Here is a 55,191-nt window from a genome sequence, read left to right on the forward strand (position 1 = left end):
GGGGCGATCGCCGGCTCGACCGACCGGTACCTGCAGTTCCTGCTGCCCGGGGTGGTGGTGCTGACCGTGGTGATGATCAGCATGAACACCGGGGTGGCGCTGAACGTCGCGGTGTCCAGCGGCATCGACGACCGGTTCCGGTCCATGCCGATCTGGCGGCCCGCGATGCTCGTCGGCGAGCTGCTCAGCGACGTCGTCCGCTACCTGATGGCGTCGGTGGTCGCGGTGCTGCTCGGGCTGCTGCTCGGGTACCGGCCGCACGGCGGGCTCGTCGGCGTCGTGGCGGCGCTGGCGATGGTCCAGGTGTTCGCGTTCAGCCTGGCCTGGGTCTGGACGGCGCTCGGGCTGGCCGTCGACAAGCCGCAGACCATCATGACGCTGAGCGGGATCGGGGTCTTCCCGCTGCTGTTCGGCAGCAACATCTTCGTCCCCACGCACAGCATGCCCGGCTGGCTCCAGGCCGTCATCGACATCAACCCGGTGACGCGGACGGTCACGGCCGTCCGGGGGCTGATGGCCGGGGACGTCACCGCGTGGCACATCGGCACGGCGTTCCTGGCCGACGCCGTCCTGATCGCGATCTTCGGGCCGTTGACCGTCCACCTCTACAACCGCGAGCGCTGAGCCGGAACCCACCACACCAGGAGGAGCGCCATGCCGCACGCCAACGAGGAGATCATCCGCAGCTTCTTCGACGCCTACGCCAAGCGCGACATGGACGCGATGCGCGAGGTGATGGCCGAGGACGTCAGCTGGAACTTCCCCGGGCACAGCCAGGTCAGCGGCGTCACCCGGGGCCTGCCCGACGTCATCGCGCTGTTCGACCGCATCGGGGAGTTCCAGATGAGGGCCGACACCTACGTGACCGGCGTCAACGACGACTTCGCCGTCGAGGCGCAGCGCACCTACTGCACCGCGCCGCACAGCGACTTCGAGATGGAGTACGCCGTGCTGTGGCGGTTCGCCGACGGCAAGATCGTCAACGGCACGCACCTGTGCGCCGACCAGCACCGCGCCGACGCGTTCTTCGACGGGCCCGCGCGGTGAGCCCGCCGGAGACCGGGCCCGGGGTCGCGGAGGCGGCCCGGGAGCCGGAGCGGGCGAGCGTCGCCCGGGTGTACGACTTCTACCTGGGCGGCCACCACAACCTGCCGGTGGACCGCGAGTTCGCGCGGCAGATGATGACGCGCGTCCCGGAGGCCCCGGAGGTCGCCCGGCTGAACCGGGCGTTCCTGCGGCGCGCGGTGCGGGACTGCGCCCGCGCCGGGATCCGCCAGTACCTCGACATCGGCTCGGGCATCCCGACGGCCGGGAACGTGCACGAGGTCGTCGCCGCGGTCCGCGCGGACGGCCGGGTCGTGTACGCCGACCACGACGCGACGGCGGTGTCGTACGGGCGGGAGATCCTCGCCGGGCGGGACGCGGCGTCCATGGTGCTCGGCGACCTGCGCGATCCGGACGGCCTGCTCGCCGACCCCGAGGTGCGGCGGCTGATCGACTGGGACGAGCCGGTCGCGGTGCTGATGCTCGGCGTCCTGCACTACGTGTCCGACGAGGGGCGTCCGCGGGAGCTGGTGGACAGGTACACCTCGCTGATGGCGCCGGGCAGCGCCCTGGTGCTGTCGCACGGCACCGAGGACGCGCTGCCCGAGCACGTCCGGTCGATGACGGACCTGTCGAAGAAGCGGCAGAGCGAGGCGTTCATGCGGTCGCGGGCCGAGGTCACGGCGTTCCTGGACGGTCTGGACGTCCTCGACCCGGGCGTGGTGTTCCTGCCCGAGTGGCGTCCGGACACCGGGGACGAGGCGGGCTCGCCCAAGGCGCGGGTCATGGCCTACGGCGGCGTCGGCCGCAAACCCTGATCGTCGCCGGCCCCGCCCCTTCCTGATCCAGGGGCGGGGCCGGCGACCACCCTGCAGGGCGCCGGAGTCAGGCGGGCCTGGTGCCGCGGGCGAGGAGGATCTCGCCGGTCGGACGGACCGGGCCCTCCGGGAACGCCTCGGCGAACACCCGGACGGCGTCCTCGTCCATGGCCTTCCTCGTCTCGGGCGGCAGCGCCGCGAAGAGCTTGAGGAACGGCCCGGCCGTCTCGGTGAACAGGTCCCACGCCGAGGCCGGGTCGGGGGCCTCGAAGATGGGCGCCTCGAACACCTCGGTGCGGATGCCGGTGAACCCGGCGTCCGCGAGCAGGCCGGTCAGCTCGTCCGGGGACGACAGCGACACCGGGCCGGGGCCGCTCTCCGGTTCCACTGCGGGCAGCGGGACGTGCCGGGCGACGATGCCGTTGGTCAGCCGGAACGGCACGCAGCGTTCCGCCGCGCCGAGCGTCATGACGACGAACCGGCCACCGGGGCGAAGCGCCGCGTGGACGGCGCGGACGGCGGCGGGCCGGTCCGGCATGTACTGGAGTCCGGCGCGGCAGGTCGCCAGGTCGTGGCCCCCGTCCGGGACGCCGAGGGTCCCCTCGTCCGGGATGGTCCGGAACGCGACGTTCGTGACGTCCTCCTCGGCCGCGACGGCGGTCGCCTCGGCGACCATCTCGGGGCTGAGGTCGAGGCCGAGGACGTGCCCGCCGGGGGCGACGCGCGCGGCGAGGGCGAGAGCGGGGTTGCCGACGCCGGAGGCGAGGTCGAGGGCGTGCTCGCCGGGGCGCGGCGCGGCGAGCCGCAGCATGCCCTCGGTGATGGCGCGGCCCGGGTCGGCGAAGGCGCGCCGGTGCCGCCGCCAGGCCGCCGAGCAGAGCGCCCACTCCTCCCGCTGCCGGTCCCGCTCGGTCTGCGCCGTGGTGCGCCGGTCCGCCGTGGTCATGGCCGCTCCCTGAGTTTGTGACACTATAAAATAGTGCAGTGATTAGGGGATTCGCTGGGCATGTACTGGGCTTTCGATCGGCAAGACTAGTTATTTTTGAAGCAGTTGGATAGTCTGCGGGTGTCGTGATCCCTTGATCTGGTGACGACGGGAGTTCCGCCGGTGAGCACCGTGGACGAACCGGCCACCCTCAACGGGCGGGCCGAGCAGGTCTTCTTCACCATCCTCGAGAACCCGCCCGGCAGCGACCCGGCCGAGCACTACCGCTGGCTGCACGTGAACGCCCCGGTGTTCACCACCGGCAACGGCATGACGGTGCTGTCCCGCTTCGCCGACGTGGACGCCGTGCTCCGGCACCGCGACCTCGGCCGCGGCGAGGAGTCGGTGCAGCACCTCACCGACCTGCCCGCCGACCTGCTCGAACCGGTGATGGCGCGATGGAAGCGGACGATGGTGTTCGCGAACCCGCCGCTGCACACGCGCATGCGCCGTCCGATCGCGAACGCGTTCACTCCGTTCCACGTCGAGCGGCTGCGGACGGTGGTGCACGACCACGCGCACCGGCTGCTCGAGCGGCTCGCGGACGAACCGGGCGGCAACTTCGTCCGGCGGGTGAGCTCGCCGCTCGGCGCGGCGGTCATCGGCGAGATGCTCGGCGTCCCGGAGCCGGACCGGGACGAGCTGGCCCGGCTGTCGCCGGACTCGATGCGGGTGTTCGACCCGCTCACCGCCGTCGAGGACCTGCCGGCCGCCGCGGCCGCCGAGATCCGCATGGCCGACTACTTCGCCGAGTTGCTGCGGGCCCGCGCCCGCGAGCCGCGCGACGACGTGCTGTCGCGGCTGGCGCGCGCCGCCGCCGCGGGCGAGCTGGAGGAGATCGAGGTCGTCGCGGCGTCGGCGAACCTGATGAACGCCGGCACCGACACCGCGGTCAACCTGATGAGCAACGGCGTGGGCATCCTGCTGGAGCATCCGGACCAGCTCGCCCTGCTCCGGCGCGAACCGGCGCTCGCGCCGCGCGCGGTCGAGGAGATCGCCCGGCTCGACCCGCCGCTGAACCTGAACCCGCGCACGGTGCTGCGTCCCACCCGGGTCGCCGGGCTCGACCTGGTGCCCGGACAGATCCTCATCGGGATCCAGGGCGCGGCGAACCGCGACCCGGCCCGCTTCACCGATCCGGACCGGGTGGACGTGACGCGCGACGAGGGGCCGTCGCTGTCCTTCGGCGGCGGCATCCACTTCTGCATGGGCGCCCACCTCGGCCGGCTCGTCGTCGGCGAGCTGCTGACCTGCCTGGTCACCCACTTCTCGGCGGTGGAGGCGGCCGGGCCCGCCGAGCGGCGCCGGGGCCACAACCTGCGGGGGTACGCCGACCTGCCGGTCACGCTGCGCCGGTAGGAGGGCGACGGATGCGAGTGCTGTTCCTCTCCACGCCGTTGGAGAGCCACCTGTACCCGATGGTCCCGCTGGCCTGGGCGCTGCGCGCGGCGGGGCACGAGGTGGTCGTCGGCACCACCGGCCCGGCGCTGTCGGTGGCCGGGGCGGGGCTGGACGTCGTCGACCTCGATCCGGAGGGGCGGCGGCCGTCGGTCGCGAGCCTCAACGCGACCCGGCCCGACCTGGTCGGCAAGCGCGCGACGAAGGTCGCCGACGGGCGTCCGCTGCTGGTCGAGGCGACCCGCGCCTACGCCGACGACATGATCGCCACCGCCCGGCTGTGGCGGCCCGACCTGGTCGTCCACTCGCAGCTGCAGGGCGGCGGGCCGCTCGCCGCCGCGGCCGTGGGCGTGCCGTCGGTGGAACACGCGACGAGCCTGCTCCGCACGGACGACTTCTACGAGCGGCTCCCGGACCTGCTGCCCGAGGTGTTCACCGCCCACGGCCTCGACGGGCTGCCCGCCCGGCGCGGCTGGATCGACGTCGCGCCGCCGAGCATGGCCGGGCGGCGGCCCGGCACCTGGTCGATGCGGTACATCCCGTACAACGGCGGCGGTCTGCTGCCCTCGGGGCTGGCCGGACGGCCGGACGGGCGACGCGTCGCGGTCACGGTCGGGACCGGGGTGATGGCCCCGAACGCCGACCGGCTGCTGTCCCGGGTGCTGAAGGTCGCGGAGGAGACCGACGCCGAGTTCGTGCTGCTGCTCGGCGCGGGCGCCGACACCGGAGGGCTCGGGGACCCGCCGCCGAACGTGCGGGCCGTCCGCGAGTGGGTGCCGCTGCGCGCGCTGCTGGACACGTGCGACGCGCTCGTCCACCACGGCGGGGCCGGGTCGACGCTGGCCGCACTGGACGCCGGGGTCGCGCAGGTGGTGATCCCGTCGGGCGCGCCGAACTACATCCAGGCCGCGTCCGTGCGGGACCGGGGCGTCGGGCTGACCACCGACGTGGACGACCTGGACGCGGCGCTCGTCGAGCGGGCCCTCACGGATGCGCGGCTGCTCGCCACGGTGCGGGAGGTGCGGGCGGAGATGGCCGCCCTGCCGTCACCGGCCGACACGGTGGCCCGGCTCACCGACCTCGCCGGTCTCCCGGTCGCGCGGGAGCGGACATGAGCCTGGACGCGGTACCGGCGGGGCTCGCCGGGCACGTCCCCGGCTTCGTCGGGACGGGCGCGGCCCGCGAGCCCGGCATGGCGGACGCCGCGGCGGACGTGGTCCATGCCGCGTTGTTCCATGGGGCCGCGCTCGTCCGGGATCGGGTCTCCGTCGAGGTCAACGGGCATCGGTACGCGGTGTCGCCTGTTTCGGCGGGTTTCGTGGCGCTGGGTGTGGAGGCGTTCCCGCGCGCGCGTGAGGTGGCCGCGGCGGCCCTCCGGATGGGACGGCCCGTGGCGCTGATCGGCGAACTGGCCGGGACGGCGCTCGCCCTGGCGGGCGTCGCGGGCAGCACGTGGATCCACAGTCCGGAGCCGAGCGAGGCGCATTTCCTGCTGCCCGCCCAGTTCGTCCGGGATCGGACGCTGTCGCTGCGGCGGCGGCTGTCGTGCGCGCACACCCGTCCGGACGCGCCGTCGCAGCTGCTCACGGCCGTGGGGGTCGGGCCGCGCCCGTTCGCGTCCCCCGCCGAACTGCGCGCGCTGGTCGAACAGGCCGAGGCCGTGGTCGCCACCGACTGGACGTACCTGCACACGCTCCCGCGCCTGCTCGGGACGCCGTCACCGCCGCCGGGGCCTCGGCACCGGTCCGTCCCGTACGACAGCGCCGACTACGACGCGACGATCGGGCAGGTCGGCGCGGCCCTGAACGAACTCCAGGACGAGGGCGTGCGGAACGTGGCTCTCCTGGTCGAGGGCAATCCAGACACCTACGACATCCTGGACGGCGTGTGCCTGGACCGGCGGCGGCTGGACGTGCGTCCGGGCGTCCCGATCGCGCTGGTCGCGGCGGCCGAGGCCGGTGCGCCCGCGGCCCCGGCCCGGATCGCCTACCTGTCGGGCCTGCCGCACCGGCACGGCCAGACGCGGCGGCAGCTGCGCGACGAACTGGAGCTCTACGCGCGGGCCGGGATAACGTGCGTACTCGTGGAGATGACGTACGGCGACCTGGACCTGGCCGTCCAGGTCGCGCGCCGGTCGCCGGTGCCGAAGACGCTCGTGCTGCTCAGCGACGCCTACACGCCGCACGCGCGGCGGCTGGTCACGACGAGCCGGTCCGCCGCCGGGACGCGGGCGATGCTGGAGCGGGCGCGCGGCACGCTCAGCACCCTGGCGATCTTCGACGGCCCCGGCCGCGGGGCCTGACGCCCGTGACGCGTGTCGCGGACGTCGTCGCGCTGCTCGAACCGGACCGCTCCGGCGCCGGGTTGGTGTGCGGGGACGGCGACGCGACCGTCGAACACGTCCTGCTCGCGGTGGACGCCGTCCCGGCGACGGTCGCGGAGGCCGTGCGGCTGGGCGCCGACATGCTGGTCGCGATGGAGAGCGCGGTGACGGCGGACCTCGGCTACCGACTGGGGACAGCAGGCATCGCGTTGTGCGTCGTTCCGTCCTCTGACCGGGATGAGTGCTCGGAGGCGGTCGCCGAGCGGCTCGGGCTGGTGGACGCTCGTCCGCTGGCGCCGAGGGACGAGGCGCTGGACACCGTGGTCGCGTTCGTCCCCAAGCCGGACGCCGAGCGGGTGATCGACGCGCTCGCGGAGGCCGGTGCGGGCGCGATCGGCGACTACGCCCGCTGCGTGTGGACGGCCGAGGGCGTCGGGTCGTTCGTCCCGCTGGACGGGGCGCGTCCGGTGGTCGGGGCGATCGGCGAGGTCGAATCGGTGGCCGAGACCCGCGTCGAGATGGTGCTGCCCCGCGCGCGACGCGCCGAGGTCACCGCGGCGCTGTCGCGCGCGCATCCGTACGAGGAACCCGCGTTCTACCTGTGCGAACTGGCGGCGCGTCCGGGGCGGGACGGGTTCGGACGCGTGGGCGACCTGGCGGGACCGGTGCCGCTCGCGCTCTTCGCGGCGCAGGTCGCCGAGCGGCTGCGGGGACGGCCGGGCGGCGTCCGGGCGGCCGGGAATCCGGATCGTCCGGTGCGACGGGTCGCGGTGGTGGCGGACGCCGGTGCGGCGGACGGTCTCCTGGCCCTCGCGGCGAACGCGGACGTGCTGGTCACCGACGATGTGCCCGCCCACGTGCCCGGCGCGGCGGACGGTCCCGCCCTGGTTTGCGCCGGGACGTGGGCGACACGGCGTCCCCGGCTCGACGCGGTCGCCTCACGCCTGCGGCCGCTCGTCCGGGTGACGGTGTCGGACGCCGTGACCGACCCCTGGTCCCTGCACGTCTGAGTCAGCCGCCCGCGAGCGGCGGGACGATCACGACGACGCTGTCGGCGGAGATCTCGGCCGCGGCGCGGTCGGCACGGGCGACGGGGTCGTCGTCCACGTAGACGTTGAAGTAGGCGAGCGGTTCGCCGTCGTCGCCGAGCAGGCGCCGGCGGTGGGCCGGATGGGCGTGGGCGAACCCTTTCAGGACTTCGGTGAGCGGGCCGTCCGGGACGTCGAACTCGGTCTCCGTCCCGTGGGTCCATCCGGCCGGCAGCAGGATCTTGGCCATCTCAGCCTCCCGACTCGTCACGTGCGGGCCCTTCGCGCGCGGACGCGGCGCACCTGAACCCGAGGGCGAAGTTGGACCATCCGCCCGGGTCGCCGTGCATCCGCTCGCTGCATCGGACCTGGTAGCGGAAGTTCATCCACGAGCCGCCCCGGATCACCCGATAGCGGCCCATGACGTGGCGCAGCGCGGGGTCGCAGGGGGCGTCGTCGGCGTACAGACGGGACGGCGTGGCGGTCCACTCGTAGACATTGCCCGCCATATCGGAGCATCCGTGGACGCTGTCCCCGGCTGGCGCGAACGTGCCGACCGGTGTCGTCCTGGGCAGCGGGCCGTGCTCGCGGCATGTGTCGCGCCACCAGTCGAGCCATGCGTCCAGGGCGTCCAGGCGTCCGGCGTGGAGTTCGGCGGTGTTCGCCCGGTCGGGCAGCCACTGGTCACCCCAGGGCCAGATCCGGTATTGGACGCCTCGTGCTGCCAGCTCCCACTCGGCTTCGGTGGGCAGCCGCTTGCCCGCCCAGCGGGCATAGGCGGACGCGTCGCTCCAGGAGATGTGGACGACCGGATGGTCCGCGCGGTCGTCGACACCGGTTCCGGGGCCTCCGGGCGTCCGCCAGCAGGCGCCCGCGCGTTCCTCCCAGAACCGCTCGCCGTACACCATGCCGTGTCCGGCACGCTCGGCACCACTGACATATCCGGTAGCGTCCGCGAACGCGGCGAACTCGGCGACGGTCACGGGACGGCGATCGATCCGGAAGGCGGGGACCTCGACCTCGATCTGCGGAGTCTCGTCGGCGAACCACGATCCGGGCAGCGGTTGCGGCTCGGACTCCAGCCATCGGGCCATCCAGGGAGGCGAGCCAAGCCGGAGGACCGCACCCGGAACCGTCGCCATCCCGGCCTTCTCGCCTCTCGGGACATCGCGAAGCACGCTATATATATTAGTAGTGATTCAGGTGGACGAGAAGGAGCTGACGGCATGGACGCAGCCCACGACGCGGCCGCGTTCGACGAGCGCGCGGACGCCTGGGACCGGTGGCGCGAGGCCCCCTGGAACCGGCTCCGGTACCGCCTGGTCGCGCACACCCTCGCCCGCGCCGCGGACGTGACCGGCGGACTCCCGCTTCGCGTGCTGGACGTCGGCGGCGGGGACGGCGGCGACGCCCTTCCGCTCGCAGGACTCGGGCACCACGTGACCGTCCTCGACCACTCCCCCGCGCTGCTCGACCGGGCAGAGCGGGCCGCCGCTGACGCCGGGCTAGGTGATCGTGTGCGCACCGTCCGCGGTGACCTGGACGACGTGACGTCCCTCGGCCCCGCGTTCGACCTGGTCCTCTGCCACAATGTGCTGCACTACCGCGCCAAGCTCGCGGGCTCGGTGTCGGTGGTCGCCGGGGCGGCGCGGCCGAACGGGGTGGTGTCGCTGCTCTCCCCCAACCCTGCGATGGACGTGCTGTCCCGCGCCGTCCGCCTCACCGATCCGGACGCGGCACTCGCCGTGCTGGACGCGCCCGTCCTGCGGTCGGAGACGTTCGGCCGGGAGATGCGCCAGGTGGAGCCGGACGACGCCGCGCGCTTCCTCGGCGCGGCGGGATGCGTGGTGACGCACCGGTTCGGGATCCGGTGCGTCACCGATCTCATCGCGGACGACGAACTGAAGCACGACCCGGTGTTCGCCGAGCGCCTGGAGCGTCTCGAGCTGGCGCTGTGCGACCGCGAGCCGTACCTGCGCACCGCCCGCTTCTGGCATCTGGTCGCACGACGCGTCCACTGACGGCCCGGAATGGCGTCACCCGGGGTTGGTGCCGGAGAGCAGCACGACCTCGCCGGACGGGCGCACCGGGCCGTCCGGGAACCAGGCGGCGAGCGTCCGCACGGCCTCGCGGTGAACGGCCTCGCGGGAGCGCTCGTCCAGCCCGGAGTACCAGGAGAGCAGCGGGCCGGACGTCCGGACGATCAGCACCCACGCGGCGGCGGCATGCTCCGCCTCGAACACCGGCGCGCGACCCGTCTCGGCGTGGACGCCGACGAACCCGGCCGACTCCAGCAGTGCCGTCCACGCGCGACGGATCACGCGCGGGGCGCCGCGGCGGGCCGTCCGTGCCTGGCCGCTCAAGGTGACGACCCCATGCCGCACCCGGAACGGGGAGAAGGCGCCCGGCTCGTCCGCCAGCAGAGCGGCGAACCGCCCGCCGGGACGCAGCGCCGCGCGGACGGCCCGCAACGCGCCCACCTGGTCCGGCATGTACGGGAGCCCGGCCCGGCAGACGGCCGCGTCGAACGACCCACGACGGACGCCGAGTTCGTCCTCGGCCGCGATCGTGCGGAACTCGGCCTGCACCGCGCCGCGTTCGCGCGCGAGCGATCGGGCCGCGGCCACCATCGGCTCGGCGAGGTCGAGGCCGAGCACCCGGCCGCCGCGCCCGACGCGTTCCGCGGCGGCGAGCGCGGTTCCGCCCGTGCCGCAGGCGAGGTCGAGGACCCGGTCGCCCGGGCCGAGCCGCGCGAGCCGGAGCATCCGCTCGTCCACCCGGCGGGCCGGTGCGGCGAGGTCGTGCCGGTACTCGGCCCAGCCGGGGGCGGCGAGGCTCCAGGCCGCGCGCTGCTGCGCGCGGACCGCCTCGTCGAGCAGGCGCTCGGCGAGGCGGTCCGCGGCCCCTGTCGCAGTCATGGCTCCCGCATGCTCACCGGGCGTCGGAATCGGAGACCACGAACAGCACGCCGTGCGGGCGGGCGTGCCCGACCGTGCCGTGCGGCCAGGTGTCGCGGTCGAACGCGACGCAGGGCTGCCCGGTGTTCTCGTCCTTGAACGCCTTGTCGAGGCTCAGCCCGGTGCGCGGGTCGAAGTCGGTCATGCAGATCTTGTGGTCGCCGTCGATCCCGGCCTTGGAGATGAAGTAGTCGGCGGTGACGACGCGGTGGACCTGCGTGGTCTCGTGGTAGTAGCCGTCCCGCCCGAGCTGGAAGTGGTCCATCGATCCCCAGTGCGGGCCGATGCCGACCCGGCCCTGCGGGCCGCCGATGCCGCCCTTGATCTGCTCGGCGCCGATGAGCGCGGGGCAGTCCGGGTCGGCCCCGCCCTCGGTGATCTCGGCCTGCGTGTCGATCTTGCACTGCGGGTGCGGGCCGGACCTCAGCAGCTTCTGGATGTCCAGGACGAACAGCATGCCGCTGTTCTTGGCGAGCGGCCACCGCGGGTCCGACCCCATGACGGTCTGGAACAGGTACTTGTCGTCCGGGGTCATCGCCAGCCAGCTGCTGCCCGCGTTGGAGCCGGACAGCGGCGGGTACAGGCCGAGCCTCTTGTAGGCCGCGGTGCTGTCGAAGACCTCCTGCCAGGCCGGATGCGGCGACATCACGTCCGGGGTGAAGTAGATGACGCCGCCCGCCATGGTCGAGGCGAACAGGCCCCGGTGGGACGGCAGGCTGGTCAGGGCGTTCTCCATGACCATGCGGTCCTCGTCGAACGCGGGCAGCTGGTCCTTGCGCGGGCCGGTCGGCAGGTAGGACACCGAGAGCAGCCTCGGCCGGTCCCGGTTCGCGATGTCGAAGATCCGCACCGAGTTGCGCAGCAGGGTCGGGTCGGTGAGCTTGGTGTCGGGGTCGAGGTAGTTGCGGGCCTCGGCGAAGTCGCTGAGGACGAGCCGGTTCAGGTCCTCGCGCACCTGGATGCCGTGCGGGTTGGCGCAGGACGCCACGGCCAGCTGCGGGACGCTGTGGCACCGCTCCGGGTGCTCGCTCTCCTTCGTGGCCGCCGCCGTCTCGCTGACCACCCGGCCCTTGGTGTCGAGCCGGATCACCTCGCCGGGCGTCCCGCCGAAGCCGTTGCCGACCCGCACGTCCCCGTTGGTGTACCGGCAGGGCCCGGCGACGTCGGGTCCGCCGAGGTAGGAGCCGTAGGCGTTGCCGTCCTTGGTCGTCCAGAACGCGTCGGGCACCGAACCGCAGGGCGTGTCCTTGCTGAGCGCGATCCCGGTGAGCTTCACCTCGGGCAGCCTGCTGACGTCGAACACGTAGTCGGTGTCGGCGAACATCTGCCCGGCGTAGACGCGCTGGCCCTTGTGCCAGGTGTACTGCATGTGGTGGGGCTCGCCCGCGGTGAGCGGGCCGACGGTGGCGGTGTTCACGACCTTGCCGTAGGTCGGGGAGCCCTTGGTGGCGTCGATGACGGCCAGGAAGTCGGGCGGGACCTGCCCGCTCGCGGAGGCGGACGGGCTGTGCGAATGCCCGGCGCCCGCTCCGGCCTGCTTGCCGCGCAGCCCCTCGGCGCCGGCCCACGCGAGCACCCATTCGTGGCGGCGCGGCCCGCCCCGGTCGCGGACGAGGTGGTTCTCCACCCAGTAGGTCTTGCCGTCGGTGCCCTTGACGGACGATCGGACGACGCGGGTGCCCGGCTGCTCCGAACCGCATGCCGCGAAGACGAGGGCGGCGGCCAGCAGCGACGCGGAGGCCGCGGCGAGGACTGTCACTCGGCGCCGGTGCGGCGCGGGGAACACGTGCACGGGATCTCCTCTGCCCCTGGTGGCACGGTCACTTTAAAAAGATATAGTTCTTTGTGAGAGAAAGACAAGAGCGCGAACGCGGGCGGCGGTCCGGCGCCGTCGCCGGAACATCACGGTGAGCGTGCGGTGAACCGCTCGTCGGCCCGCCGGTAGACCTCCGGGCTCGTCCCGACGTCGGACCACCAGCCCTCCACTTCCCTGTAGCGCAGGGTGCCCGCGTCGGCGTAGCGGCGGTTGAGGTCCCAGATCTCGACCTCGCCGCGCGGCGAGGGCCGCAGTGACCGGACGTGGTCGAACGCGTCGCGGTGGTAGAGGTAGCAGCCGAGGTCCGTCCAGCCCGGTTCGTGCCGGTCCGGGTCCTTGTCGCCGAGGGCGGTGACCCGGCCGTCCTCGATCCGCAGCGGAGTGTACCCGGCGGTGTCGCCGGTGCGGGCCGCCACGAGCAGCGCGCCGTCCGGCTGGGCGGCGAAGGCCCGCACGGACGGCCCGAGCGGCGCGTCGATCAGCACGTCCCCGCAGGCGACCATGAACCGGTCGGTGCGCAGGTGCGGCTCGGCCCGCGCGATCGCCGCCGCCATGCCGTCCCCGGACGGCGGCTGCCACACGTAGCCGAGGCTGCGCAGGCCGAGGTCGCGGCCGTCGCGCAGCGCGCGCAGGAAGTCCCCGGCGTGCCGGTCGTCGATGAGCAGCAGCACGTCCTCGACGCCCGCCCGGACGAGCTGGCCGATGACCCGCGCGACCAGCGGACGGCCTCCGACGGGCAGCAGCTGCTTGCTGGTGCGGTCGGTCAGCGGCGCGAGCCGGGTGCCGCGTCCCCCGGCGAGGACGACGCCGGTCACCGCGTCCGAGGGCGGCACGCCCCTTGGACGCGGCGACCCACTCACCGTCGACCGCCGGGCGTCATCGGCCGTCCCCGGGATTGGAAGCCCGGACGCACAGGGCCTTGGACGGGATGTGGACGCCGCCGCTCCCGGTGCCGAAACGGGCGGCGGCGGCCTCGACCGCCTGCCACGCCTCGCGCGCGTCCGGGGAGCCGTAGCGCTCGCGGATCCGGTCGAGCAGGAGCGGCGGGGTCACCGCGCGGGTGAACGCCGCGTACGCGCCGACCGATTCGAACGCGAACGGCACCCTCAGCTCCTCGACGGACACGCCGGAGAAGCCCGCCGCCTGCAGCTCACCGGTCAGGACGTCCGGGTCGGCCATGCTGAACGGGCCCGGCGTGTCCGGTGGGACGGGCGGCAGGTCCAGCAGGACGCTCAGCGAGGCGAAGCCGAGCGCCATCACCGGCGCGTCCCCCACGGGCCCCCAGACGGCCGCGGCGAGCACCCCGCCGGGCTTCAGCAGTCGGCGCAGCCCGGCGAACGCCGCGACGTGGTCGACGGCGAACATCAGGCCCCAGCGGCTCAGCGCCACGTCGAACGAGCCGGGCCGGAGCCCCTGCGCCTCCACGTCCGCCTGGGTGAACTCGACGTTCGCCTCGACCTCGCCGAGCCCGGCGGCACGGCGCCGCGCGATCCGCAGCATCTCCGGGGAGACGTCGGTCGCGACGACGCGTCCCGTCCGGCCGACGCGGCGGGCGGCGGTCAGGGCGGGTTCGCCGAGGCCGGTCCCAACGTCCAGGACGGTCTGCCCCGGCCGGACACCGCCGAGGTCGAGCAGCCGCCGGGTCACGAGGGACGCGCCGCGCTCGAACACGTCCTGTGCCTCCGCCCAGCCGGCGCTGAGTGCGTCCCAGGTGGCGCGCTGCGCGTCCTTCACGGCGCGCGCGTCGAGTGATGCGTTCACCTCAGCCCTCCGTTCCAGCGCCGGACGCGTTTCCCGCGCGGTCGGCATCCGGCTCGCCGGACGCTCCTCGCGTGCCGGACGCGTCGCCGAGCCGGGCGCGGGCCGCCGCGATGTGTTCGGCGGTCGTGCCGCAGCAGCCGCCGAGGATGTCCGGGGCGTAGGCGTCGTGCCATCCGGCGAGCAGGTCGGCGTACGCGTCCGGGGTGAACGCGGACGGCATCGTCTCGTCCACGTGGGTCCAGCGGTGCGCGGCGTCCCGGACCTCGTTGTTCGGGTAGCAGCCGATCCTGCCGGGACAGGCCGCGCGCAGCTCGGCCAGGGCCTTCTCGGCGTCCGCCGGGGCCGTGCAGTTGACCAGGACCGCCTCGGCCCCGTCGCGGGCGACGGCGGACGCCGCGTCCGCCAGCCGCTCCCCCGACAGCAGCCGCCCGTCGGACTCGCACACGAACGACACCCAGGCCCGTCCGCCGGCCGCCTGCACCTGCTCCAACGCGATCCGGGCCTCCCGCGCCGTGTTCATCGTCTCGATGAGGACGAGGTCGACACCGACCCGCATCAGCTCGGTGGCCAGCCAGCGGTGCTCGGCGGCGAGCACCTCGTCCGGCGGGACCAGGTCGGGCCGGTAGCAGTCCTCGACCGGGGCCATGGACGCCGCGACCAGCGCGTCTCCCGTGCCGCGCGCCGCGCGGGCGACGCCGACGGCGGCGTGCGCCATCCACGCAAGCCCGGCCTCGTCCAGGCCGATTCGGCGCAGCGCCCGCAGGTTGCAGCGGAACGTCCCAGCCGTGATCACGTCGGCCCCGGCGGCGAGGTACCCCTCGTGCACCGCGCGCAGCGCCTCGCGGCGGGGCTCGGTGGTGAGCGCCCGCGTCGTCCACCACGGCGCGCTCAGCGGCAGCCCGCCGCGCCGCAGTTCGGTGGCCGTCGCGCCGTCCAGCCAGATGGTCATCGCTCGCCCTCCCGCTCGTCGTCGTGATCGTTCTCGGGGTCCGGCCGCAGCGCGGCCGCCAGGTCCGCCACCAGGTCCGCGGGATCCTCGATGCCCGCCGACACGCGGACGAGCCGGTCGGTGACCCCGAGCGCCCGGCGGACGTCCGGGGCGACGCCCGCGTGCGTCATCAGGGCGGGCACCTCCATCAGCGACAGCACGCCGCCGAGGCTGACCGCGCAGGTGAACAGCCGGACCCGGTCCATCAGCTTCTCGGCGTCGCCCAGGTACTCGAAGCTGAGCACCGCGCCGGGCGCCGCCATCTGCCGGGCCGCGACCCGGCGGCCGGGATGGCCCGGCAGGCCCGGGTAGTGGACGGCCCCGACGTACGGGGACTCCCGCAGCAGCGCGACGATCCGGGCGGCGTTGGCGACCTGCCGGTCGGTGCGCAGCGACAGCGTCCGCAGCCCGCGGTGCACCAGGAAGCAGTCGAACGGGCTCGGCACCGCGCCCGCCGCCGCGCGGTAGGACGTGAGCTCCCGGTGCAGGCGTTCGTCGTCGTGGACCAGCGCGCCGCCCAGCGCGTCGGAGTGGCCCGCGATCGACTTGGTCGTGCTGTAGAGCGTGACGTCCGCGCCGTGCCGGAGCGGCTGCTGGAGCGCGGGACCGGCGAACGTGTTGTCCACCAGCACCGTCGCGCCCGCCTCGTGCGCGCGTTCGGCGATGTCGGCCAGGTCGGCGATGCGCAGCATCGGGTTCGTGGGCGTCTCCACCCACGCCATCGCGGCGGGCTCGGCGAACACCGCCGCGACGACGGCCGGATCGGACAGGTCGGCGTGCTCCACCCGGACGCCCTGCCGCTCCAGCAGGCCGAACAGCGCGCGGGTGCCGCCGTACACGTCGTCGGACGCCACCAGGCGCGCGCCGCGCGGCAGCACCGACAGCGCCGCCATCCCGGCGGCCTGCCCGGACGCGAACGCGGTCGCGAACCGGACCTCCTCCAGCCCGGCCAGGCAGCGCTCCAGGCCCTCGCGGGTCGGGTTCTCGCCGCGTCCGTAGAAGTAGCGCGGCGGATCCTGGACGCGCCGCTCGTAGGTCGCCGCGACATGGATCGGCGGGACGACGTCCCCGGTGCCGGGCTCGGGCTCCTGGCCCAACCGCACCACCCTCGTGTCGAACCGCAGCCCGTCCGGCCGCGGCTCGCCCGGCCGCGTCCCATCCGGGCGCGTCCCGTCCGGGCGCGTCCCGTCCGGGCGCATCACAGGAACCTCGCCGTCGGGTGCTCGGCCGTCCACGGCCCCGGACGGACCGTCCGCAGCAGCTCGGCGACCAGGTCGACCTGCGCGACCGTGTTGTACACCGCGAACGACAGCCGGACGGTGCCGAGCAGGCCGAGATCGTCCAGGAAGGTGCTCGCGCAGTGCACGCCGCTGCGCACCGCCACGCCGTGCCGGTCCAGATGCCCGCCGACGTCATAGGGATGGACGCCGTCCACGACGACCGAGACGATGCCGCTCGGCGTCTCCTCCGGCGCCCCGACCACGCGGACGCCCGGCACCTCGCCCAGCGCCCCGACCGCGTGCCGGACGAGCAGCTCGTCCCGTCTGCGGACCTCGTCCCAGCCGAGCTTGTCGACGTACCGCAGGGCGGCGGCCAGGCCGACCGCGCCCGCGACGTTCGGCGTCCCCGCCTCCAGCCGCGCCGGAACCGGGACGTACCGGACGGGCTCGTCCGCGCTCACGCCCTTCACCGTGCCGCCGCCGACCTGGTACGGCGGCAGGCCGGCGAGCAGCTCGCGGCGCCCGTACAGCACGCCGACCCCCTGCGGCCCGTACACCTTGTGCCCGGAGAAGCAGTAGAAGTCGGCGTCCAGGTCGCGGACGTCCACCTGCCGGTGCGGGACGGCCTGCGCCCCGTCCACCAGCACCGGGACCCCGGCGCCGTGCGCGGCGGCGACCATCTCCCGGACGGGGTTGACCGTGCCGAGCACGTTCGAGACGTGCGCGACGGCGGCCATCCGGGTGCGCGGGCCGAGGGCCGCGGCGAAGTCCGCGACGTCCACCCGGCCCCGGTCGTTCACCGGCACGACCGTCAGCCGCGCCCCCGCGTCCTCGCACAGCCGCCGCCACGGCAACAGGTTGGAGTTGTGCTCCATCCCGCAGACCACCACGTCGTCGCCCGCGCCGACGCGGCCCCGCCCGAAAGTCTCGGCGACCATGTTCACAGAGTCGGTGGTGCCGCGGGTGAAGACGATCTCGGCGGGGTCGGCCGCGCCGAGCGCGCGCTGGACGACGGCGCGGGCCTCCTCGTAGCGGTCGGTCGCGATCCGGGCGAGCGCGTAGTGGCCGCGGCCGATGTTGGCGTTGGCGCCGGCGTAGAAGTCGGTGAGCGCGTCCAGGACGGCGCGGGGCTTCTGCGTGGTCGCCGCGTTGTCCAGGTAGACGAGGGGTCTGCCGTCGAAGGTGGCCGCGAGGATCGGGAAGTCGGCTGCCAGGTCGGTCATGATGGGGGTTCCTCCTCCACCCGCCGGAACAGGCCGGCGAACGCGTCCAGGAATCGGTCCGGGAAGGCGAGGACCTTCTGCTCCGGATAGGGGCGGCGGCCCGGCGGGAGCGCCCGGTGCGGGCCGTAGTAGAACCAGCAGACCTGCCCGACCTGCTCGGCGAACACGACCGGCCAGGCGGCGCGGGGGTACAGCTGCATCTGGCAGCGCGCCGCGAGCAGCTCGCCCGCCGGGCCGAACGAGTGGCCGAACATCACATGGCCGAACAGGTCGTGGACGGCCCGGAACAGGTCGTTGTGCTGAAGGTCCGTCCCGTCCACCCGGACGCCGGACGGCCCGCGAAGCGGATGCCGCCCACCGCCCGGGTCGCCGGTTAAGGGGCCGTGGCCGCGAGCGGTGAGGAAGACCTCCAGGACACCGGTGCGGACGACCCGGTCACGCAGGTCGCGGGAGTCGCGGTAGGGCTGGCCGTCCCGCGTCCACGGCCGGACGGCGACACCGGCGGCCGTGACCTCGTCGTACAGCATCCGGTTATGAAGCTTCACTATCTCATAGCGTTCGAGCAGGTTCGGATCGCTCTCGAAATGGACCGCGCGCTCGTACAGGACGGCGACCTCGCGACCGAACCCCTCGTCCACGGCCACCCGCAGGCGGCCCAGTTCCGCGACCTCCGGAACGCCACCAGACCCCTCCATGCCGTCCGAGCAGCGGTCGATGTGACGTTGCGCGACGCACCACAGACCACCGGGAAGCCGCACGGCCACGGTCACCCGCCCCCGTGGCGCGGGCCGCGGCCGTCTCCTTGCCATTCCTCACACATCACTTGATAATCCTATAGCAAACCAGGGAAGGCGGACAGTGATGACCAACACCGCGTCAGAGTCCACACCGACGCGCGCTGCCAGAGCCCCGGCAGGCCCCGCGGACCCCCGGTACGGCGGCACGCTGCGGCTGCGCGGCCCGGGCGGCGTGGACCACATCGACACCGCGAGCGCCTACTACGCCACCTCGGCCCAGATCCTGCGCGCCCTCACCCGGCACCTGTTCGCCTATCCGGCCCAGGACGACCTGTCCGCGCCCGACCGGTCGTTCGCCCCCGAGCCGGACCTGGCCGCCGAGGTGCCGACCGTGGAGAACGGCGGGATCAGCGCCGACCTCAGGACGTACACCATCCGGCTCCGCGAGGGCGTGCTGTGGGACTCGGCCCCACCGCGCGAGGTCACCGCGCACGACGTCGTCCGGGCGTTCAAGCGGCTGCCCAACCCGGTGTCGGGAGCGGGGGCGCTGCCGTACTTCACCACGACGATCGAGGGCATGCGCGAGTACTGCGACGCCTACCGCGAGGCGTTCGTGGACGTCGATCCCACGCCCAAGACGCTCGCCGAGTTCCAGGACACCCACGACATCGCCGGGCTGCGCGCCGTCGACGACCACACCGTGGAGTTCCGGCTCCGGCGTCCGGCCAACGACATGCTCAACATCCTCGCGACCGGGTTCACGGCGCCCGCGCCCGCCGAGTACGACTCCTACCTGCCCGACAGCATGGCGTTCCGGCGCAACACCCTGTCGTGCGCGCCGTACCGGCTCGTCCAGTACGCCGAGCGCGGCGAGCGGATCGTCATGGAGCGCAACCCGGTGTGGCGCAAGGAGACCGACCCGATCCGCAACCAGTACGTCGAGCGGATCGAGATCGAGGTCGACACCTCGCCGGTGCCCGAGATGGAGCGGCGGATGGACGCCGGCGAGGTCGACCTCGCCTGGTCCTACACGGCCGTGTCCTGGGACCGCCCCAAGCCCGGCCAGGACGCCCCGGCGCGCAGCTACCCCGGCTTCGCGCTCAACCCCTACATCGTGTTCAACCTGCGCAGCCCGAACGCGGGCCGCGCGACGAGCGACCGGCGCGTCCGCGAGGCGGTCGCCTACGCCCTCGACAAGGTCGCGATCGGCGAGATCCTCGACGCGCTCGACGCGCCCAACCGCCCGCTCGGCTCGGTCATCCCGGTCGGCAGCATCGGCCACCGGGACGACTTCGACCCCTACCCCACCCCCGGCTCACGCGGCGACCTGGACAAGGCCCGCGCGCTGCTGGTCGAGGCCGGGTACGGGGACGGGCTCACCCTCATCGCGGCCGTCCGGCGGATCGGCATCCACCAGAAGGTGATGGCCTGCGTGGAGGCGAGCCTGGAACGGATCGGCATCACCCTCGACTACCGCTACTTCACCCAGGCCGAGTACTACGGGTCCGCGCTGTCGAACCCCGAGGCCGGACGCGCCGGAGCGTGGGACATCGCCGAGCCGGGCTTCACGCCCGACTGGTTCGGCAACAACGGCCGGGTGATCGTCCAGCCGCTGTTCCAGACCAACGACGTGCCCGGCACCACCAACTACGGCGGCTACAGCGACCCCGAGGTGGACGAGCTGATCGAGCGCGCCCTGGAGGAGCCCGACCCGGACGCCGCCGAGGAGCTGTGGCACCGGGTGGACGTGCGGATCATGGCGGACCTGCCCGTCGTGCCGATCCTGTCGTTCGCCGCGATGACCTCCCGCTACCACGGCAGCCGCGTCCGGAACCCCGTCCACGTGCCGCAGATCCAGTTCTTCGACATCACCAACATCTGGCTCGACCCCGCCACCTGACCGTCCCACTACCTGACCGTCCCCACACCTGACCGTCCACTACCTGACCAGGGGACCGCCACCTCACCGACCCCGCCCTGACCGCCCGGGGCAGGAGGGGGCGGGCGCGCGGCGGGGGCCGGAGTGTCAGCCCCGCCGCGCGCCCGCGTAGTCGTTGGCGGCGTACCAGGATCCGCGCCCGCCGGGCAGCAGGTCGAGCACCTGCCAGACCGGCGAGAGCGGGTCGATGCCGCGCTCGGGCAGGTCGTCGGAGACCGACGCCTGCATCGTGTACCGGTGCCGGACGCGCCCCCGCGCGTCCCGGTCGTAGACCGAGATGCCCGGGTGCTGCACGCCGTCCGCGTTCTCGGTGCCCATGTCGCGGTTGAACGTCGAGTCGTGGCTCGACAGCAGGCGCAGGCCGTCCCAGCCCCGGCGCCGTCCCCAGGCGCGCAGCCTCGGCAGCGGAGCCCTGGCGACGACGGCGAAGCCGGTGTGCCGCGCGAGATGGTGGGACACGCCGTGGAAGCCGTCCACCCACATGGAGCACATCGGGCACGGGTCCTCGGCGTCCGGCGCGTACATCAGGTGGTACAGGACGAGCGTGTCGTGCCTGCCGAACAGCTCGTCCATCGCGATGGACACGACCGTGCAGCCCGCGGCCAGGTCGCGCGTGCCCTCCGCGAAGGTGTAGCGCGGCAGCACCGGTCCCGGCGGCAGCGCGCGGCGGGCGGCCGCGACGCGTTCGGCGTGCACGAGCAGCTCCCGCTCCTCCTTGAGGAGCGCGTCGCGCGCCGCGACGTACTCCGGGTCGGCCCCCTCGGGCCACAGCCTCCTCGGCGCCATGCCGTCACTCGCCATGCCGTCGTTCTTCACGCCGTCGCTCATCGCGGTTCCCCCTCGTCCGGACGGTCCGACGGGGAGGAGGCTATACAGATCTAAACCGACACGCCCGCTCTTCGGCACCGCAACACGAGCCCGGTCGGCAGGCCGCCGGGGCCGTCCTCGGAGAGTTCCACGAGCCGGAACCCACACAGGCTCAGCTCGTTCAGGTAGGACGCCAGCGTCCGGTGCCGGACGACCTCGTTCCCCGCCTTCCGGTCGCCCTCGCGGAAGTACGCGGGCGGCCCGTCGCCGGTCGCGGCGGTCGCGATCGGATGCGGGACGGCCAGGACGAGCCGTCCGGAGGGCCGCAGGTGGTGGTGGACGGTCCCCAGCAGCCGCGCGAGGTTCCGCGTCCGCTGCAGCGCCATCCACGAGGCGACCAGGTCGAACGTCCCGTCGGCGTGGCCCGACCAGCCGTCCAGGTCGTCCGCGGGGAGGACCCGGTAGGCGGACGCGCCGCCGTCCGCCGCCCATCCCGCCAGGTTCGCGCCGCCGAGTTCCAGCACCCGGGCGCCCCGGGCGGGACCGAGGAACGCGCGGAACGTCACGGCGCCCACATCCGCTGCCATACCCACTCCCGTCGGCTCACATCAGCTCACGACGTTCCCGTGCGGGCGCCGAACAGCCCGCGGTTCAGGACCGGCCTGGCGACCTCCTGGAAGTCGATGCCGGGGTCGAGGTCGCGGATCGTCCCCTCGATGACCAGCAGCGACAGCAGCGGAAAGATCAGCTCGGACGCCGCGTGGACGCCGTACCGGCGCTGCAGGTCGAACATCTCGGCGGCGAACGCGATCAGGCTGAACTCGCGCGCGGGCAGCCCGTGGCTGCGCTCCACCAGGTCGGCCATCCGGACGGTGAACGCCTCCAGGTCGGCGTCCGCGCGGACGCCCGCCGCGCTCTCCACCACGATCTCGGCGCAGCGCCGGCCCCGTCCGGTCGCCATGTTCAGGAAGAACTCGGCGAACAGGCGGCGCAGCCGGTCCGACAGCTGCACGCTGAACCCCGCGTCCAGCACGACGACCTGCCCGGACCTGGTGAAGTACAGGTTGCCGGGATGCATGTCGCAATGGACGAAACCGGTGACGAACAGCATGTGGTAGACGGCCGTCAGCGCGGATCCGGCGAACGCGCGGCGCAGCGCGGGCGGGCAGGACGCGGCCGTGTCCAGCTCCAGGCCGGGGATGAACTCCATGACGACGCAGCGGGGGCGCGACGCGTCCGCGTGGACCTTCGGCACCCACACGCGCGGCACGGCCGACAGCGCGTCCCGCAGCCGGGCCAGGCTCTCGGCCTCGCGGCCGAAGTCGAGCTGGCCGAGCACCGCCGCGCACATGCCGTCCACGACCTCGACCACCGGCACGCCCCGCAGCGGACGCGTCCGGGCCGCGATCCGCGCGCCGCCGCGCAGCAGCGCCAGGTCGCGCCGCATCGCCCGCTCCACCCCGACGCGCCGCAGCTTCACCGCGACCCGCTCCCCGGACGGCAGCGTCCCGGCGTACACGCAGGCCACGCTGCCGCTGGCGACGGGACGTCCGGGCAGGGCGCCGAACGGCGCCCTGCCAGACGCGCCGTACGCGGCGTCCAGCCCGCGCCGCGACTGCGCGGGCGTCATCGGCGTCATCGAGTCCTGCAGCAGCGAGAGCTCGTCGCAGAGCGCGCCGGGCAGGACGTCCCGGCGCGTCCCGAGCACCTGGCCCGCCTTCACGAACGCGGGGCCGAGCAGCATGAGCAGTGCCGTCAGCCGCCTGTACAGGTGGCGCAGGCCGGCGTCGCGTCCGCGCAGGAGGGTGAGCGCGAGCGCGGCGGGCAGCGCGGACGCCGCGACCAGCGCGGTCGTCGCGGCGACCCGTATCGCTCGTCCGGTGAGCAGCAGCGCGTCCACCGCCCCCCGCCCGCCGGGCGGTTCAGTCACCGGCGATCCCCGGGATCTCGATGGCCCGCAGCTGGAGCGTGGTGTGGTCGCAGTACCAGATGCGGGTGCCGTCCCAGGCGATGCCGGTCGGGTTCCCCGCGACCGACACCGAGGCCACCTCGACGCCGCGCGCCAGGTCCAGCAGGTTGATCGTCGCGCCCCGGTAGTCGGAGTAGGCGACGAAGCCGTCCGACATGGTGATGCCCGCGACCGGACGGCTGACCTGGTAGGTCGCCAGCAGCCGCAGGTCGCCGGGGTCGCGCAGGTCGATCTGGCGCAGGTCCTCGTAGCCGAGCCACAGCCCGTGCCGGGTCGCCTCCAGCCCGCACAGCACGTTCCCCGGACGCGGGTTCGGCCGCTCGCCGAGCACCTCGCCGCCGTTCCGGTCGAGGATCCGCAGGTCCCGGTCCGGGCCCGCGATCTGGACGAGGTCGCCGTCCAAAGTGGTCAGGTCGGTGCGGACGTCGGCGCACGGCACCCGGTGCCGCACCTCGCCGGTCGCCGGGTCCAGCGCCGTGATCTGGTTCGAGACGGCCTCGGAGAACCACAGGTCCTGTCCGGTCCAGGTCAGGCCGCACAGCTTGAACGCGCGGACCGGGATGTCCCGGACCGTGCCCGCCGCGAACGGCATCGTCATCTCCCCTTCCGCAGGCCGCATTCCAGCCGCCACGAGCCGATGTCCCGGACGTCCGGCGGCGGCTCGAGCCGGACCCGGAGCATGTCCCCCGCCGCGACCGGCGTGTGCCGCAGCGGCCACACCCACACCGCCCAGTTGCAGCCGGGGTAGGACGGCAGGTTGGACAGCGTGATCCCCTTCGCGAGGGTCGCGGTGAAGTACCCGACGACCGCGTGCAGCCGGCCGGGCCTGGTGATGGTCAGCGAGCGCGCGGCGTCCAGCCGGGACGCGCCGCCGGGCCGCTGGTCGGCCACCGTCACCGGACGGCTCAGCAGCGTCGGCGGGCGCTGGAAGAAGTGCAGTTGCGCGGCGGGCTCGGCGGCCTCCTGGACGGCGTCCAGCGTGTACCCGTAGAAGTCGCCGTTCCACAGGCCCCAGCCCTCGCCGTCGAACTGGACGGCCGCGAGCCGCGTCGCGAGCCGGTGCGGGACGGTCCGTCCGCCCGGCGCGAGGTTGGCCGCGTTGAACGCCCCGAGGACCTCCATCATCTGCTCCTCGGGGCCGAGGTTGCCCATCATCTCCGACACGACCACGTCGGCCCGCTCGGGCAGCTCCACCGTGCGCGCGTCGCCGCGCACGACCGTCAGCCGTCCCCGCAGGTCGTTGCGCTCGGCGATGCGCCCGGCGAGCTCGGCCGTCCGCGGGTCGGCCTCGACCGCGTAGACGTGCGAGGCGCCGTTGCGCAGCGCCAGCAGCGACAGCGCGAGCGTGCCCGCGCCGACGTCGGCGACCACGCCGCCCCGGACGGACGCCGCCAGCGCCTTGTCGTAGGCGTCCAGCCTGGGCCGGTCGGCGAGCATCGCCTGGTGCATGAGCACGAGGCTCGGGTCCACGGACGGTCCTCCCGGAGGCGCGGCCCGGGACGAGGTGTCCCGGGCGGAACGGATCGCGATCGGCGGTCGTCTCTTGCGGGTGGATTCGGGGGTCGGTCGGATCGGACGCGCGTCCCTCCCGGGCTTCGTGGACCCGGGAGGGACGCACCGCCTGACTGCTACCGGAATTTCAAGTAACACCGTTTCCGGCCGCCGCGTCAAGCGGCGGCCGGAACGGCTTCAGATGTTGACCGCGGCCGTCTCACCGACGAGCGCGTCGCGCATGACGAGCTTGAGGCCGGTCAGCCTGGCCCTGACCTCGCCGCCCGCGGTGAGGAGCGCCGCGTCGGCGCCCATCATGGACAGCTCGGTGCCGGTCGGCTCGAGGTCGGACAGCTTGCCCGAGACGTGCACGGCGTTCGCCGCGTACAGGGTGGCCTGCGGGGCGACCAGTTCGAACTCGCCGTCGATGTGGAGGTCGGACGGGTAGCGGACGCGGCTGAGGCTCTCCTCCGTCCCGTCGCCGAGGGTGCCGCCGGACGGCCGCGGCCAGCTCGCCCGCAGCATGACCCGGCCGCCGAGCAGGTCGCTCTGGCCGCTCATCGCGACCCGGGCCATCTGCGCCAGCACGCCGGTGCCCTCGTCGTGCTTGTCCGGCCCGAACAGCAGGATCTCGGTGCCGGCGGCCTTGCGGTAGTCGCCCGCGAGGTCGACGGTCTCGGTCCGGCCGTCCTTCTCGATCGTGACCGAGCCCTCCATGGAGACCTGCATGATCATGGACGGGTCGACCAGCATGGACATGCACGGTCCGGCGCTCTCGGCGAAGAACACCGTCGGGGTGATGCCGACCGGCTCGTTCTCGTCGTCGGCCGGGTACCAGGCCTCGGGGAGGGTGGTGCCGCGCACCACGTTCGGCGCCTGGACGACGTCGAACGGGCCGTCGCCGCGCGGGGAGCCCAGGTAGGGGCCGGTGAGCGGCTTCTTGTACGGCGGGATGCCGTCGACCACGCCGTAGATGTCGATGACGTTGCGGTGGGCCAGCCGCAGTGTGCTGGTCTCGAGGATGCCGAAGCGGCGGATGTAGAACTCGGCCGGGAAGTTCTTGCCCGGCACGATCTGCCGGACGTGGCCGGTGTTGGGCAGGAACGGGTTGGACAGGACCTGGATGCGGTCGTCCAGCTCGTAGCTGTAGCCCTTGATGCCGACCTCGGGCGCACTGATCAGCTCGAGGTCGAGCTCGGCGTGGCCCTTCTCGTCGACCCGGTGCTCGAAGCCCGGCATGGGCCACTTGTTCAGCTGCACGAACCCCGAGAGGTTGATGGTCTCCCGGCGGCCCGCGTAGTAGTCGTCCCCGAACACGACCGTGGCCGCCGCGAGAATGTGCGGCCGGATCGGCTTGGGCTCGAGATTGAGGGACTCGTACGTCTCACGGAGAGAACTCAAGCCAGACACCTCCAGCGTCTGATGAGATCGTCGTGCGGGGCCTCGGTCGCGCGAGCCCGAAGACCCATGATGCACGTCACTATAGCTTTTTATAGTGATCGGTCAACCCTCGCGCGGGCTTCCCGAGCCCGGACGACGCCGTACCGGCACCGCGGGGCGACGTCCAGCCACCCTTTCGGCAAGCCGGGCGCACGCCTCACGCACCTCCGCCGCATCACCCTGATCCGCCAGCCCAGCAGGGCCAATCGCCTCCACCATGGGATGTTTCTCCAGAGCCATGCGACCCCCTTTCGGGCCGGCCGGCCCGCCCGCTCCCGGCGAAGCGACGACCCACCGCCCCGTCCACACTCGATAGGCGAGCGACTTGAGAATTAGATAGTAACCCTCACGTCGATGAGGCCCACGAGATGCTCGACCCGACGAACGGGCGGGATACCGGGACCGGTGACGCCCTCCCCGAGGAGATCCCTCGAGGAGGACTGGAGGGCGGGCGGCTCGTCGTCGGCGCCGAGGGCGCCGGAACCGAAGCGCGGCCGATGCTCCGGGGCGTCGGCGTGCGGCCTTGACACCATATGGCGTGCATGGAAGATTACAGAGAGTGAGTGCTTTCGCAGTGCTCGCACAGCCGCGGCGGCGTCGCATCCCGGACGTCCTCTTCGACGGCGTTCCGTCCGCCCAGAACTCGGCGGCGCGACTCGGCATCAGCCGGCCCGCGGTCTCGGATCTCGACGCCAAGGAGCAGCAGCAATGACCGACGGCACCATCCAGCGCGACGGCGACCGGGCCCTGTTCACCTACGAGCGGCGGCTGGACCATCCGGTCGCCGAGGTCTGGCGGGTCATCACCACCCCGTCCGAGATCTCCCAGTGGATGGGCGTGGAGGTCGAGGAGTACGACCTCCGCCCGGACGGCAAGATCGTCATGGTCCACATGGGCACCCAGCGGGTCGAGGACCGGGTCATCAAGGTGGAGCCGCCGCACCGGCTGGAGCACACCTACTTCAACGAGATGAACCCGAGCGCGGTGGTGATCTGGAAGCTGGACGAGGCGGGCGGCGGCTCGACGGTCACCCTCACGCACAGCATGGACCTGGGCGAGGTCAGGGCCGCCGCGCAGGGGCAGGAGATCGACCCGGTCATGGTCCTGGCGCGCAACGGCGCGGGCTGGCACCACCTGCTCGACATGATCGAGCTGCGGCTGCGCGGCGAGCGGATCCCGGAGTGGACCGAGGAGGACCGGAAGGCCCTCCAGAAGCACTACGCCCAGCTGGTCCCCTGAGCGGTCGCCTCCCGGGTCGGCCGGCCGTTCGGGCGGCCCGGCCGACCGGGTCCGGCCAGCGCGACGTCCACGAGTCTCCCCTGCACAGCAAGTGATTGACCCGTCATAGAGCGTGATCTAGGGTCGCGGGCATGGGCATACCCACCGAACCGATCGGCAGCATTCCCCGTTCCCCCGAGCTCCTGGCCGCGCTGGCCGCAGGCGATGACGTCACGGCCGCGCAGGACAAGGCCGTCGCCGACACGATCTGGCGGTTCGAGCAGACGGGTTCGCCGGTGGTCACCGACGGCGAGCAGTCCAAGCCGAGTTTCGCGACCTACCCGATCGCCGGGCTCACCGCCCTGGCCCCCGACGGCGTCATCATCCCGTTCGCGGACGGGCACACCCGGCAGTTCCCGCGGCTGACGGCCGGGCCGTTCCGCTACCAGCGGCGCGCGGCCGACTACCTCAGGGCCGCGCAGCGCATCACGAAGGCGCCCGTCAAGCAGGCCGTCATCGCCCCGTCCGCGCTCAGCCTGCTGTACCCGGCCGACGGCATCGCCGGGTACCCGCGCGAGCGGTTCCTGGACGACCTGCTCGACGAGACCGAGGCCGACATCCGCGGCTGCCTCGACGCGGGCGCGCACGTCGTGCAGCTCGACTTCACCGAGGGACGGCTGTCCCTCAAGCTCGACCCCAGCGGCGGCCTGCTCGACCACTTCATCACGCTCAACAACCGCCTCCTGGAGCGGTTCTCCGCCACCGACCGCGCCCGGATCGGCATGCACACCTGCCCGGGCAGCGACCAGGACTCCCCGCACAGCCTGGACGTCGACTACACCGAGTTGCTGCCCAAGCTGTTCCAGCTGAAGGCGGGGAACTTCTACGTCCAGATGGCCAGTGAGGCCGACCCGGACCGGGTGCTGGCCGTCATCGCCGAGCATCTGCCCGCCGATTCACGCGTGTTCGTCGGGGTGACCGATCCGATCGACCCCGTGGTGGAGACGCCCGAGCAGGTCCGCGACCGGATCCTGACCGCGGCCCGCCACCTGCCCGCGGACCGGCTCGGGACGTGCGACGACTGCGGGTTCTCCCCGTTCGCCGACGACATGTCCACCTCACGCGACACCGCGTTCGCCAAGATCGCCGCGCGTGTCCAGGGCACGGCCCTGGCGTCCGAGGTGCTCGGCGTCTGAGGCGTTCGAGGCCAGAGGTGTTCGGGGTCAGAGGCGTTCGAGGTCTGGGGCCCGGGCGCCGTCTCAGTCCTTCCGCTCCGGCTCCGGGAAGATGTGCATGTAGCCGAGGGTGACGATCGGTTCGGCCATCGCGGCGTAGGCGGCCGGATCCGTGGGGGTGAGGGCGCCCAGCCCGTCCACGTACCGGTTGAACATGCAGAACGCGGCGGCGATCAGCACGGCGTCATGGATCTCCAGGTCCGTGGCGCCGTGTTCGCGTGCCGCCTCGATCTGCTCGGGCCTGACGTGCCGTCCGCCGCGCCACACCGACCCGGCGATCGCGAGGAGCGCCTTGAGCTTGTCGGACACGGGCGCGGTGGCGGGGTCGCGGCGGGTCTGCTCGACGAGTTCCGCGCCGCCGTCCAGCTGGGCGGCGGCGAACGCCGAGTGCGATCCCGCGCAGAACCCGCACTCGTTGAGCCCGGACACGTAGGCGGCGATCAGTTCGCGTTCGCCGCGTCCGAGGGTCGCGGGCCCGCGCAGCAGCACCTCCGCGAGCTCGCTCATCGGCCGTGCGGTCTCGGGGCGGTACTGGAACAGTCCGACGATCCCCGGCAGGTCATTGTCCAGATGGATATGAGGCATGCCTCAGATACTGATCCACTCCGACGCCGTGGTGAAGGCGCGTAGCCGATCCTGGTCGGGTTCGATGCCGATACCCGGCCCGGCGGGCACGCTCAGGTGGCCGTCGTCCAGCACGAACGGCTCGGTGACGTCCTCGGCGAAGTAGCGGCGGGACGCCGAGGTGTCGCCGGGCAGGGTGAAGCCGGGCAGGGCGGCGAGCGCGACGTTGGCGGCGCGGCCGATCCCGGTCTCCAACATCCCGCCGCACCAGACCGCGACGCCGTGCGCGCGGCAGAGGTCGTGGATGCGCTTGGCCTCCAGGTAGCCGCCGACGCGTCCGGGCTTGATGTTGACGATGGACGCGGCGCCGAGCGTGATCGCGGCGGCGGCGTGCGCGGCGGACTCGATCGACTCGTCCAGGCAGATCGGGGTGCGCAGGCGGCGGGCGAGCTCGGCGTGCTGCACCATGTCGTCGTCGGCGAGCGGCTGCTCGATCAGCAGCAGGTCGAACGCGTCGAGCTTGGCGAGCAGCGGCGCGTCGACCAGGGTGAAGGCGGCGTTGGCGTCCACCTGGAGGAGCAGGTCGTCGCCGAACCGCTCGCGGACGGCCCGCACCGGCGCGACGTCCCAACCCGGCTCGATCTTCAGCTTGATCCGGACGTAGCCCTCGTCGAGGTAGCCCGCCACGGCGTCGAGCAGCTCGGGGATCGAGTCCATGATCCCGACCGACACCCCGCACGGCACCCGGTCGCGGGACGCGCCCAGGTGGCCTGCCAGGGACCGGCCGGACTCGCGGAGCCCGGCGTCCAGGACGGCGGTCTGGAGCGCGGCCTTCGCCATCCGGTGCCCCTTGAACGGCTCCAGTGCCCGCTCGACCGCGTACGCGTCCACGTCGCCCTTCGGGAGGGCGGGGATCAGGAAGCGGCGCAGGACGTCGGCGGCGCCGTCGACGTACTCGGGGCTGTAGAGCGGGGCGTCCATCGCGACGCACTCGCCCCAGCCCTCGGCCTCGCCCGTGACGACGCGGACGAGCAGGACGTCGCGGGCGGTCTCGGTGCCGAAGGACGTGCGGAACGGCGCGACCAGCGGCATCGCGATCCGGCGCAGCTCGATCCCGTTGATCTTCATCGGCGGCTCCTGGGGGACGGGTCCGCCTCCTCGGCGGACGACGGGTCTGCGCTCGGACGGGTGGTCGGGGCGCGGTCGACGACGTAGGCGGCGCGGTCATGGAAGCCGGCGACGCGGGCGCCGTTCGCGAGCAGGCCGCCCAGCACCTCGCGGAGGGCCAGCCGCCAGGCGCGCGCGGCGTTCGGATCGGTGTGGCGCAGCGTCTCGATGTCGGCGGGCAGCTCGATCAGGACCGTCTCCGCGGCGGTCTCCACGATCTCGGGGCGGCCGTCGCGGTCGCGGAGGGCGCACGCGACGGGACCGCTCGAGGGCGCCTCCCCGGGCAGCGGCTCGGCGATGTCCCAGGCGGCCAGGACGCGGTCGCTGTCGTCGCCGCCGTTGATCGCGTCGTCCATGGCGCCGTAGAAGGACGGCAGGTACTCGACCGGCCGCGCGCCGAGTTTGACCAGGTTGAAGTAGGCGTTGCGGCGGACGAGCGGGTCGTAGGTCCAGGTGATGCGGGTCAGGCCGCGGGCGAGGGCCCAGTCGCGCTGGTGCAGCTTCAGGGCCAGCCCGACGCCGCGTCCGATGCCGGAGGCGCCGGTCAGGTGCGAGTGCAGGGACGTGCCGACGGGCGCGGCGAAGAAGGCCACGGACGCGCCGACGAGCCGTCCGTCCTGGTAGGCGCCGGCGACGTAGTTGCCCGCGTGGGACAGGGCCCGCATCATCTCCGCCGAGACCGGGTCGCCGTCGGCGTTGACTCCCCAGATCTCGTTGACCAGCCGCACCACGGCGTCGAACTCGGCCAGCTCGCGCAGTTCGCGCACCACCGGCCCGGTCGGGTGCTCCTCGTGATCAACCGGCACGTCCGTCCCTCCCCCAAGCGATCACCTCGACGCTATGTCGCCGTCACGGGTGCTCACGCCTGCCGGAGCACAAAACATCGGCCAAGTTCGGGCGGGCTCCGCGGCGTCGGGCGAGGGGTCAGGTGAGGGCGCAGCGGATCGGGAGGTGTTTGAGGCCGCCGACGAACGTGGTGGCGATGCCCTCCGGCTCCCCGGCGAGGTCGATCTTCCGGAGCCTGGGCAGCAGCTCCTCGAAGAACGCCCGGATCTCGATGCGGGCGAGGGCAGCGCCCAGGCAGTAGTGGACGCCGGACCCGAACCCGAGGTGCCGGTTGGGGTCGCGTCCGGCGTCGAAGCGGAACGGGCCGGTGAAGGCCTCCTCGTCGCGGTTGGCGCTCGGGTAGGAGAGGAAGACCGCCTGACCTGCCCGGATGGTCCTGCCGCGGAGCTCGGTGTCCTCGGCGGCGGTGCGCATGAAGCCCTTGACGGGCGACACCCAGCGGACCATCTCCTCCACCGCGGACGGCATGAGCCCGAGGTCGCCGCGGAGGCGTTCGAGCTGGCCCGGGTGCTGGACGAGCGCGAGGAGGCCCCCCGCGATGGTGGCGGACGTGGTGTCATGCCCGGCCGTCGCGATGATCACGTAGTAGGACGCGGTCTCGCGGTCGCTCAGGGGCCGGCCGTCCACGCGGGCGTTGGCGATGGCCGAGGCGAGGTCGCCCGTGGGGTGCTCGCGGCGGGAGCGGGTGAGGTCGGCGAAGAAGGCGAACAGGTCCTCCCGGACCGCGCGGCGCTGCTCCGCGCCGGTGCCGCGGGTGCGGTCGGCGTCGTCCGCGCCGAAGAGCTCGCGGGTGAGGGTGAGCATCCGGTCGAACTCGGACTCGGGGAGGCCCAGCAGCGAGAGGATCACCTGCAGCGGGAACCGGAGGGCGACGTGCTCGACGAAGTCGCACTCGCCGTCGAGGCCCGCCATCCGGTCGACGTGGCCGCGGGCGAGTTCGCGGACCCTCGGTTCGAGCGCGCGCATGGCCCGGGGTTTGAACCAGTCGGCGCCGATCGCCCGGACGGCGCGGTGCTCTGGGGCGTCCATGTGGGCGATCGTGCGGGCGCCGCCGCCTCCGGCCCGCATCGCGTCGTACTCGGCGGTCCCGAGGACCAGGCGCGGGGCGTTGCGGAAGACGGTGTCGCGCCGTTCGACCTCCAGGACGTCGGCGTGCCTGGTGACCGCCCAGAACGGCGCGTACCCGTCGGGCTCCACCCAGCGCACCGGGTCGTCGCGGCGCAGGAGCTCGGCGGCGCGGTGGAAGCGGGGCTCGTCGGCGTAGGCGGTCGGGTCGGCGAGCGTCCGGCCCGCTTCGTCGGTGTCCATGGTCCTCAATCCGTGAGAAGTCGCCAGGCGGTGAGGGCGACGGTGGCCCGGGTGAGCCCGGCGGGGTGGGTGAGTTCCATTCCGAGGGCTCCGGCGATGTGCTCGAGGCGGCGGGCGACGCTGCTGTGGTGGAGATGGAGGGATTCGGCGGCGCGCCGGACGGAGCCGGTGGCGCAGTAGGCGTCCAGGGTCTCCAGGTCGTCCGGGTTCCCGGCCAGGCGGGCCATCGCGGCGACGTCGGGATTGTCGCGTGCCTCGTCCGGGGCGACCTGGGCGAGCAGCGCCATCGCGCCCAGGTCGCCGTAGCGGACGACCGGCCTTCGCGGGGTGGTGAACCGGAGCGCGGCGCGGGCCTGCCTCCAGGACGTGTCGGGGCTGTCGGAGGCGCCGATCCCGGCGCGGACGTCCCCGGAGAGGCGGGTGGTGTCGACGGTGGTCGCCAGCAGGACGCCGACGTCCGCGAGCGCCGCCGCCTTCACCGGGCGGTTCGGGCAGACGAGCGCGCCGACCCGGTGGAGCGGCAGGCCCGTCCGGACGGCGGCCACGCGCACCGGCAGGTCGGTGGCGAACCCGAGCAGCCGCAGGGCCCGGGCGCGGGCCGCCTCGTCGGCCTCCGCGCTGATCACCAGTTCGACCAGGGCCGGATCGGCCATCGTGGTGTGCGCGGGGCCGTACCGCTCCACGACCGCCGCGACGGCGAGGGCGAGCCGGTCGAGGACGAGCTCGTCCAGCGGGCCGGGCGGCTCGGCGCGTTCCAGCCAGACGGCGCCGATCTCCTCGTCGTCGAGGATGACCGGCGCCCGGGTGGACGCGGGCGGCGGCGGCTCGGACGCCGGGGTTCCCGCGGGCGACATGCGGATCGTCCGGCCGGTGCCGTGCAGCCGGATCCCGGTCGCGCACTCGGCGAGGCCCGCCGAGGCGCGGGCGAGGGCGGGCAGGTCCACGCGCCGGCGCATCAACGTGTCGTAGAACATCACGACACGGATCGCGCCCTCGACATGCAGGCCCAGATGCGACAGGCGTTCCGCCAATGCCTCCATGAATGGAGCGTACGCTCCGGCCGGTGCGCCGACCGGTGCGTCGGCCGTGGGGAAGACGCGACGGTCGGCGGACGAACGGGGACGCGGTGGCGGTCAGGATGACGGCATGGACGCCGAACTCGAACCCTTTCTCCCGTTCTTCCCGAAGACCGACCTCTCCGACCCGATCGGCGAGCGCGAGGCCCTCGCCAAGCTGGCGAGGAGCGTTCCGGCGCCGGACGTCGCGCACCTGGAGGTCGAGGACCACCTGGTGCCCGCCGACCCGGCCGTGCCGGTGCGGGTCTACCGGCCGCTGCCGGCGACCGGCGCGATCGTCTGGCTGCACGGCGGCGCGTACGTGATGGGCGACGTGGAGACCGAGCACCCGTGGGCGTCCAAGCTCGCGGACGCGTCCGGCGCGGTGGTGGTCTCGGTGGGCTACCGGCTCGCGCCGGAGAACCCGTATCCGGCCGCGCTGGACGACGCGTCCGCGGTTCTGGACTGGGCCGTGCGGAACGCGTCCGGCCTGGGGTTCGAGCCGGAGCGGATCGCGGTCGGCGGGCACAGCGCGGGCGGCGGGATCGCGGCGGCGCTGGCGCTGCGGGCCCGTGACCGGCAGGGGCCCGCGATCCGGTTCCAGCTGCTCAACCAGCCCGGCCTGGACGACCGGCGGAAGACCTGGTCGCGGCGGAACTTCACCGACACGCCGTGGATGACCAGCGCGAAGGTCGACGCGTCCTGGGGCCACTACCTGGGCTCGGGGCCCGCCGACCAGTACGCCGCTCCGGCACGGGCCGCCGACCTGTCCGGGCTGCCGCCCGCCTACATCGCGACGGCGGAGCTGTGCCCGAACCGCGACGAGGACATCGACCACGCGCTGCGCCTGCTCCGGTCCGGCGTGTCGGTCGAGCTGCACCAGTGGCCGGGGACGTTCCACGGGTCGCAGGCCGTCCTGTCCGCCGAGGTGTCGCAGCGGCAGCTCGCCGAGCTCGGCGCGGCCCTGCGCCGCGGCCTCGCCGGATGATCCGCGGCGCGGCGGGATGACGCGCGGCGCGGCAGGGTGACGCGCGGCGGGAGGACGTGCGGCGGGAGGACGTGCGGCGGGAGGACGTGCGGCGGGAGGAGGCGTGAACGCCCCTTGCGCACGGTCGGTCACGGACGGAGAGTGGGAGCGGACCGCGGCGCGTCGACGGCGGTTCGCCGCCGTCCTCCGGCCGACCTTGGGAGCGTTCGATGCGCACTTCCGATGAGCAGGGTCCGTTCGTCCTCGACCCGACCGGCGCCGACGTGCTGGGAGACGCCGCGCGGATCCGCATGCGCGGCCCGGCGGCGCGGGTCGTCCTGCCGGACGGCGTCCCGGCGTGGGCGATCAGCGATCCCGAGCTGCTGCGGCGGCTGCTGACCGACGAGCGGGTGTCCAAGGACGGCTACCAGCACTGGCCGCCGCTGCTGAAGGGGGAGGTCGGTCCGGCGTGGCCGCTGTTCGCCTGGGTCGCGGTGCGCAACATGTTCACGGCCTACGGCCCCGACCACCGGCGGCTGCGGCGGCTGGTGTCGAGCGCGTTCACCGTGCGGCGGACGGCGGCGCTGCGTCCGCGGATCGAGGCGATCGTCGCCCGGCTGCTGGACGAGATCGCGGAGGCCGGGGCGGACGGGCCGGTGGACCTGCGCGACCGGTTCGCCTATCCGCTGCCGATCCAGGTGATCTGCGAGCTGTTCGGGATCGGGGACGAGGAGACGCGCGAGGAGATCCGCCGGTGCGTCGACGTCTTCTTCCGGACCAACGCGACCCCCGAGGAGGCCGCCGCCGCGCTCCCCCGCCTCCAGGGGATCCTGCGCGGGCTCGTCGAGGAGAAGCGGGAGCGTCCGGGCGACGACCTGTCGTCCGCCCTCATCGCCGCGCGCGACGGCGGTTCGCAGCTGTCGGAGGACGAGCTCGTCGACACGCTCGCGCTGTTCCTGAGCGCGGGCCACGAGACGACCGTCAACCTGCTCGACAACGCCGTCCACGTGATGCTGACCCGCCCGGGCCAGCTCGCTCTCGTCCGGGAGGGCCGCGCCACCTGGGACGACGTGATCGAGGAGACCCTGCGGGCCGAGCCTCCGGTCGCCAACCTGCCGCTGCGGTTCGCCGTCGAGGACATCGAGGTGGACGGCGGCGTCGTGCTCCGCCGGGGCGAGGCGATCATCTGCTGCCTCGGGGCGGCCGGCCGCGACCCGGGCCTGCACGGCGCGGACGCCGACGTCTTCGACCTCACCCGCGCCGACAAGGAGCACCTGGCGTTCGGCCACGGCGTCCACCGCTGCCTCGGCGCGCCGCTGGCCCGGCTCGAGGCGGAGATCGCCCTGCCCGCCCTGTTCACCCGCTTCCCCGACCTGCGGCTGGCCGTCGACCCGGGTGAGCTGCGGCCTCTCCCCTCGTTCATCTCCAACGGCCATCAGGCGCTGCCCGTCCTGGCCGGCTGAGGGAAGGGCGCGCTTCGGCGTCGTCAGGCGCGGGGCCGCCAGGCCGAGACGACGGCGGCCACTCCGGCGATGGCGGGCAGGAGGCCTGCGTATCCGTACAGGTCGGGGAGGACCCGGTCGTACGCGCCGCCGGAGAACGAGAAGTTCATCAGCACGACGCCGGTCCCGACGGCGAACAGGGTGGTGATGAGGGCACGGGCGTGGCGGCGTCGGGCGAGGGCGGCCCAGATCGTCCACAGCCAGCACAGGACGCCGAGGCCGCCGACGACGGTCGCGTAGATCACGATGGCGTCGTGGTCCTTGCCGACCAGGGACGCCGACCAGCCGGGGTAGGCATCGCGCACGTGGTCCCTGAGGGTGTCGGCCGTCGTCACGTCCACCACCGGGACGAGCGTGGCGAGGACGCTCAGCACCAGTCCGGCGTACAGCGCCGCGGGGCGGACTCCGGCCGGCGGGGCGAGGGCGGCGGCGGGCATGGGTACCTCCACAGGAAACTTGCAACGTAAGTTTGCTCGCCCGCCACTATACTTACAACGTATGAATCTGTGGACGTGAGAAGGGCCACCAGCCGTGTCACCGAACCCCGCCCCCGGGACGACCCCCCGGCGCACCCGCGGCCAGAGCGCGGGGCTGACCCGCCAGGCCGTCCTCACGGCGGCCCTGGCGCTGGCCGACCGGGAGGGCCTGAAGGCGCTGTCGATGCGGCGCATCGGCCAGGAGCTCGGCGTCGAGGCCATGTCGCTCTACCAGCATGTCGCGAACAAGGACGCGCTGCTGGACGGCCTGGTCGAGCAGTTGTTCACGCAGGTCACGACGCCCTCGGCCGAGGACGTCACCTGGCGCGGATGGCTGCGCGGCTACGCGGGCGCGCTCCTGGACGTCCTGCTGGCGCATCCGCACGTGATCCCGCTCGTGGTCACGCGTCCGGCGATCACGCCGCGGACGACGCGCCTCATGGAGGACGCGCTCGAGACGCTGCACGCCGCGGGCTTCGAGCTGGGGCGGGCGCTCGACATGCTCTACGCCGTGACGGGGTTCGTCGTCGGCCACGTCGCCATGCTCGCCGCCGAAGGGCGGGACGACGCGGCCGGCGGCCGGGCGGAGCCGCCGCCCGGCCCGGACCCGCGGGAGGTCCCGCTGTTCGCCGAGGCCCTGCGGTCCTCACGCCCGGCCGGTGCGGCATCCCGCTTCCACTTCGCCCTGGACGCCATGCTGCGCGGCTTCGACCCGCCGCCGCCGGCGTCCGCCTGAGCGACTCAGCCGCGCGGCGCGAGCAGCGCGGCCAGGACGGCTCCCACCGCCGACGCGACCGCCGCGACGACGAACAGCGCGCCGGTGCCCGCCGCCGCGACGGCCACGCCGACCACGACGCTCACGGGACGCGTCGACAGCGCCGGGAGCGCCATGCCGGCCGCCGAGACCAGCAGGCCCGCGACGGCCGGGACGCGCGCGCCCAGGCGTCCGAGGACGCGTCCGGTGAGGTTCGCCCCGGCCATCGTCGCCAGCGCCACCGGAAGTAACAGCAGGCCCGTCCGCATCGCGCCGTACCCGCGCGCGTGCTGGAAGTAGAACGTGCCGAGGAAGAACACGGCGACCATCAGCGCCGTCGCCATCCAGATCAGGAACGCGCCGGTGGCGACCGGACGCCGCGCCAGCAGCCGGACGTCCATCAGCGGTGAGGCCGCCCGCCGCTGCCACAGGACGAACAGGGCGTACCCGGCGACGGCCGCCGCCGCGGACCCGCCGGTCGCCGCCGACACCCAGCCGTGCCCGCCCGCCGCGATGAGGGCGTAGATCAGCACCGCCGAGGACGCGGTCACCAGCACCGCGCCGAGCAGGTCGAGCCCGGACCGTGCCGCGGGCACCGGCCGCTTCGGCAGCATGGCCGCCAGCGCGATGACGATCACCACGCCGATGGGGACGTTCACGAAGAAGACCCAGGGCCACCCGAAGGCGGACGTCAGCACTCCCCCGAGCAGCACGCCGAGCGCGGCGCCGCCACCGCCGAGCGCGGACCACACGCCCAGCGCCCGGTTCCGCTCGTCCCCCTCGAACATGGCCACCACCAGCGACAACGCCGACGGTGACAGCAGTGCCGCGCCGATCCCCTGGGCGACGCGTCCGGCCACCAGTGCCTCCGCCGAGCCGGCCAGTCCGGTGGCCAGCGACGCGCCGGTGAACACCACGAGCCCGGCGAGCAGGACGCGGCGGGCGCCGAGCAGGTCGGTGATCCGGCCGCCGAGCGGCATCAGCCCGCCGAAGGTGAGCGTGTAGGCGCTGACCGTCCAGGTCAGCGCCGCACGGCTGAGGCCGAGGCCGGTCTCCATGTGCGGCAGCGCGATCGCGCCGACGCCGAGCGCAACATCGCCCGCATCGTGTCCGCCGCGCGCGTCCAGCTCAGCTCGAACCCGGCCGCCACGATCGACGACATCGCCAAGGCGGCGGGCGTGGGGCGGATGACGCTGTACGGGCACTTCCGTACCCGCCCGGAGCTGGTCGAGGCGGCCCTCACCGACGCGCTCGCGGCGGGCGCGTCGGTGCTGTCGTCCGTCGACCTGTCGGGGGACGCGCGCGAGGCGATGAATCGGCTGCTGAAGTCGAGCTGGGCACTGGTCGCCGAGTCGTCGGCGCTGGTGGTCGCGGCCGAGGACGCGCTCCCGGCGGAGCGGGTCCGCGAGCTGCACGACGCGCCCGCCGGACGCATGGCCGACCTCGTCCGCCGAGGTCAGGAGCAGGGCGTCTTCCGGACGGACATGTCCGCGGACTGGCTGGTCGACGTCGCGCACTTCATCCTGCACGGCGCGGCCGGACAGGTCCGCAGCGGGCGTCTCACCACCGACGACGCCGCCGAACTGGTGACGAGGTCCCTCCAGTCGGTGCTGGCCGGGTAGACGCGGTCAGACCTGGACGAGCAGGCTCTGCGCCAGGCACATCGCGAGGCCGACCATCCCGATCAGGCCGAGAAGGGACGCGACGAACCGACGCAGACTGGGACGGCGCGCCGGTGGCTCGTCCCCGAGGAGGTGCGCGACGCGCGCCTGCGTCGCGCCGTTGAAGGCGGGTCCGGGGGCGCTTCCGGCGTCGGCGGCGAGCAGCGCGGCGGCGACCGCCGGACGCCCCGCGTGCCGGATCGCGGCCCGGTCCGCGCGGACCTCGGCGTGGTCGGTCCGGCTGTCCGACCACCAGCGGGCCAGCGGCAGGTAGAACAGGACGTCGGCGGACGCGCGGAGCAGCAGGCGGCGCAGCGGATCGAGCCGCCTGGCGTGCTCGCCCTCGTGCGCGAGGACCGCCGACAGCCCGTCCGGCGGCAGCGTCGCGACGGCCCCCGTCGTGACGTGGACGCGCGGACGGAGCAGCCCGGCGCAGAACGCGGTCACCGACGTGTCGTCCAGCAGCCGGAGGCGACGCACGCCCGCCTCGCGAGCGGCCCGGACGAGCTCCTCCGGCGGACGGAGCCGCCGCAGGCGGGCGACCTCCCGGGTGGTGTCGGCGGCCAGCCGTCCCGCACGTGCGGCGACCGCGAGGAGGCTGGCCGCCAGGACGAGCAGGACCGCGCCCAGCAGGCACCGGGCCGTGGTCATGCCCGGACACCTCCACAGGCCCGCCATCCCGGCGAGGTGCGCTGCGAGCGGCGCCCCGACCACGGCCGCGGCGGCCGGGGAGCGGCGGATCCGGGCGATCACCGGCCGAGGTCCTCGAGGCGTCGGCGCTGCTCGGGGGTGAGTTCGGCGAGCCGCGCGGCGAAGGCGGCGAGCGCCGCGTCCCCGTACCGGGCGACGACCTCGGCGGCCTCGGCGCGGCTCGACCGGGCGAGGAAGTCCCGTGGGGCCTCGGCGACCCGGTACCGGTGGGCCCGACTTCCGGCCTCGGCGGCCGCCGCGAGCAGGCCCTTGTCCGCGAGCCGCCGCAGTGTCGTCATGACGGTCGTGTAGGCGAGTTCGGGCATCAGCGCCTGCATTTCGCGCACGACGAAGCCGTCCGGCACCGCACCGCTCCAGGCCGCGCGCATGATCCGGCCCTCCAGCGGCCCGAGGACCTCCACCGCCCGGTCCAGGACGTCCACCCGGCCACCTCCCCTGCTACTACCAAGCCATAGTAGCCGAGCGGGGGTGCGGGGGGCGGCGCCTCACTTCTGGTAGCTGAGGACCGTCATCATGCCCGACTCTCCGTGGTAGACGTTGTGGCAGTGCAGCATCCACCGACCCGGATTGTCGGCGTCGAAATCGATGTCCATCGTTCCGCCGGGGCGGACGTTCGCGGTGTCCTTGCGCAGACCCGTCTTGGTGAGGGCGAAGGTGTGGCCGTGCAGGTGCATCGGGTGCCACATGGTCGTGCGGTTCACGAACGACACGCGCACCCGCTCGCCGGAGCGCACGGGGTACGGGTCGTCCGGGTCGTAGGGACGGTTGTTGATCGCCCAGTCGTACTTGGCCATGGTGCCGGTGAGTTCGAGGCGGATCGTCCGGTCGAGCCCGCGGCGCGGCAGGCGGACCCGGTCGGCCGGACGCATTTCGACGTAGCGGACGATCTTCCCCTGGAGTTCGGCGGGACGGTCCCGGGCGGTCGGCGTCGCCGCGTGCGGGCTGGTGCGCAGCACCGCCAGCGCCGAGGCGTGCTTGCCCTCGGCCAGCGCGGTGAGCGGGAACGCGCCGTCCTTGACGGTGACCAACGCGTCGTACCGCTCCCCCATGCCGATCAGCAGCGCGTCGGTCAGAACGGGATTGACCGGATAGCCGTCGGTGTGCGTGACGGTCATGCGGTGCCCGCCCAGCGCCACCCGGAACGGGGTGTCGCCGCCGGCGTTGATGAACCGGATGCGGACGCGGTCGCCCGGCTTCGCATGGAACGTGCGGGGCGCGGAGGCGATGCGTCCGTTGATGAGGAAGTACGGGTAGCGGACGTCACCCGCGTCACCGGCGAGCAGGTCGCTGCCGGCGTTCGGCAGCAGGTGCGGGCCCATCTTCGGAGCCGACCCCGGCGTCTGGCCTCCCATGCCCATGCCGGCCATGGGAGGCATGCCGTGCCGGAGTTCGGCGAGGACCTCGTCGGGGGTTCCGTTGACGCCGTCGAGCCAGTCGTCCAGGACGACCGTCCATTCGGCGTCGTAGTGGAGTGGTTCGTGCGGGTCATCGACGATGAACGGCCCGTACAGGCCGCGGTCGGCCTGCACGCCCATGTGCGAGTGGTAGAAGTACGTCCCCGGATGCGGGACGGTGAACCGGTACTCGTAGTCCGCGCCGGGCTCGATCGGGGCCTGGGTGACGCCGGGCACGCCGTCGGCGGCGTTGCGCAGCGCCAGGCCGTGCCAGTGGACGGTGGTGCCGGTGGGGAGCCGGTTGGTGACACGGACGCGGACGACCTCACCGGCCTTCACGCGGATCTGGGCGCCGGGAAGGCGCTCGCCGAAGCTCCAGGTGTGGACCGTCCGGCCGCCGAGGTCGACGAGGCCTTCGGACGGCACCAGTCGGAGATCGCGGAGGGGCCCCTTGCCGCGAGCCTCCTCGACCGCCCTGACCTGCGGGCCGTCCGGCAGGACGAAGCCGGACGCCCGCCCCTCGGATCCCTCGGCGTCGCCGTACGCGGCGAGCAGGGCGCCGCCGGCGCCGAGCGCCCCCAGGCGCAGCGCGGAACGTCGATCGAAAGAAGTCATGTGGGAACCTCACGATGGTCGAACGGATCAGGGCCGAAGGCGATCGGCCGGTGTCACGGCGACCGCGCCGCGCTCCGGCCTCGCAGAGCGGCCCCTGAATCCGAGGAACCACCGTGGAGATGCCCGGCCCCCCGAGGCCGGAAGAACGGCGCGGTCAGCGGCGCGCGGTCACCAGCCATGCGGCCGAACCCAGCTCCACGCCCTCCGGCCCCTGGCGCGATTCCAGCGCGTCGCGCAGCGCGGCCCGGACGGTCTCGGCCGTCCGCTCGTCGGAGACTCCGGCGAGCATGGACTGGGCGAAGGGCATGCTCGTGTAGAAGGCGAGGACGTCGTCGGCGTCCCGCCCGGTCCACAGCGGTTCCCGCACGTCCTCGATGGTGACGTCGGTCAGGCCGACGCCGGTCAGCAGCGTCCGGACGCGGTCCGGGTCGGCCAGCGAGAACGCTCCCGAGGTGTCGTCCCCGACGGGCTGTTCCGGCAGCGCGACATGGGCCGCCATGGCGCCGAACGGCAGCGTGAGGAACTCGTTGTCGGCGGCCGGCTGCCAGCACAGGAACGCCAGCCGCCCACCTGGACGCAGGGACGCGGCGATGTTGCCGAACGCGCGGTCGGGGTCCTCGAAGAACATCACCCCGAACTTGCTGATCACGACGTCGAAGGCGGCCTCCGGGAGCGGGCTCGTCTGCGCGTCGGCCTCCTCGAAGGTCACGTTCGCCAGCCCCTCGGCGTCCGCGACGCGACGCGCCTCGGTGAGCATCGTCGCCGAGATGTCGACGCCGGTCGCGCGACCCCGGCTCGCCGTTCGGGCCGCCGTCCGCGTGTTGCCGCCCGTCCCGCAGCCGATGTCCAGGACGGCGTGGTCGGCCTGGACGGCCGCCGCCTTCGCGAGCCGCTCGGTGAGCCGCCCCTGCATGCGCTCGTACCGCTCGCGCTCGTCGACCCAGTGCCGCCCGTCGTCGCCGTTCCACGCCCGCGCCTGCTCGTCGTTGGCCATGGGACCCGTCCCCTCGACTACTATGCATCGCTAGTACTAGCGATGCATAGTAGGTGGTGCTGGCGCCCACCGCCACCCCCCTTCGAAAAGAGTGCAACCTTCGGAAGACCGCGATCGGCGACGGCTCACTGCGGCTGTAGGACGTCCTCTTCCGCGAGCGGGGGCCGGTCCTCCACGTCGGAATGGGAGTACATCCCGGGCTCGTACTTGTAGAAGCCGCCGTGCTCGAGCGAATTGGTGTGGGACTCGTCCACCTTACGGACGGTGCGGCGGCGCCCGGCCGCGAGGGTGCCCAGCAGGCCGCGGCCGGTGAGGACCAGCATGGCGACCACGGCGAGGGCGCCCACGATGGGCCCCAGCCAAAGGCCGAGGTTCCCCCCGAGATGATGGCCGATGGCGAGAAGATGTGATTCCATGAGCAAATCCTTCTTCGGTCCGTAATTCGGCGCTACATAACTAACCGTATGCCCGGCACAGCCGAGCCCAAGAGGGCGGCGAACGAATGCGGGAAGTAATATCGCCCTTCGAGCCCAGCTTTTCCCCGGGGATGACCGGAGCGTGGCACGGCCTCTGTCCCAGCGTGAACACCCTGGGGAAAAGATGAGGTGAGGCAGGCCCGTCACCGTCATCAGGGGAATGATGAACAAGCGATCGCTCACCGCACTGGCCCGCGAGCACCTCGGCCGGGCCCTGGAGGCGTCCAGCGGACGGTCCGCCGAGACCGTCCACGGCGGCCACGAGCGCCAGCTGCGGCAGACGCTCATCGCCCTGCGCTCGGGGGCGCGGCTGGACGACCACGAGAACCCCGGCGACGCGACCCTGCACGTCCTCTCCGGACGGGTCCGGCTCGTCGCCGGGAAGGACGTGTGGGACGGCGCGCCCGGCGACCTGCTCATCATCCCGGACGCGGTGCACTCCCTGGAGGCCGAGGAGGACTCGGCCGTCCTGCTCACGGTCGTGAAGAAACTCCACGACTGACCGTTCCCCGACGCCCTCGTCCCACCGTCCTCCCGGGGTCCTTTTCCCGCTATATCCGTCCAGGCCGTGCGGGCTCGCCCCCCCTGCCGCGCGGCCTGCGATCCCTCCCGCGTGTTAACGGCGGATTAGGTCTGGTCGTTCAGACCTGGACCGGGTCGGACGGGCCGGAGAGGCTCCCTGCAACGGCGCGAACCCTCGGCGCCGCGAGAAGCAGGAGGTCACGGTGTCCACTCCCACCCAGGCCCGCACACCCTGGCGGGCCGTCCTCGGCGGCTCGATCGGCAATCTCGTCGAGTGGTACGACTGGTTCGTCTACGCCAGCTTCGCCACGTACTTCGCGTCCGCGTTCTTCCCCAAGGGCAACCCCACGGCGCAGTTGCTGAACACCGCGGGCATCTTCGCGGTCGGGTTCTTCATGCGGCCGGTCGGCGGCTGGCTGCTCGGCCGGTACGCCGACCGGCGGGGGCGCAAGGCCGCGCTCACCCTGACCGTCTCGCTGATGTCCGGCAGCGCGGTGCTCATGGCGGTCGCCCCGACCTACGACTCGGTCGGGTACCTCGGCGCGGTCGTGCTGCTGGTCGCCCGGCTCATGCAGGGGCTGTCGGTCGGCGGCGAGTACGCGGCGAGCTCGACCTACCTCACCGAGGCCACCCCGCCGGGACGGCGCGGGTTCGCCTCCAGCTTCCAGTACGTCTCGATGACGGCCGGGCAGCTGCTCGGGCTCGGGCTGCAGATCGTCCTTCAGCAGACGATGAGCGAGGAGGCGCTGAAGTCGTACGGCTGGCGCATCCCGTTCGTCGTGGGGGCCCTGAGCGCGGCCGTCATCTTCTACCTGCGGCGCGGGCTGCCCGAGACCCGCGTGTACGCGGAGGAGGCGAAGGGAAGCCCGGCGTTCCGGCACGAGCGCGGGACCGTCCGCGAACTGCTACGCCACCGGCGCGAGGCGTTCCTGGTGATCGCGCTGACCGCCGGCGGGACGCTCGCGTACTACACCTACACGACCTACCTGACCAAGTACCTGTCGAACACGGCGGGCCTGCCGAAGAGCACCGCGTCGCTGGTGAGCTTCTCGGCGCTGCTGGTGTTCGCGCTGCTCCAGCCGCTCGCCGGGGCGCTGTCGGACCGGATCGGGCGGCGCCCGCTGCTCATCGCGTTCGGCGTCGGCGGGACGGTCGCGACCGTCCCGCTGATGACCGCGCTCGGCCACGCGTCCGGGTTCTGGCCCGCGTTCGCGCTGATGCTGGCCGGACTGGTCGTCGTGACCGGCTACACGTCCATCAACGCGGTGGTGAAGGCCGAGCTGTTCCCGACGCACGTCCGGGCGCTCGGGGTCGCGCTGCCGTACGCGATCTCCAACGCGCTGTTCGGCGGGACCGCCGAGTACGTGGCGCTCTGGTTCAAGAAGGGCGGCATCGAGTCCGGCTTCTTCTGGTACGTCGCCGCGTGCGCCGCGATGTCGCTGGTCGTCTACGTCCGCATGCGCGAGACGCGGGACACGGCGATGTCCCGCCGGGAGCTGGCCACCGAGGCCGCGCCCGCGCGCGTGTAGCCGGAGCCGGCGGCATGGACAAGGCAGGAGCGGACGCTGTGGACGGGTCCGGGGCTGGCACGGTGGGCAGGGCGGGGGCGGGCACTGTGGACGGGGCCGGAGCAGGCGGTGTGGACGGGTCCGGAGCGGACCGTGGCGTCCGGGACGCTGCGCGGATCGCCCGCGGGCCTCTAGCCTGACCGCCATGAGGGTTCTGCTGGTCGAGGACGACCTCCGCCTCGCCGCCGCCCTCGTCACCCACCTGCGGCGCGGCGGCTACGAGGTGACGCACACGCGGACCGCCGCCGACGGCGTCCGGCTGGCGGCCGAGGCCGACTTCGTCCTGCTCGACCTGGGCCTGCCCGACGCCGACGGGCTGAAGGCGCTGGAGCGGGTGCGGCGCGGCTCGGACGTCCCGCTGATCGTGGTGACGGCGCGCGCGGGGGACGTGCTGCGGGGGCTGCACCGCGGCGCGGACGACTACCTGGTCAAGCCCGTCCGCCCGGACGAGCTGCTGGCGCGGATGCAGGCGGTGGTGCGGCGCACCGCCCGGCCCGCGAAGGTGCAGCGGGTCGCGGCCGGGGACGTGGTGATCGACGTGCCGGCGCGGCGCGTCACGGTCGCGGGCCGGGACGTTCCGGTGACCCGCCGCGAGTTCGACGTGCTGGCGGTGCTGGCGAGCCGTCCGGGCGAGGTGTGCGCGCGGGACGAGATCCTCCTCGCGCTGTGGGGCGACACGTCGCTGTCGGCCTCGCGGGCGCTGAACGTGCACGTGCGGAACATCCGGGGCAAGACCGACCGCGGCTGGCTGATCGTGACGCTGGTCGGCACCGGCTACCGGCTCGGGGACGGCCCGCCGTGAGGACCCGCCTCGTCGCCGTCCTCACCACCCTGGTCGTCCTGGTCATCGCGGGCCTGGCGGTGCCGCTGGGCGGCGCGTACGCGACGCACCGGACGGGCCGGCTGCTGCTGGACCGGCGCGCCGACGCGACCCGGTTCGCCGAGCTCGCCGACCTGGCGGCGCGGACCGGCGACAGCGAGTCGCTGCAGCCGGAGATCAGCCGGTACGCCTCGCTGTACGACGCCTCGGTGTGGATCCAGGACCGCGAGGGGACCCTCATCGCCGCGGCGGGCACCACGGCCGGGCCGAACACCGGGGCGACCGCCCGGGCGCTGTCCGGCCGGACCACCGACACGCTGCCGTCGCTCACCCCGTTCGGGCCGCGGCGGGTGCTGATCGCCGAGCCGTCCGGCCGGGACGCGCAGATCTCGGGCGCGGTGCTGCTGCTCGCGCCGACCTCCAACGCCCGCGACGACATCGCGCGGGTGTGGGGCGCGCTGCTGGTCGCCGCGCTGGCCGTCCTGGCGTTCGCGGTGCTGGTCGCGCGGGGGCTGGCCCGCTGGATCCTGCGTCCGGTGACCGAGCTGGACGAGGCGACCCGGCGGATCACGGAGGGCGAGCTCACGACGCGCACCACCGCGAACGTGGGGCCGCCGGAGCTGCGGCGGCTGGAGCAGCGGTTCAACGCCATGGTCGAGGCGGTCGGCGCGGCGATGCGGCGGCAGCGCGAGTTCGCCTCGAACGCCTCGCACGAGCTGCGCAACCCGCTCGCCGCGCTGATGTTCCGGCTGGAGAACCTGCGCCCGTACCTGGCCCCGGCGGGCGAGCGGGAGTTCGAGGAGACCGGAGCCGAGCTGAACCGGCTCGCCAAGACGGTGACCGACCTGCTGGAACTCGCGCAGAGCGAGGCGGGCGCGCAGGCGGAGGCGGGCGCGCCGATCGCCCGCGACCTCGACGTCGTCGCCGAGCTCGGCCCGAAGCTGGAGTCCTGGCGGGAGGTGTTCGACGCGCTGGAGATCACCTTCTCGGTGCGGCTCCCGGACCGGCTGGTCGTCCGGGCCGTCCCGGACGCGGTGCCGCGCATCGCCGACATCGCGCTGGACAACGCGCACAAGTTCGTCCCGGCGGGAGGGACGGTCACGGTCCGGCTCGACGCGGACGCCCTGGTGCTGCGCATCGCCGACGACGGGCCGGGGCTGACGCGGCAGGAGCGCGCCAAGGCCCTGGACCGGCACTGGCGCGCCCCCGCGCACGCCGACCTGCCCGGCAGCGGCCTCGGCCTGCCCATCGCCGCCGCGCTCGCCGAGGCGTGCGGCGGACGGCTCGACCTGCGCGCGAACCGTCCGCACGGCCTGTCCGTCGAGGTCCACCTGCGGAACGGTCAGCCGAACACGGACCTGTAGTAGCGGACCGCGCCGCCGTGCAGGGGCACCGCCCCGGTGCCGATGGCGAAGCGGGGGTCGAGGCGTCCGCCGGGGGCCTCGGGGGCCCGCAGGCGGTCGCGGCTGGCGAAGAGGCGCTTGGTGACCTGGTAGGCGACCTCGTCCGGAAGGGTCACCCGGCACATCAGGTAGCTGGCCGTGCTGACCGTCTGGACCGGCTCGGCGTAGCCGTAGGCGTTCGCCGGGACGGCCACCGAGTCGTAGACGGGCCCGTAGGTCCGGCGCAGCCTGATGACGAGCTGGTCGTCCAGCGGGACGAGCCGGATCGGGACCTCCTGGGACAGGGTCGTCAGCGCGGGCGTCAGCACGCCGCCGGACCAGAACGCGGCGGCGATCTCGTCCGCCTTCAGCGCCTCGATCGAGCGGTCCAGCCCGTACCGGAGGATCCGGGCGGGCCGGGCGAGGCGCGCGACGGACAGGACGCGCTCGGCGGTGACGGCGGTCCCCGAGCCCTGCGCGCCGAGCGACACCGACCGTCCGGCGAGGTCGGCGACCTTGGTGACCGGGGTGTCCCGGCGCACCACCAGGTGGACGAAGTTCAGGTAGATGCGGGCGAGCGCGGCGGCGGGCCGGTGCTCCGCCCGGACGGTCCGGTCGGCGCTGTCGGCGAGCGCGAACGCGAGGTCGGCGGTCCCGTCCGCGAGCATCGTGAGGTTCTGGACGCTGGCGTTGGTCTGCACCACCCGGACCTTGAAGCCGCCGCGTCGCAGCTCGGCCGCGAACCGGTCCCCCAGCGCCTGGTACGGGCCGCCCGTCTCGCCGGTCGCGAGCCTCAGCTCGGTCGGCCGGCCCGATCCGCCGCAGGCCACCGCGAGGAGGTCGGTGCCGCCGGCCGCCAGCGCGGCGGCGGTGACCAGCAGGGATCGGCGTCTCATGGCGGCACGCTACCCCGGTCGCCGCGCCCGCCGGACGGCTTCCCCCGTCTCGCTCCGGAACCCGGACGGCCTCACCTCTCCCAGCCGGAAAGCCGGACGGCCTCACCCGTCCCGTTCGGAGAGCCGGACGGCCTTGGCGGGGTCGTGGGCGGCCCGCAGCTCACGCTTGAGGATCTTCCCGGAGTGGTTGCGCGGGATCGCCTCGACCAGCTCGTACCAGCGCGGACGTTTGAACCCGCCGAGGCTTCCCCGGCAGTGCGCGTCCAGGTCGGCGGGCGCGACCTCGCCGCGCGCGACGACCAGCGCCTTCACGGCCTCGCCCCAGCGCTGGTCCGGGACGCCGACGACCGCGGCGTCCAGCACGGCGGGATGGTCGAGCAGGACGCGTTCGACCTCGGCGCAGTAGACGTTCTCGCCGCCGGACTTGACCATGTCCTTCGCGCGGTCCACGAAGTACAGGTAGCCGTCGGCGTCGAGGCGCAGCAGGTCGCCGGTGTGGAGCCAGCCGTCGCGGAGCGTCTCGGCGGTCGCGTCGGGCAGCCCGGCGTAGCCGCTCATCAGCGTCGCGCCGCGCACGAGCAGTTCGCCCGCCTCGCCGGGCGGGGCGTCCACGGCGACGTCGAAGGGAGGGAGCGGGCGTCCGACGGTGCCGGGGCGTTCCAGCTCGTCGGCGAGCGTGGACACCGACACGAAGTTGCCCGCCTCGGTCGAACCGTAGACGCCGCGGTAGTCGATGCCGAGGTCGCGCAGCGCGGTCAGGGTGCGGGAGCGTTCGGTGGCGGCGATGCCGAACAGCAGCCGGAGCGTCCCGGGGGCCGCCGCCTCGTGCCGCAGGGCCCGTCCGGTGCCCGTGGGGAAAACCGCGACGGTGACGCCGTGGGACGCGACGACCGGCCAGACCTGCTCGGGCGCGGCGCCGGGCGGCACCACGACCGTCCCGCCGGACGCGAGCGTCGCCAGCGTCGTGCCGTACCCGGCGACGTGGAACAGCGGCAGCGCGCCGAGCAGCCGGTCGTCCCCGGTGAGCCCGAGCGAGTGCACGACGTTCGCGGACGCGACGACCCACGCGCGGTTCGATAGCAGGCACCCCTTCGGACGTCCGGTCGTCCCCGAGGTGTACAGCTGCATCACCGGCGCCTCCGCGTCCGGACGCGGCAGGTCCGTCTCGGGCGCGTCGCCAAGCGCGTCGTCGGTCCCGGAACCGAGCAGCAGGCACGTCAGGTCGAACAGGCCGCTCGCGCGGGCGAGCGGCTCCAGCAGCGGGTGGACGACCGCGTGCCGCGCGTCCGCGTCCTCGACCTGGAAGCGGATCTCGTCCGCGCTCAGCCGCACGTTCAGCGGGACGACCACCGCGCCGAGCAGCGAGGCGCCGAAGGCCGCCTCCAGCGCGTCCGGGACGTTCAGGGTCAGCAGTGCGATCCGGTCGCCCGCCCGCACTCCCCGGGCGGCCAGCAGCCGCCGCCAGGCTCCGCCGCGCTCGTCCAGCTCACGGTAGGTGCGCCGGTGCCCGTCCCAGGTGAAGGCGGTGCGCTCCGGCCACAGCGTCGCGCCTCGGTGGGCCAGATCGGCGAGCAGCATGGCGTCCTCCCGGTCGACGATCTTTCCCTCTCGGTACCCATCGGCGGGCGGCATGTCGATCCCTGTGGGCGACCGGCATCGGCCTCGGCGTCAGGCCCGGCATCGGGCTCATCGGTGATCTCGGCACGCGGACGGGGAATGCCTCCTTCGGGAGGGGATGTTCCGAGCGGCATCACTCGTGCACGCAGTGCCGGGAACGCCCGCCCCAGGCGGGTGAGGCGCCGGTTCCGCGCGAGGGCGCACCGGTTCGGCGCCTCGTCCCCGACAAAACAGACTCAAGCACCACATTGGAGATACAGCATGGGCAAGCCCGTTCTCGAACCCGAGGCGCAGGCGTTCGTCGAGGCGACCGCGAACCCGCCGTACCTGTTCGACCTCGCTCCCGACGAGGGACGCAAGGCCGTCGACGACGTCCAGACCCCGGAGATCGAGGTCCCGGGCACCGAACGCGAGGTCCTGGAGATCGCGGGCCTCCCGGCCGTGACGGTCTTCCGGCCCACGGGAGTCCGGGGCCCGCTGCCGGTCGTCGTCTACATCCACGGCGCGGGGTGGGTGTTCGGGAACGACCACACCCACGGCCGCCTGGCCAGGGAGATCGCCCGCGGCACCGGCGCCGCGGTGGTGTTCCCCAACTACGACCTGTCGCCCGAGGCCCGGTACCCGACCGCCATCGACCAGAACCTCGCCGTTGCCGAATGGGTCACCGACCACGGCTCCGAGCACGGCCTGGACCCCGCGCGGATGGCCGTGGCCGGGGACTCGGTCGGCGGCAACATGAGCATCGCGCTCACCCTCATGGCCAAGGGCGAGTCCCGCGTCCGGCTCTCCGGGCAGGTGCTGTTCTACCCGGTCACCGACGCCTCGTTCGACACCGGCTCCTACCACGAGTTCGCGACCGGCTACTTCCTGCGCCGGGACGGCATGCAGTGGTTCTGGGACCAGTACACGACCGACCCGGCGCAGCGCGCCGAGATCACCGCGTCCCCGCTGCGGGCCACCGCCGACGACCTCGCCGGGCTGCCGCCCGCGCTGGTCATCACCGGCGAGGCGGACGTCCTGCGGGACGAGGGCGAGGCGTACGCGGCCAAGCTGCGGGAGGCGGGCGTGCCCGTCACGGCCGTCCGCTACCAGGGGATCATCCACGACTTCGTGATGCTCAACCCGCTGCGCTCCACGCACGCGGCCCAGGCCGCGATCACCCAGGCGATCGGCTTCCTCCGCGACGTCCTCGGCCAGGACTGACCGACTCCACCGGCACCACATCCACCGACACCGCATCCACCGACTCCGTCTCGAGCACCGGAACAGGACCCCCCATGCCCAGTGCGCACGACCTCCAGCAGATCGACCAGGCGAACGCCAGCGGACGCACCCCGGTGGTGTTCGTCCACGGGCTGTGGCTGCTGCCCAGCAGCTGGGACCGGTGGGCGGCGGTGTTCGCCGAGGCCGGCTACGCCCCCGTCCTGCCGGGCTGGCCGGACGACCCGGACACGGTCGCCGAGGCCAACGCCCACCCCGAGACGCTCGCGGGCAAGACCGTCGGCCAGGTCGCCGACCACCTCGGCGAGGTCATCGGCGGCCTGGCCCGCCCGGCGGCGGTGGTCGGGCACTCGTTCGGCGGGCTCATCGCCCAGATCCTGGCCGGACGCGGGCTGTCCGCCGCGACGGTCGCCGTCGACCCGGCGCCGTTCCAGGGCGTCCTGCCGCTGCCGATCTCGTCCCTGCGGGCGTCCGCGCCGGTCCTGACCAACCCCGCCAACTACCACCGGGCCGTCCCGCTCACCTACGACCAGTTCCGGTACGCCTTCGCCAACGCCGTCCCCGAGGACGAGGCCAAGGAGCTGTACGAGACCTTCGCGGTCCCGGCGCCCGGGGCCCCGCTGTTCCAGGCCGCCGTCGCCAACTTCAACCCCTGGTCGGAGACCAAGGTCGACAGCGAGAATCCCGGGCGCGGCCCGCTCCTGCTCGTGTCCGGGGAGAAGGACAACACGGTCCCCTGGGCGATCACCCACGCGTCCTTCAAGAAGCAGGCCCGCAACACCGGGGCCGTGACCGAGATCGTCGAGATGCCCGGCCGCGGCCACGCCCTCACCATCGACTCCGGATGGCGCGAGGTCTGCGACGCGGCCCTCAAGTTCGTCCGCCGCTTCACCTGATGCCCCGCACAGGTCAGGGCCACCGGTCCGGTGGCCCTGACCTGTGCGGACGGAAGGGTGACGGGCCCGAGGCGGATTCGGTGCGGGTTCGGGGCGGCCGGGAACGTTGCCTGGATCACGGGCCCGGTGGAGCATGGGGCGGGGTCGTGCGCCCCACCCGAACCCACCCCGCCGGGTCACGCCCCCGCGTGCCCCGGGCCCGCGCCGCCGAGGAGCCGCCATGACCATGCCGTCCGCGCTGCCGCCCGCCTACGCCAGCGCCATCCTGCCCGCGTCCGCCGACCGGGTGTGGGCCTACCTGCGCGACTTCGGCAACCTCGCCGAGTGGATGCCGGGGGTCGACACCGGCGTCATCGAGGACGGCGGGCCGTCCGACCGGGTCGGCTGCGTCCGGCGCATCATCGGGCCGGGCGACACGGTGTTCCGCGAGCGGCTGACGTCCCTGGACGACGAGACCCGCACCTACCGGTACGAGATCCTCGAGTGCCCGCTGCCGGTGCGCCGCTGCCGGGCCACCCTGCGCGTCGTCCCCGTCACCGTGACCGGCGAGTCGTTCGTGGAGTGGTCCGCGGACTTCTCGGCGAACGCCGGGGACGAGGAGGCCATGGCCAAGACCCTCACCCTCGGCATCTACACCACCGGCCTGTCCGCGCTGGTCAGGCGCTTCTCCTGACGTGTCCCCGGCCCCGGGGCGGCGGGGCCGGATCATCGGAGCGCTTCGCGGGGTGGTGTCAGGCGAACTTCGGGGGGCGCTTCTCGCGGAGGGCGGCCACGCCCTCGCGGACGTCGGGTCCGGCGAAGCCGAGGAACTCCAGCGCCAGGGACGCGTCGAAGCTCGGCTGGGCCAGCCGCAGCCAGCCGTTCAGCGCGTGCTTGGTGGCCGAGATGGCCTCGGCCGGGCCCTCGGCGAGGCGGGTCGCGACCGCCATGGCGCGGGCGTGCACCTCGTGGTCGTCCACGCAGAGGCTGACCAGGCCGATGCGCTCGGCCTCCTCGCCGGAGAGGGCGTCGTTGAGGAGCAGGTAGTACTTGGCCTTCGCCATGCCGCACAGCAGCGGCCAGATGATCGCCGCGTGGTCGCCGGCCGCGACGCCGAGGCGGGTGTGCCCGTCGATGATCTTCGCGGTGCGGCCCGCGACCGAGACGTCGGCGAGCAGCGCGACCGCCAGGCCGGCGCCCACGGCCGGGCCCTGGACGGCGCTGACCACCGGCTTCCCGCAGTTCACGACGTTCATGACGATGTCGCGGGCCTCGCGCATGATGCGGACGCGGGCGGCGTGGTCGTCCATCATCTCCTCGATCATGGACAGGTCCCCGCCCGCGGAGAACGCGGCGCCCTCGCCGCGCACCAGGACGGCGCGCACCTCGGGGTCGGCGTCGGCGTCCCGCCAGATCTCGGCCAGCTCGCGGTGCCCGGTGGTGTCGACGGCGTTCAGCCGGCCGGGCGCGCTGAGCGTCACGCGCAGGACGCGCGGCGCGCCCCAGTCGAGCTTCAGGCGTTCGTACCGGTCGTAGCGCGCGTCCCCGGTCTCGTTGGTCGTCATGCCGCGCCGTCCTCCCCGCGTCTGACCGGCCGGCCGGATGGAACCGGCCGATCGGCTGTGCTCGTCCGTCCGCTCATGCCCGGCTGCTCACGCGCGCCCGGTCGTGCGTTCGTGTGTCGTGCGTTCGTGTTCGGTCGTGCGTTCATGGTCGGTCGTGTCAGGAGGCGCTGACGTGAACGCCGCGCGCAATCGTCGCACAGCGAACGCGCGGGCCTCCAGACCGGCCTCGAACATCTCGGGCAGCAGGAAGAACGAGTGGATCGTCCCCGGGTAGCGGCGGCCCTTGACCGGGACGCCCGCCGCCGCCAGCCGCCGCGCGTACGCCTCACCCTCGTCCCGCAGGATGTCGTGGTCGGCGGTGATCACCGTCGCCGGGGCGAGGCCGGACAGGTCGGGCGCGCGCAGCGGCGCCAGGCGCGGGTCGGCGGGGTCGGCGCCCGCCCGGTACAGCGCGGCGAACCGGCGCAGCGTCGACGCGTCCAGGCCGTAGCCCTCGCCGTAGGCGGCCCAGCTCGCGGTGTCCGCGCACATGCCGGTCACCGGGTACACCAGCAGCTGGTGGACGAGCCGGACGCCGCGGTCGCGGGCGAGCAGCGCCACGACGGCGGCGAGGTTGCCGCCCGCGCTGTCCCCGGCGACGGCGATCGCGCCCGGACGCGTCCCGAACCGGCCCGGAGTGCGCGCCAGGGCCTCGACGACCGCCCACGCGTCCTCTACCGCGGCCGGGAACGGATGCTCGGGCGCGAGCCGGTACGCGACGTTCAGCACGGCGCAGCCCGCCTCGGCCGCCAGGTCGCGGCACACCGCGTCCACACTCTCGATCCCGCCGAGCACCCAGCCGCCGCCGTGCAGGTACACCAGCGCGGGCAGCGGCCCGGCGGACCGCGGGACGGGCCGGTACAGCCGGACCGGGACCGGCCCGGCCGGGCCCGGGACGTCCAGGTCGTCGACGTGCGGGAGCTCGCGGCGCTCGACCGGGAACCGCAGGTCGGTCAGCCGCCGCAGCTCCTCGATCGTCCACACCCGCCCGTCGTCCTCGCGGAACCCGGCGAGCAGCCGCGTCACGGACGGATCCTCGGGCGGGTCCGGCGGCGGATCGTGCGGCACCCGGCCCCCTCCCGGAACGACGACACGTCCTCAACGCCGTTCCCCGAACCGCCGAAACCCAACCGTTCCGGACGCCCCGGACCGACCGTCCGCCCCACCCGGCCGGGCGCACCCGGGCAGGCACGGATCAGCGGGCGCGGCTCACCGGACGCAACTCACCGGGCGCGGCTCACCGGGCGGAGGCCTCCGCGACCAGCGCCTCGAACAGCCGCCGGTCCTCGCCCTCCTCCGGATGCCACTGGACGGCCAGCCCGAACCGGTGGCCCTGCAGCTCGACGGCCTCCACCACCTGGTCGTCCGCCCAGGCGACGGCGGCCAGGCCCTTGCCGAGCCGGTCGGCCGCCTGGTGGTGGTAGCTCGGGACGTCCGCGACGTCGCCGAGGATCTTCCCGGTCAGGCTCGTCGCGCTGATCCGCACCCGGTGCCACCCGATCGTCCCGACGTCGGGCGCGTGCCGCTTGTGGCCGACCGCGTCCGGGAGGTGCTGGACGAGCCCGCCGCCGCGCGCCACGTTGAGCAGCTGCAGACCCCGGCAGATCCCGAGGAAGGGCAGGTCGGCGGCTATCGCCGCGCGGACGAGCGCCAGCTCGAACCGGTCCCGCAGCGGCTGCGGCGCGGAGGTCTCGGGATGCCGCTCCGCCCCGTACAGCTCGGGGTCGACGTCGGAGCCGCCCGCGAGGACGACGCCGTCCAGGCCGTCCACCAGCGCCCGGACACCGCGCAGGGTCCCG

57 protein-coding genes (2 of these 57 running past the window's edge) are annotated in these 55,191 nt (G+C 73.7%); 23 read left to right on the plus strand and 34 right to left on the minus strand.

Annotated elements, in window-relative coordinates:
• The 3 genes in view from AB0L06_RS07995 to AB0L06_RS08005 are tightly spaced (at most 30 nt apart) and all read left to right on the plus strand, a layout consistent with a single transcriptional unit that may run on beyond the window.
• On the plus strand, positions 1-624 hold the 3' portion of the coding sequence (locus AB0L06_RS07995; RefSeq protein WP_500230184.1) for an ABC transporter permease. 246 nt of this gene lie to the left of the window's left edge; only the last 624 of its 870 coding nucleotides appear in the window; its start codon lies beyond the left edge, outside the window; the stop codon is at positions 622-624.
• A gap of 30 nt (positions 625-654) precedes the next feature.
• Positions 655-1,047 carry a nuclear transport factor 2 family protein gene (locus AB0L06_RS08000; RefSeq protein ID WP_500230185.1) on the plus strand — a complete coding sequence of 131 codons (393 nt, stop codon included), beginning with the start codon at positions 655-657 and terminating at the stop codon, positions 1,045-1,047.
• Positions 1,044-1,862: an SAM-dependent methyltransferase gene (locus AB0L06_RS08005; protein WP_500230186.1), complete on the plus strand. Its 819-nt coding sequence runs from the start codon at positions 1,044-1,046 to the stop codon at positions 1,860-1,862. The genes AB0L06_RS08000 and AB0L06_RS08005 overlap by 4 nt, the downstream gene beginning before the upstream one ends.
• A gap of 67 nt (positions 1,863-1,929) precedes the next feature.
• On the opposite strand, the gene AB0L06_RS08010 is transcribed toward AB0L06_RS08005, so the two are convergent.
• Entirely contained in the window at positions 1,930-2,808 is an 879-nt protein-coding gene (locus AB0L06_RS08010) for a class I SAM-dependent methyltransferase (protein ID WP_500230187.1), read from the minus strand.
• A gap of 162 nt (positions 2,809-2,970) precedes the next feature.
• On the opposite strand from AB0L06_RS08010, the gene AB0L06_RS08015 reads away from it, so the two are divergent.
• The 4 genes from AB0L06_RS08015 to AB0L06_RS08030 are packed head-to-tail and all read left to right on the plus strand — an operon-like array spanning position 2,971 to position 7,578.
• Positions 2,971-4,206 carry a cytochrome P450 gene (locus AB0L06_RS08015; protein WP_500230188.1) on the plus strand — a complete coding sequence of 412 codons (1,236 nt, stop codon included), beginning with the start codon at positions 2,971-2,973 and terminating at the stop codon, positions 4,204-4,206.
• 11 nt (positions 4,207-4,217) lie between these two features.
• Positions 4,218-5,360, plus strand: coding sequence for a nucleotide disphospho-sugar-binding domain-containing protein (locus tag AB0L06_RS08020; RefSeq protein ID WP_500230189.1), 1,143 nt, complete (start codon positions 4,218-4,220; stop codon positions 5,358-5,360).
• Entirely contained in the window at positions 5,357-6,547 is a 1,191-nt protein-coding gene (locus AB0L06_RS08025; protein ID WP_500230190.1) for an SAM-dependent methyltransferase, read from the plus strand. Before AB0L06_RS08020 ends, AB0L06_RS08025 begins: the two co-directional genes overlap by 4 nt.
• Positions 6,548-6,552: 5 nt before the next feature.
• On the plus strand, positions 6,553-7,578 hold the full coding sequence (locus AB0L06_RS08030; protein WP_500230191.1) for a Nif3-like dinuclear metal center hexameric protein: 1,026 nt from the start codon (positions 6,553-6,555) through the stop codon (positions 7,576-7,578).
• A gap of 1 nt (position 7,579) precedes the next feature.
• Here the strand turns inward: AB0L06_RS08030 and AB0L06_RS08035 are convergent, their stop codons facing one another.
• Together AB0L06_RS08035 and AB0L06_RS08040 are read right to left on the minus strand one after the other, a co-directional pair.
• Positions 7,580-7,846, minus strand: a complete 267-nt coding sequence (locus AB0L06_RS08035) for a ubiquitin family protein (RefSeq protein ID WP_500230192.1) — start codon at positions 7,844-7,846, stop codon at positions 7,580-7,582.
• Position 7,847: 1 nt separating this feature from the next.
• The gene (locus AB0L06_RS08040; RefSeq protein ID WP_500230193.1) at positions 7,848-8,774 is read right to left on the minus strand and encodes a formylglycine-generating enzyme family protein; all 927 of its coding nucleotides are present in this window, start codon (positions 8,772-8,774) and stop codon (positions 7,848-7,850) included.
• A 48-nt stretch (positions 8,775-8,822) separates the two neighbouring features.
• On the opposite strand from AB0L06_RS08040, the gene AB0L06_RS08045 reads away from it, so the two are divergent.
• On the plus strand, positions 8,823-9,617 hold the full coding sequence (locus AB0L06_RS08045) for a methyltransferase domain-containing protein (RefSeq protein ID WP_500230194.1): 795 nt from the start codon (positions 8,823-8,825) through the stop codon (positions 9,615-9,617).
• 15 nt (positions 9,618-9,632) lie between these two features.
• On the opposite strand, the gene AB0L06_RS08050 is transcribed toward AB0L06_RS08045, so the two are convergent.
• From AB0L06_RS08050 to AB0L06_RS08085, 8 genes are all read right to left on the minus strand, one after another.
• Positions 9,633-10,514 carry a class I SAM-dependent methyltransferase gene (locus AB0L06_RS08050; protein ID WP_500230195.1) on the minus strand — a complete coding sequence of 294 codons (882 nt, stop codon included), beginning with the start codon at positions 10,512-10,514 and terminating at the stop codon, positions 9,633-9,635.
• Between the two features lie 13 nt (positions 10,515-10,527).
• Positions 10,528-12,345 (minus strand): hypothetical protein, encoded by a 1,818-nt coding sequence (locus AB0L06_RS08055; RefSeq protein ID WP_500230196.1) that lies wholly within the window; start codon positions 12,343-12,345, stop codon positions 10,528-10,530.
• 110 nt (positions 12,346-12,455) lie between these two features.
• On the minus strand, positions 12,456-13,202 hold the full coding sequence (locus tag AB0L06_RS08060; RefSeq protein WP_500230197.1) for a sugar phosphate nucleotidyltransferase: 747 nt from the start codon (positions 13,200-13,202) through the stop codon (positions 12,456-12,458).
• A 43-nt stretch (positions 13,203-13,245) separates the two neighbouring features.
• On the minus strand, positions 13,246-14,130 hold the full coding sequence (locus tag AB0L06_RS08065) for a class I SAM-dependent methyltransferase (RefSeq protein WP_500230198.1): 885 nt from the start codon (positions 14,128-14,130) through the stop codon (positions 13,246-13,248).
• A 1-nt stretch (position 14,131) separates the two neighbouring features.
• On the minus strand, positions 14,132-15,079 hold the full coding sequence (locus AB0L06_RS08070; protein ID WP_500230199.1) for a homocysteine S-methyltransferase family protein: 948 nt from the start codon (positions 15,077-15,079) through the stop codon (positions 14,132-14,134).
• Complete coding sequence (locus AB0L06_RS08075; protein ID WP_500230200.1) at positions 15,076-16,317, minus strand: trans-sulfuration enzyme family protein; 1,242 nt, start codon at positions 16,315-16,317, stop codon at positions 15,076-15,078. The genes AB0L06_RS08070 and AB0L06_RS08075 overlap by 4 nt, the downstream gene beginning before the upstream one ends.
• On the minus strand, positions 16,317-17,561 hold the full coding sequence (locus AB0L06_RS08080) for an aminotransferase class V-fold PLP-dependent enzyme (RefSeq protein ID WP_500230201.1): 1,245 nt from the start codon (positions 17,559-17,561) through the stop codon (positions 16,317-16,319). Before AB0L06_RS08080 ends, AB0L06_RS08075 begins: the two co-directional genes overlap by 1 nt.
• Complete coding sequence (locus tag AB0L06_RS08085; protein ID WP_500230202.1) at positions 17,558-18,331, minus strand: hypothetical protein; 774 nt, start codon at positions 18,329-18,331, stop codon at positions 17,558-17,560. Before AB0L06_RS08085 ends, AB0L06_RS08080 begins: the two co-directional genes overlap by 4 nt.
• A 91-nt stretch (positions 18,332-18,422) precedes the next feature.
• On the opposite strand from AB0L06_RS08085, the gene AB0L06_RS08090 reads away from it, so the two are divergent.
• Positions 18,423-20,198 carry an ABC transporter substrate-binding protein gene (locus AB0L06_RS08090; protein WP_500230203.1) on the plus strand — a complete coding sequence of 592 codons (1,776 nt, stop codon included), beginning with the start codon at positions 18,423-18,425 and terminating at the stop codon, positions 20,196-20,198.
• A gap of 126 nt (positions 20,199-20,324) precedes the next feature.
• On the opposite strand, the gene AB0L06_RS08095 is transcribed toward AB0L06_RS08090, so the two are convergent.
• The 6 genes from AB0L06_RS08095 to AB0L06_RS08120 all read right to left on the minus strand — a co-directional run bounded on the left by AB0L06_RS08095 (position 20,325) and on the right by AB0L06_RS08120 (position 25,905).
• Positions 20,325-21,065, minus strand: a complete 741-nt coding sequence (locus AB0L06_RS08095) for a DUF899 family protein (protein ID WP_500230204.1) — start codon at positions 21,063-21,065, stop codon at positions 20,325-20,327.
• A 50-nt stretch (positions 21,066-21,115) separates the two neighbouring features.
• The gene (locus AB0L06_RS08100) at positions 21,116-21,631 is read right to left on the minus strand and encodes a methyltransferase domain-containing protein (protein WP_500230205.1); all 516 of its coding nucleotides are present in this window, start codon (positions 21,629-21,631) and stop codon (positions 21,116-21,118) included.
• Between the two features lie 26 nt (positions 21,632-21,657).
• A complete protein-coding gene (locus AB0L06_RS08105; RefSeq protein WP_500230206.1) occupies positions 21,658-22,974 on the minus strand; it encodes an ABC1 kinase family protein in 1,317 nt (438 codons plus the stop codon).
• Positions 22,967-23,611, minus strand: coding sequence for an NHL repeat-containing protein (locus AB0L06_RS08110; protein WP_500230207.1), 645 nt, complete (start codon positions 23,609-23,611; stop codon positions 22,967-22,969). Before AB0L06_RS08110 ends, AB0L06_RS08105 begins: the two co-directional genes overlap by 8 nt.
• Entirely contained in the window at positions 23,608-24,483 is an 876-nt protein-coding gene (locus tag AB0L06_RS08115; protein ID WP_500230208.1) for a class I SAM-dependent methyltransferase, read from the minus strand. The genes AB0L06_RS08110 and AB0L06_RS08115 overlap by 4 nt, the downstream gene beginning before the upstream one ends.
• A 219-nt stretch (positions 24,484-24,702) precedes the next feature.
• The gene (locus tag AB0L06_RS08120) at positions 24,703-25,905 is read right to left on the minus strand and encodes a DUF6004 family protein (protein WP_500230209.1); all 1,203 of its coding nucleotides are present in this window, start codon (positions 25,903-25,905) and stop codon (positions 24,703-24,705) included.
• A 598-nt stretch (positions 25,906-26,503) separates the two neighbouring features.
• Here AB0L06_RS08120 and AB0L06_RS08125 point away from each other — a divergent pair.
• The 3 genes from AB0L06_RS08125 to AB0L06_RS08135 all read left to right on the plus strand — a co-directional run bounded on the left by AB0L06_RS08125 (position 26,504) and on the right by AB0L06_RS08135 (position 28,358).
• The gene (locus AB0L06_RS08125) at positions 26,504-26,656 is read left to right on the plus strand and encodes a hypothetical protein (RefSeq protein ID WP_500230210.1); all 153 of its coding nucleotides are present in this window, start codon (positions 26,504-26,506) and stop codon (positions 26,654-26,656) included.
• Complete coding sequence (locus tag AB0L06_RS08130) at positions 26,653-27,183, plus strand: SRPBCC domain-containing protein (RefSeq protein ID WP_500230211.1); 531 nt, start codon at positions 26,653-26,655, stop codon at positions 27,181-27,183. The genes AB0L06_RS08125 and AB0L06_RS08130 overlap by 4 nt, the downstream gene beginning before the upstream one ends.
• A 131-nt stretch (positions 27,184-27,314) precedes the next feature.
• Positions 27,315-28,358, plus strand: a complete 1,044-nt coding sequence (locus AB0L06_RS08135; protein WP_500230212.1) for a cobalamin-independent methionine synthase II family protein — start codon at positions 27,315-27,317, stop codon at positions 28,356-28,358.
• Between the two features lie 63 nt (positions 28,359-28,421).
• On the opposite strand, the gene AB0L06_RS08140 is transcribed toward AB0L06_RS08135, so the two are convergent.
• From AB0L06_RS08140 to AB0L06_RS08160, 5 genes are all read right to left on the minus strand, one after another.
• Positions 28,422-28,982 (minus strand): carboxymuconolactone decarboxylase family protein, encoded by a 561-nt coding sequence (locus tag AB0L06_RS08140; RefSeq protein WP_500230213.1) that lies wholly within the window; start codon positions 28,980-28,982, stop codon positions 28,422-28,424.
• 3 nt (positions 28,983-28,985) lie between these two features.
• Complete coding sequence (gene menC, locus AB0L06_RS08145; protein ID WP_500230214.1) at positions 28,986-30,089, minus strand: o-succinylbenzoate synthase; 1,104 nt, start codon at positions 30,087-30,089, stop codon at positions 28,986-28,988.
• Complete coding sequence (locus tag AB0L06_RS08150; protein WP_500230215.1) at positions 30,086-30,934, minus strand: GNAT family N-acetyltransferase; 849 nt, start codon at positions 30,932-30,934, stop codon at positions 30,086-30,088. Before AB0L06_RS08150 ends, menC begins: the two co-directional genes overlap by 4 nt.
• A gap of 118 nt (positions 30,935-31,052) precedes the next feature.
• Positions 31,053-32,282: a cytochrome P450 gene (locus tag AB0L06_RS08155; protein WP_500230216.1), complete on the minus strand. Its 1,230-nt coding sequence runs from the start codon at positions 32,280-32,282 to the stop codon at positions 31,053-31,055.
• 5 nt (positions 32,283-32,287) lie between these two features.
• The gene (locus AB0L06_RS08160; RefSeq protein ID WP_500230217.1) at positions 32,288-33,322 is read right to left on the minus strand and encodes a PucR family transcriptional regulator; all 1,035 of its coding nucleotides are present in this window, start codon (positions 33,320-33,322) and stop codon (positions 32,288-32,290) included.
• 106 nt (positions 33,323-33,428) lie between these two features.
• Between AB0L06_RS08160 and AB0L06_RS08165 the strand changes: the two genes are divergently transcribed.
• Positions 33,429-34,325, plus strand: coding sequence for an alpha/beta hydrolase (locus AB0L06_RS08165; RefSeq protein WP_500230218.1), 897 nt, complete (start codon positions 33,429-33,431; stop codon positions 34,323-34,325).
• A 209-nt stretch (positions 34,326-34,534) separates the two neighbouring features.
• Positions 34,535-35,767, plus strand: coding sequence for a cytochrome P450 family protein (locus AB0L06_RS08170; RefSeq protein ID WP_500230219.1), 1,233 nt, complete (start codon positions 34,535-34,537; stop codon positions 35,765-35,767).
• A 23-nt stretch (positions 35,768-35,790) separates the two neighbouring features.
• Here AB0L06_RS08170 and AB0L06_RS08175 read toward each other — a convergent pair whose 3' ends face one another.
• The gene (locus AB0L06_RS08175) at positions 35,791-36,243 is read right to left on the minus strand and encodes a hypothetical protein (protein ID WP_500230220.1); all 453 of its coding nucleotides are present in this window, start codon (positions 36,241-36,243) and stop codon (positions 35,791-35,793) included.
• 94 nt (positions 36,244-36,337) lie between these two features.
• On the opposite strand from AB0L06_RS08175, the gene AB0L06_RS08180 reads away from it, so the two are divergent.
• A complete protein-coding gene (locus AB0L06_RS08180) occupies positions 36,338-37,018 on the plus strand; it encodes a TetR/AcrR family transcriptional regulator C-terminal domain-containing protein (RefSeq protein ID WP_500230221.1) in 681 nt (226 codons plus the stop codon).
• A 5-nt stretch (positions 37,019-37,023) separates the two neighbouring features.
• Here AB0L06_RS08180 and AB0L06_RS08185 read toward each other — a convergent pair whose 3' ends face one another.
• Positions 37,024-38,094, minus strand: coding sequence for an MFS transporter (locus AB0L06_RS08185; RefSeq protein WP_500230222.1), 1,071 nt, complete (start codon positions 38,092-38,094; stop codon positions 37,024-37,026).
• Between AB0L06_RS08185 and AB0L06_RS08190 the strand changes: the two genes are divergently transcribed.
• Positions 38,095-38,658: a TetR/AcrR family transcriptional regulator gene (locus tag AB0L06_RS08190; protein WP_500230223.1), complete on the plus strand. Its 564-nt coding sequence runs from the start codon at positions 38,095-38,097 to the stop codon at positions 38,656-38,658.
• Between the two features lie 6 nt (positions 38,659-38,664).
• Here AB0L06_RS08190 and AB0L06_RS08195 read toward each other — a convergent pair whose 3' ends face one another.
• The 5 genes from AB0L06_RS08195 to AB0L06_RS08215 form a co-directional block, all read right to left on the minus strand.
• Positions 38,665-39,450, minus strand: coding sequence for a M48 family metalloprotease (locus tag AB0L06_RS08195; RefSeq protein WP_500230224.1), 786 nt, complete (start codon positions 39,448-39,450; stop codon positions 38,665-38,667).
• Positions 39,447-39,830 carry a BlaI/MecI/CopY family transcriptional regulator gene (locus AB0L06_RS08200; RefSeq protein WP_500230225.1) on the minus strand — a complete coding sequence of 128 codons (384 nt, stop codon included), beginning with the start codon at positions 39,828-39,830 and terminating at the stop codon, positions 39,447-39,449. Before AB0L06_RS08200 ends, AB0L06_RS08195 begins: the two co-directional genes overlap by 4 nt.
• 63 nt (positions 39,831-39,893) lie before the next feature.
• Positions 39,894-41,417, minus strand: coding sequence for a multicopper oxidase family protein (locus AB0L06_RS08205; RefSeq protein ID WP_500230226.1), 1,524 nt, complete (start codon positions 41,415-41,417; stop codon positions 39,894-39,896).
• A 154-nt stretch (positions 41,418-41,571) separates the two neighbouring features.
• The gene (locus AB0L06_RS08210; RefSeq protein WP_500230227.1) at positions 41,572-42,411 is read right to left on the minus strand and encodes a class I SAM-dependent methyltransferase; all 840 of its coding nucleotides are present in this window, start codon (positions 42,409-42,411) and stop codon (positions 41,572-41,574) included.
• 125 nt (positions 42,412-42,536) lie between these two features.
• Positions 42,537-42,827: a hypothetical protein gene (locus AB0L06_RS08215; protein ID WP_500230228.1), complete on the minus strand. Its 291-nt coding sequence runs from the start codon at positions 42,825-42,827 to the stop codon at positions 42,537-42,539.
• A 220-nt stretch (positions 42,828-43,047) separates the two neighbouring features.
• On the opposite strand from AB0L06_RS08215, the gene AB0L06_RS08220 reads away from it, so the two are divergent.
• The 4 genes from AB0L06_RS08220 to AB0L06_RS08235 all read left to right on the plus strand — a co-directional run bounded on the left by AB0L06_RS08220 (position 43,048) and on the right by AB0L06_RS08235 (position 47,161).
• On the plus strand, positions 43,048-43,389 hold the full coding sequence (locus AB0L06_RS08220; RefSeq protein ID WP_500230229.1) for a cupin domain-containing protein: 342 nt from the start codon (positions 43,048-43,050) through the stop codon (positions 43,387-43,389).
• Between the two features lie 223 nt (positions 43,390-43,612).
• On the plus strand, positions 43,613-44,938 hold the full coding sequence (locus AB0L06_RS08225) for an MFS transporter (protein WP_500230230.1): 1,326 nt from the start codon (positions 43,613-43,615) through the stop codon (positions 44,936-44,938).
• 184 nt (positions 44,939-45,122) lie between these two features.
• Complete coding sequence (locus tag AB0L06_RS08230) at positions 45,123-45,779, plus strand: response regulator transcription factor (protein ID WP_500230231.1); 657 nt, start codon at positions 45,123-45,125, stop codon at positions 45,777-45,779.
• Positions 45,776-47,161 (plus strand): sensor histidine kinase, encoded by a 1,386-nt coding sequence (locus AB0L06_RS08235; protein ID WP_500230232.1) that lies wholly within the window; start codon positions 45,776-45,778, stop codon positions 47,159-47,161. Before AB0L06_RS08230 ends, AB0L06_RS08235 begins: the two co-directional genes overlap by 4 nt.
• Here AB0L06_RS08235 and AB0L06_RS08240 read toward each other — a convergent pair.
• Both AB0L06_RS08240 and AB0L06_RS08245 read right to left on the minus strand, forming a co-directional pair.
• Positions 47,140-48,075, minus strand: a complete 936-nt coding sequence (locus AB0L06_RS08240) for a TAXI family TRAP transporter solute-binding subunit (protein WP_500230233.1) — start codon at positions 48,073-48,075, stop codon at positions 47,140-47,142. The genes AB0L06_RS08235 and AB0L06_RS08240 overlap by 22 nt on opposite strands.
• Before the next feature lie 102 nt (positions 48,076-48,177).
• Positions 48,178-49,707, minus strand: coding sequence for a class I adenylate-forming enzyme family protein (locus AB0L06_RS08245; RefSeq protein WP_500230234.1), 1,530 nt, complete (start codon positions 49,705-49,707; stop codon positions 48,178-48,180).
• Between the two features lie 246 nt (positions 49,708-49,953).
• Here AB0L06_RS08245 and AB0L06_RS08250 point away from each other — a divergent pair, with 246 nt between their 5' ends.
• The 3 genes from AB0L06_RS08250 (at position 49,954) to AB0L06_RS08260 (ending at position 52,482) form a co-directional block, all read left to right on the plus strand.
• Positions 49,954-50,895 carry an alpha/beta hydrolase gene (locus tag AB0L06_RS08250; protein ID WP_500230235.1) on the plus strand — a complete coding sequence of 314 codons (942 nt, stop codon included), beginning with the start codon at positions 49,954-49,956 and terminating at the stop codon, positions 50,893-50,895.
• A gap of 74 nt (positions 50,896-50,969) precedes the next feature.
• Positions 50,970-51,809 carry an alpha/beta hydrolase gene (locus tag AB0L06_RS08255; protein ID WP_500230236.1) on the plus strand — a complete coding sequence of 280 codons (840 nt, stop codon included), beginning with the start codon at positions 50,970-50,972 and terminating at the stop codon, positions 51,807-51,809.
• A gap of 220 nt (positions 51,810-52,029) precedes the next feature.
• The gene (locus tag AB0L06_RS08260) at positions 52,030-52,482 is read left to right on the plus strand and encodes an SRPBCC family protein (protein ID WP_500230237.1); all 453 of its coding nucleotides are present in this window, start codon (positions 52,030-52,032) and stop codon (positions 52,480-52,482) included.
• Between the two features lie 58 nt (positions 52,483-52,540).
• Here AB0L06_RS08260 and AB0L06_RS08265 read toward each other — a convergent pair whose 3' ends face one another.
• From AB0L06_RS08265 to AB0L06_RS08275, 3 genes are all read right to left on the minus strand, one after another.
• Positions 52,541-53,353, minus strand: a complete 813-nt coding sequence (locus AB0L06_RS08265) for an enoyl-CoA hydratase/isomerase family protein (protein ID WP_500230238.1) — start codon at positions 53,351-53,353, stop codon at positions 52,541-52,543.
• An 87-nt stretch (positions 53,354-53,440) separates the two neighbouring features.
• Entirely contained in the window at positions 53,441-54,460 is a 1,020-nt protein-coding gene (locus AB0L06_RS08270) for an alpha/beta hydrolase (protein WP_500230239.1), read from the minus strand.
• Positions 54,461-54,629: 169 nt separating this feature from the next.
• Positions 54,630-55,191: the 3' portion of a gamma-glutamyl-gamma-aminobutyrate hydrolase family protein gene (locus AB0L06_RS08275; protein WP_500230240.1), read on the minus strand. The gene runs 284 nt beyond the window's last position; the window shows 562 of its 846 coding nt (coding positions 285-846); the start codon falls outside the window, past its right edge; its stop codon occupies positions 54,630-54,632.

It is taken from the genome of Spirillospora sp. NPDC052269, assembly GCF_040679435.1.
Taxonomy (GTDB): Bacteria; Actinomycetota; Actinomycetes; order Streptosporangiales; family Streptosporangiaceae; genus Spirillospora.

Bases quoted from the DNA above. Each gene is read 5' to 3' on its own strand.
- AB0L06_RS08000 (WP_500230185.1), top strand. From the start codon at position 655: ATGCCGCACGCCAACGAGGAGATCATCCGCAGCTTCTTCGACGCCTAC.
- AB0L06_RS08010 (WP_500230187.1), bottom strand. From the start codon at position 2,808: ATGACCACGGCGGACCGGCGCACCACGGCGCAGACCGAGCGGGACCGG.
- AB0L06_RS08020 (WP_500230189.1), top strand. From the start codon at position 4,218: ATGCGAGTGCTGTTCCTCTCCACGCCGTTGGAGAGCCACCTGTACCCG.
- AB0L06_RS08025 (WP_500230190.1), top strand. From the start codon at position 5,357: ATGAGCCTGGACGCGGTACCGGCGGGGCTCGCCGGGCACGTCCCCGGC.
- AB0L06_RS08035 (WP_500230192.1), bottom strand. From the start codon at position 7,846: ATGGCCAAGATCCTGCTGCCGGCCGGATGGACCCACGGGACGGAGACC.
- AB0L06_RS08045 (WP_500230194.1), top strand. From the start codon at position 8,823: ATGGACGCAGCCCACGACGCGGCCGCGTTCGACGAGCGCGCGGACGCC.
- AB0L06_RS08050 (WP_500230195.1), bottom strand. From the start codon at position 10,514: ATGACTGCGACAGGGGCCGCGGACCGCCTCGCCGAGCGCCTGCTCGAC.
- AB0L06_RS08070 (WP_500230199.1), bottom strand. From the start codon at position 15,079: ATGACCATCTGGCTGGACGGCGCGACGGCCACCGAACTGCGGCGCGGC.
- AB0L06_RS08075 (WP_500230200.1), bottom strand. From the start codon at position 16,317: ATGCGCCCGGACGGGACGCGCCCGGACGGGACGCGCCCGGATGGGACG.
- AB0L06_RS08080 (WP_500230201.1), bottom strand. From the start codon at position 17,561: ATGACCGACCTGGCAGCCGACTTCCCGATCCTCGCGGCCACCTTCGAC.
- AB0L06_RS08090 (WP_500230203.1), top strand. From the start codon at position 18,423: ATGACCAACACCGCGTCAGAGTCCACACCGACGCGCGCTGCCAGAGCC.
- AB0L06_RS08095 (WP_500230204.1), bottom strand. From the start codon at position 21,065: ATGAGCGACGGCGTGAAGAACGACGGCATGGCGAGTGACGGCATGGCG.
- AB0L06_RS08100 (WP_500230205.1), bottom strand. From the start codon at position 21,631: ATGGCAGCGGATGTGGGCGCCGTGACGTTCCGCGCGTTCCTCGGTCCC.
- AB0L06_RS08110 (WP_500230207.1), bottom strand. From the start codon at position 23,611: ATGACGATGCCGTTCGCGGCGGGCACGGTCCGGGACATCCCGGTCCGC.
- AB0L06_RS08130 (WP_500230211.1), top strand. From the start codon at position 26,653: ATGACCGACGGCACCATCCAGCGCGACGGCGACCGGGCCCTGTTCACC.
- AB0L06_RS08135 (WP_500230212.1), top strand. From the start codon at position 27,315: ATGGGCATACCCACCGAACCGATCGGCAGCATTCCCCGTTCCCCCGAG.
- AB0L06_RS08140 (WP_500230213.1), bottom strand. From the start codon at position 28,982: ATGCCTCATATCCATCTGGACAATGACCTGCCGGGGATCGTCGGACTG.
- menC (WP_500230214.1), bottom strand. From the start codon at position 30,089: ATGAAGATCAACGGGATCGAGCTGCGCCGGATCGCGATGCCGCTGGTC.
- AB0L06_RS08155 (WP_500230216.1), bottom strand. From the start codon at position 32,282: ATGGACACCGACGAAGCGGGCCGGACGCTCGCCGACCCGACCGCCTAC.
- AB0L06_RS08160 (WP_500230217.1), bottom strand. From the start codon at position 33,322: ATGGAGGCATTGGCGGAACGCCTGTCGCATCTGGGCCTGCATGTCGAG.
- AB0L06_RS08165 (WP_500230218.1), top strand. From the start codon at position 33,429: ATGGACGCCGAACTCGAACCCTTTCTCCCGTTCTTCCCGAAGACCGAC.
- AB0L06_RS08170 (WP_500230219.1), top strand. From the start codon at position 34,535: ATGCGCACTTCCGATGAGCAGGGTCCGTTCGTCCTCGACCCGACCGGC.
- AB0L06_RS08175 (WP_500230220.1), bottom strand. From the start codon at position 36,243: ATGCCCGCCGCCGCCCTCGCCCCGCCGGCCGGAGTCCGCCCCGCGGCG.
- AB0L06_RS08185 (WP_500230222.1), bottom strand. From the start codon at position 38,094: ATGGAGACCGGCCTCGGCCTCAGCCGTGCGGCGCTGACCTGGACGGTC.
- AB0L06_RS08205 (WP_500230226.1), bottom strand. From the start codon at position 41,417: ATGACTTCTTTCGATCGACGTTCCGCGCTGCGCCTGGGGGCGCTCGGC.
- AB0L06_RS08210 (WP_500230227.1), bottom strand. From the start codon at position 42,411: ATGGCCAACGACGAGCAGGCGCGGGCGTGGAACGGCGACGACGGGCGG.
- AB0L06_RS08215 (WP_500230228.1), bottom strand. From the start codon at position 42,827: ATGGAATCACATCTTCTCGCCATCGGCCATCATCTCGGGGGGAACCTC.
- AB0L06_RS08220 (WP_500230229.1), top strand. From the start codon at position 43,048: ATGATGAACAAGCGATCGCTCACCGCACTGGCCCGCGAGCACCTCGGC.
- AB0L06_RS08230 (WP_500230231.1), top strand. From the start codon at position 45,123: ATGAGGGTTCTGCTGGTCGAGGACGACCTCCGCCTCGCCGCCGCCCTC.
- AB0L06_RS08240 (WP_500230233.1), bottom strand. From the start codon at position 48,075: ATGAGACGCCGATCCCTGCTGGTCACCGCCGCCGCGCTGGCGGCCGGC.
- AB0L06_RS08245 (WP_500230234.1), bottom strand. From the start codon at position 49,707: ATGCCGCCCGCCGATGGGTACCGAGAGGGAAAGATCGTCGACCGGGAG.
- AB0L06_RS08250 (WP_500230235.1), top strand. From the start codon at position 49,954: ATGGGCAAGCCCGTTCTCGAACCCGAGGCGCAGGCGTTCGTCGAGGCG.
- AB0L06_RS08255 (WP_500230236.1), top strand. From the start codon at position 50,970: ATGCCCAGTGCGCACGACCTCCAGCAGATCGACCAGGCGAACGCCAGC.
- AB0L06_RS08260 (WP_500230237.1), top strand. From the start codon at position 52,030: ATGACCATGCCGTCCGCGCTGCCGCCCGCCTACGCCAGCGCCATCCTG.
- AB0L06_RS08265 (WP_500230238.1), bottom strand. From the start codon at position 53,353: ATGACGACCAACGAGACCGGGGACGCGCGCTACGACCGGTACGAACGC.